Raw genomic sequence first — 56,272 nt, 5'->3', positions numbered from 1 at the left:
CAGCCTCTACACCGAGCTGCTGGAACGCGCGGTGCGCAGCATCAAGCAGGGCAAGCTGCCCGACCTGGATGCCGGCGATGAAGTACGCGGCGCCGAAGTCGAGCTGCATGTTCCGGCACTGATCCCGGAAGACTACCTGCCGGACGTGCACACCCGCCTGACTCTGTACAAGCGCATTTCCAGCGCGCGTGACAGCGATGCGCTGCGCGAGCTGCAGGTGGAGATGATCGACCGCTTCGGCCTGTTGCCGGATGCGGCCAAGCACCTGTTCGCCATTGCCGAACTGAAGCTGCAGGCCAACACCCTGGGCATCCGCAAGCTGGACCTGGGCGAGAACGGCGGCCGCATCGTGTTCGAATCCAAGCCGAACATCGACCCGATGGCGGTGATCCAGCTGATCCAGAAGCAGCCGAACCTGTATGCCATGGAAGGGCCGGACAAGCTGCGCATCAAGCACCCGCTGCCGTTGCCGGAGGACCGCTTCAACGCGGCCCGTGCGCTGCTGCTGACCCTGGCGGTGCGCTGACGCCACCGCGCACCACCGGTGCCAGCCCGTTGCGGGCGATGGGCTGGCACCTACCGAACCTGCGCCCGAGACAAGGAGTGTTTGCGTGAATCGATTTGCCCCCCTACTGCTGGCCACCAGCCTGGGCCTGCTGGCCGCCTGCAACAGCGGCATGAGCAATCGCGACTATCTGCTGGAAAACGTCGCCAGCTGGAACAGCATGGTGCATACCGTCGAGCAGTGGACCAGTGGCGCGCGTGGCGAAGCGTTCCATGCCGCCCTGCAGGACGGCAAGAGCCTGGAGCAGTACCGCTTCGGCCTGAAGAACGCGCACCAGGAAGCCACCAACCGCCTGACCCACATCGAACAGCTGCCCCACGGCAAGGATGCTGAGCCGCTGCACCAGAACCTGCGTGACTCGGTGCAGAGTACCGCTGCCATGTTCGCGGTGATGGAGCAGATCGCCGCTCTGCCCGACGGTTACAGCGAAGAACAGGTTGCACCGCTGCTGGAACAGCTGGACCAGGCCACGACGAAGATGGACAAGGACATGCAGGTGCTGAGCGATGCGCAGGACGCGTTCGCCAAGGCCAACCGCGTGACCCTGCAGACCAGCGGCTGAACACAGCACCGCATGCCGTAGCCCACGGTACGCGCGTGGCCCTGCACGACGTGCCACGCGCGTTACCCTATGCAACACCCCACCCCACCCGGGCCCGCAGACGCGGGCCTTGTTGTTTCTGCGTGCCAAGGCGGCGCCACCCCCATGCTTGATTCCAACCCTCCCGATCTGCTGCACACCGATGCCTGCCTGGTCGATGCACTGTCGATGTCACTGCAGATGCGCGATGCCTACACCCGCCACCACTGCGACCGCGTCGGCCTGCTCGCCCAACGCCTGGCCGTGCACTGCGACATGGACAGCGACAGCCGCGCGCACGTCGGTCTGGCCGCGCGCTTCCACGACATCGGCAAGATCGGCATTCCCGATGACGTGCTGCTGAGCCCGCGCCGGCACACCGACGAGGATCGCGCGATCATGCGCGAGCACCCGGTACGCGGCGAACACATCTTCCTGGCCACGGGCCGCAGCGATGCGGTGCCGGTGGCGCGGCTGATCCGCGCCCACCACGAAGCCCACGACGGCAGCGGCTACCCCGATGGCCTGCACGGCGAGTCGATCCCGCTGGGCGCACGCATCCTCACCGTGGTCGACGCCTATGATGCGATGACCAGCGCCCGCCCTTACCGCCAGGCGATGGAGCATGACGCGGTACTGCGCATCCTCGATGAGCAGGCCGGCGGGTTGATTGACCCGTACGTGCTGAGGCGTTTCCGCGACATGCTGGCCGGGTAGCGTCGACTGTTGGTCGACGGTTCTTCCCGCAGACCGCGAAAATCCCGCGCTGCGCGCGATAGTCGACCAGCAGTCGACTCTACCGCCCGGCCAGCCTGGGTGGGGTCGACTGTTAGTCGACCGCTCTTCCCGCAGACCGCGAAAATCCCGCGCTGCGCGCGATAGTCGACTAGCAGTCGACTCTACCCTGTCTCCATTGCCTGCGGTCCATTTCCGGGGTCCCATTCCCGGCCGGCCCTGCAAAAAAAGGCCCCGCTTTCGCGGGGCCTTCTGCACTCATTCAACCGCCGTGGCGATTACCAGATCACCACGCGCTTGCCGTCGGCGCGCACCATCGCATCACCGGCCTTGCACTGGAATGCAGCGGCATAGGACGGCATGTTCGACGGTGCACCGTTGGCGCGGAAGTTGGCCGGTGCGTGCGGATCGGTGTTCAGGCGCACGCGCAGCTCGCCATCGGTGAAGTTGCGGCGCCACACGGTGGCCCAGTTCATGAAGAAGCGCTGGTCCTGGCTGTGACCGTCGACTTCGACATTGGCCTTCGGGTCTTCCTTCAGCGCCATCTGCAGCGCGTCGTAGGCCACGGTCAGGCCGCCCAGGTCACCGATGTTCTCGCCCAGGGTCAGCTTGCCCTTCACGAACACGCCCGGCACCGACTCGTAGCCGTCGAACTGTGCGACCAGCTGGTCGGTACGTTCGGTGAAGGCCTTGCGGTCGGCGTCGGTCCACCAGTTGTCGAAGTTGCCGTTGGCGGCGAACTGGCTGCCCGAATCATCGTAGCCGTGCATCATCTCGTGGCCGATGACCGCGCCGATGCCACCGTAGTTCAGTGCCGGATCGGCCTTGGCGTCGAAGAACGGCGCCTGCAGGATGGCGGCCGGGAACACGATCTCGTTCTTGGTCGCGTTGTAGTAGGCGTTGACGGTCTGCGGGGTCATGCCCCACTCGGTCTTGTCCACCGGCTTGCCGATCTTGTCCAGCATGTAGCGGTAGTTGAACGCGCGCGCCGCCTGCATGTTGCCCAGGTAGCTGTCACCGTTGGTCTGCAGGCCCGTCCAGTCACGCCACTTGTCCGGGTAACCGATCTTCGGGGTGAAGCTGGCCCACTTTTCCAGTGCCTTCTTCTTGGTTTCCTCGCCCATCCACGGCAGCTGCTCCAGGCGCGCCTTCAGCGCCTGCGACAGGTTTTCCACCAGGTGCTGCATGGCGACCTTGGATTCGGCCGGGAACACGGCATCGACGTACAGCTGGCCCAGGGCTTCGCCCATGCCGCCGTTCACCGATTCCAGCACGCGCTTCCAGCGCGGCTGCATTTCCTTCTGGCCACGCAGGGTGGTGCTGTAGAAGTCGAAGTTGGCCTTCTCGAACTGGCTGCTCAGATACGGCGATGCGTCATCCACGGTGTGGAAGCGCAGGTAGGCCTGCCAGGTGCTGGCCGGCACGTCGGCCAGCATCTTGTCCATTTCACCGAAGAAGCCCGGCTGGGCCAGCGAGAACTTCTGCGCAGCCGGCACCTTCAGGGTGTCGAACAGCGCGGTCCAGCTGAAGTTCGGGGTCAGCTTGTCGGCGTCGGCCGCGCTCAGCGGGTTGTAGCGCTTGGCCGGGTCACGCATCTCGATGCGCGACATCGACGCCTTGGCCAGGCGGGTTTCGAAGGCCATCACGGCCTTGGCCTGTTCGGCGGCCTGCGCCGCGTCCATGCCCGACAGGGTCAGCACCTGGGCGATGTAGGCCACGTAGGCGTCGCGGATCTTGGCCTGCGATTCGTCGAAGTAATAGCCCTTCTCCGGCAGACCCAGGCCGCCCTGGCCGACGTAGGCGATGACGTTGGCCGAATCCTTGTAGTCGGCATTGCCGAACAGCGAGAACAGCACGCCCTTGCCTTCGGCCTGGCTGTCGCGCAGGTACTGGGTGATGGCGGCGGTGTCGTTCAGCGCGGCGATCTTGTCCAGCTGCGGCTGCAGCGGGGTCAGGCCGGCGGCCTCGATCTTGGCTTCGTCGTTGCCGGTCTTCCAGATGTCACCGATCTTGGCTTCCACCGAGCCGGCCTTGGCCTGGCTGGCGGCGGCCTGCTCGACCAGCGCGTGCTGCACTTCCAGCGAGCGCTCGCGCAGAATCTCGAAGCTGCCCCAGGTGGTCTGGTCGCCCGGTACCGGGTTGGCCTTCAGCCACTTGCTGTTGACGAAGCCGTTGAGGTCGGTACAGGCGGCGATGGACGGATCCAGGTCGGCGCTGTTCAGCGAGATCAGCGGGGTCTTGATCTGCGACTGATCGAAGGCCGGCTTGGCATCGGCAGTGGCGGCCGGCGCGGTTTCGTTCTTGCCACAGGCAGCCAGCGACGCAGCGATGGCGATGGTCAGGCCCAGCGGGACCAGGTTGCGGACGTTCATGGAGTCTCTCTCCGACGGCGAATCGTCCAGCGTAGCGGCCGCGGCGGCGTGGGGGACCGGCCAAAGGTCACAGGGGCCGTGGCATCGCCAACCAACTACATGCCGGTATTCTTGTCTTCCCGATCACCGGAACTCGCGCCCATGGACGAAACTGCGCTGCTACTGGCGCTTGACGGCTGCGATTATCTGTTCCTGACGGATATTGGCGAACCGGAGGCCAACTGTCTGCGGCTGGTCATCGAGGAGGGACGGGTGACAGGAGAGCCCCGCCGGGTGGATCTCGGCCAGGGACATTGGATCGATGGCGTGCGCGCGATAGAGATAACCTCCGATTCGCAGCGCTTCGAGCTGGTATGGGATGACTACATCAGCTATGTCGTGCACAACGAGTGCTACCAGAGCGGGGACGACTCCGAAGACTGGAGCGGCAACCTGTTCCGCCGCTACAGCCGTTCGAAGTTCCTCGACTATCTGGACCATGCCACCTTCGCTGATAGCCGTTACCCCGGCCCATTCGCGCACTATCAGCTGATATGCCAGGACCACGTCATCGACATTGCTGCATTGCAGCCGCCGAAGATGCGCCTGCTGCGATCTTCGTAGCGGACAGATGCAGCCACCCATGGGGTGGCTCTACTGGGTTGCGACAGCGGCAGTCGAGCAAGGCTCGACTCTACAAATGGAAAGGCCGGCTTGCGCCGGCCTTCTGCTTTATTTTGCCTTGCCCTGGTTGGCCACGGCTTCAGCGGCCTTGCGGGCGGCTTCCGGGTCGCCCAGGTAGCGGAACGACTTCACGGTCAGGTCGTCGTTCAGTTCGAACAGCAGCGGGATGCCGGTCGGGATGTTCAGCTCGAGGATTTCCTCGCGCGAGACGTTGTTGAGGTACTTGTACAGCGCGCGCAGCGAGTTGCCGTGCGCGGTGACCAGCACGGTCTTGCCGTCCTTCAGCTGCGGCGCGATGGCGTCGTGCCAGTACGGCAGCACGCGGTCCAGCGTGGTCGCCAGCGATTCGGTACCCGGCAGTGCATTGCGGTCCAGGCCGGCGTAACGGCGGTCGTGGATCGGGTGGCCCGGATCTTCCAGCTCCATCGGCGGCGGCGGGATGTCGTACGAACGACGCCACACCTTGACCTGGTCCTCGCCGTGCTTGGCAGCGGTCTCGGCCTTGTCCAGGCCCTGCAGGCCGCCGTAGTGGCGCTCGTTGAGGCGCCAGGACTTGTTGACCGGCAGCCAGTCCTGGCCCAGTTCGGCCAGCGCACCCTGCAGGGTGTGGATGGCGCGCTTGAGCACCGAGGTGTAGGCGACGTCGAACTGCAGGCCTTCTTCGCGCATCAGGCGGCCGGCGTTGGCGGCCTCGCTGCGGCCCTGGTCGGTCAGATCGACATCGACCCAGCCGGTGAAGCGGTTGTCCAGGTTCCACTGGCTCTGGCCGTGGCGCAACAGTACGAGTTTACGGGTCACTGCAGGATCTCCAACGCGAGGAAAGGCAGGCGGCCATTGTAGCCCCGCCGGCGCTCACCGCGCCGTGGCGGCGGCCATGCCATGCTGCGGGCCGATGAAGACCGTGATCGACCCCGGGCGCTGGCAAGGCAGCGTCGCCGACGCCCGCGAACAACAGCGGCAGCTGGCCAGCCGCGTGGAGCGCCAGGACCGCCTGCCGCGCACGGTGCGCTGGCTGGCCGGGCTGGACGTGGGCTTCGAGGATGACGGCGCCACCACCCGCGCCGCAGCGGTATTGCTGGATGCCCGCACCCTGCAGCCGGTGGCGCAGGAGATCGCACGCATTCCCACGGTCATGCCCTACATCCCCGGCCTGCTCAGTTTCCGCGAACTGCCGGCCCTGCTGGCCGCGTTGGCACAGCTGCCGCGCACGCCGGACCTGGTGTTCGTCGATGGCCATGGCATCAGCCACCCGCGGCGGCTGGGCGTGGCGTCACACCTGGGCGTAGTGACCCACCTGCCCACTATCGGCGTGGCGAAGTCGAAGCTGGTGGGCCGCTTCGAAGAACCCGGCGCCGAGCCCGGCGCGCATACGCCGCTGCTGGACGGCGACGAGCCGCTGGGCTGGGTGCTGCGCAGCAAGGCCCGCTGCAGGCCGCTGTTCGTGGCTGGCGGCCACCGGGTCAGCGCCGATACCGCGCTGGCCTGGGTGCAGCGCACGCTGCGTGGCTATCGGCTGCCCGAGCCGACGCGGCTGGCCGACCGGCTGGCTTCGCGCCGCGATGAGGGTAGAGTCGACTGCTAGTCGACTATCGCGCGCAGCGCGGGATTTTCGGGGCTTTCCGCCAAGAGCAGTCGACCAGCAGTCGACTCTACCCAGCCGACGCGACGCAGTCAGGACTTTTTATCGGTGCACGTGGCCATGATGTCCCTGCGCATCATGGTCATGGTCATGGTCATGGTTATGGTCATGGTCATGCGCGTGCTTCACTGGCTGCCCGCACGCTTCGCCGCAATGATCCGCCTCGATCTGCAGCGTCACGTGGTCGATGCCGAATTCCTCGTGCAGGCGCGCACCCAGTTCGCGGCGCAGTGCGTCGGCGTCGGTTCCCTCGCGCATCACCACGTGCGCGGTCAGCGCCGGGGTGCTCGATGCCAGTGCCCACACATGCAGGTCATGCACGTCCACCACCGCCGCATGCGCGGACAGGCCCGCGCGCACCTTGGCCACGTCGGTGCCCTTGGGCACGCCTTCCAGCAGCACGTTGATCGCTTCGCGCATCAGCACCCAGGTGCGCGGCAGCACCCACAGGCCGATCAGCACGGCCAGGATCGGGTCGATCGGCTTCCAGCCGGTCCAGCGGATCAGCAGCGCGCCGACGATCACCGCCACCGAGCCGAGCATGTCGGCCCACACTTCCAGGTAGGCGCCTTTCACGTTGAGGCTTTCACCACTGCCGGCCTGCAGCAGCCGCATCGAGATGAGGTTGATGACCAGGCCGATCGCCGCGATCACCAGCATGCCGGTGGAGGCGATCTCCTGCGGCTGGCGGAAGCGCGCTATGGCTTCCCACAGGATGTAGCCGGCCACCACGAACAGCATCGCGCCGTTGATCATCGCGCCCAGCGCTTCCAGGCGGGCATAGCCGTAGGTGCGTCGTGCATCGGGTGGGCGCCGGCTCAGCCGCACCGCGACCAGCGCGATCATCAGCGCCAGCGTATCGGTGGCCATGTGCGCGGCATCGGACAGCAGGGCCAGGCTGTTGGTCCAGAACGCTCCCACCACCTCCACCACCAGGAACGTGGTGGTCAGGCCCAGCGCCCACCACAAGGGTTTCTCGTGGCGGATTTCAGATGGAAGGTGGTCGTGGTCATGACCCATGGCAAAGCTCCTGTGCAATGCGGTCAGACTACGCGCGGCGGGCGCGGGAGACTATTACGCCGTTTATAACATTGCAGCGACAGAACCACGGCGCGCGGCCAGGCGTCGTTTTGCCTGTCACGCCAAGCCCTTTATGATGGCCGGCACCCCCGCCACCACGGGGCGGGCCGCCGGACGCCGCGGCCCCCAGATGGAACTCCCAGCACAAGGAACCGGCCACATGTGGAACAGAAGGACTCTCCCCGTCACCCTCGCCGCAGCCTGCGCCCTGGGCGCCGCCGCCAGCGCGACCGCGGCCACCTGCGAACAGAACTTCAAATCGGTCGGTGACCCGCGCAACGGCCAGACCTACCTCACCGAAGTCACCATCCCCGGCCTGAAGCCCAGCAGCGGCCTGGGCCAGCTGCGCAAGCTGGCCTTGGATGAAGGCAACAACTTCGTCAGCGGTGATGTCTTCACCGAGACCGAAGGCCAGATGTATGTCATGCAGACGGATCTGAAGGTGCCGCTGGTGACTGCGGTTTCCATCAGCAACAAGGGCACCGTGCTGGTCGGCACCAAGCTGGCCCGTGGGCAGACGGCCAAGGATGAGGACGTGCGCGGCGCGTTCTGTGGCTGGCTGAACCAGCTCAAGACCGGCAAGGAAGGCGAGGCCATCGCCGAGGCCGTGCGCATTTCCAGCGGCTTTGACAAGCCAACCCCGGCCACCGCCGTGGGCATGTCCACCGTGCTGGGCAAGGAAGCGAAGAAACTGCAGCGCAACATCAACACGATGCCGCTGAAGAATCTGTTCTCCGATGGCCCGCTGCCGGATACCGATTCGCTGTACCAGCCGATGTTCGTGAAGTATTTCGGGCGCCGCTTCATCATCGATGGGCAGGTGTATACCGCCCAGGCCAACAACATCAACAAGACCTTCGAAGTCGGCTACCTGGTGACCAAGATGAAGGGCATCGGTGGCATCGGTGGGCGCCAGTCGTCCGGCGACAACAACGCCAACTTCACCGTGCACTGCGCACTGGCCAACGATCAGCGCGCCCTGGGTGCCACCCTGCGCCTGGAAGACTGGGTGAAGCTGGAAGGCGTGGTCGACAGCATCGACACCGGCGGCATCCACCTGCGCGACTGCCGCCAGGTGAAGTAAGCGGCCGCAGGGCTAGCGGCGCAGGCGACAGCGCGCCCACCACAGCAGCGCCAACGCCGCGATGCCGGCACCCAGCAGGCACACCGCGTTCCAACCGTGGCGTGCCTGCACCCAGGTGCCGGCCGCTGCACCGGCGCCGCTGCCGACCGCGTAGAACAGCATGTACAACGCCACCAGGCGTCCATGCTGTTCAACCGGTGCGCGCAGCAGCAGCGCCTGGTTGGACACATGCAGTGCCTGCCCGCCCAGATCCAGCAGCACCACGCCCAGCAACAGCAGCCCCAGCGAGTGCGGCAACCCCAGCAGCGGCCACCACGCTGCCAGCATCAGCAGCAGCGCAGCGAGGCTGACGCGCACGGCGAAACCGCGATCCATCCAGTGGCCGACCCGGGCCGCCAGCAGCGCACCGACGATGCCGGCCAGCCCCAGTGCACCGATCGCAGCGGTGGACCAGTGCAACGGCGGCGCCGACAGAGGCAGCGGCACCGCCGCCCAGAACACGTTGAGGCCGGCAAACAACAGCAGCGCCAGCGGCCCGCGCTCACGCAGCGTGCGGTCGTCGCGCAGCAGCGTGGCCATCGATGCCAGCAGCGCGCGCCAAGACGGCGGCAGCGCAGGTACCGGGAGGGCCGGCAGGCGTCGCCACAGCAGCAGCGCCAACGCCGCCATCAATACGGCGGACAGCAGGTAGACCGCACGCCAGCCGGCCACGGCGGCCACGCTGCCGGACAGCACGCGCGCCGACAGCAGGCCGATGAACACTCCGCCCTGCACGGCGCCGACCATGCTCCCGCGCTGTTCGGCCGGCGCCAGCTGGGCCGTATAGGCGATCAGCCCCTGGGTGAGTGCCGTGCCCAGCAGCCCGGCCAGCAGCATGCCGGCCAGCAACCACGCCGCCGTCTGCGCAGCCGCCAGCAGCAGGAGCGCGGCCACCAGGGCCAGCAACTGCATCCGCAGCAGGCGCCGGCGGTCGCCACGGTCGGCCAGCGGCAACAGCCCGAGCAGGGCCAGCACGCTGCCGGCCTGGGTAGCCGCCAGCACCGCGCCGGCCACGGCCGTGTCGAGGGCGAAGGCCTGGGCCAGCCGTTCCAGCAGAGGTTGCGCATAGTAGACATTGGCCACGCTGGCGCTGGCGGCGACCGCCAGCAGGCCGAGCAGCGGCCGCGATACGGGGAGGCTCATCTTTGTGGTTGCATTTTGAAACTGGATGCACGGTAGCGCCACTGGTTTTAAACTGCAACCAGATATCCCGGTGGAGCCCGCCATGCATGCCGACAGCCCCTGCCCCGTGGCCCGCAGCGCCGATCTGCTCGGCGACCGCTGGGCACTGCTGGTCATCCGCGATGCCTTCGATGGCATCACCCGCTTCGGTGATTTCCAGCGCAGCCTCGGCGCGGCCCGCAACATCCTCAGCGACCGCCTGCGCCGCCTGGTCGAGGCCGGCCTGCTGGTGCAGCAGCCAGCGGCCGATGGCAGCGCCTACCAGGACTATGTGCTGACGGCCGCCGGTCGCGACCTGTTCCCGCTGCTGGTCGCCCTGCGCCAATGGGGCGAACGGCATCGTTTCGCCCCCGGCGAAGCGCACTCCACCCTGATCGAGCGCACCAGCGGCGCCGCCCTGCCCCACATGCAGCCGCAGAACGCCGCCGGACACGCCATCGCCCCCGAGCAGACGGTCGTCCGCAAGCTCTGATAGAAGGGCGCCTCCCCCGAATGGGGGACTCGACACAGCTACCGGTGTCAAATAGCATTCGCTCGCAATTGCATACGATTCCTATTGACATCGGCCATGGCCGCATCTTCCTCCTCTCCTGCCACCGGCGCTCCGCCGGCCAAGCGCGTGCCGCGCGGTAGCGGCCATGCCCTGCTGTGGGCCCGTGGCCTGCTCGGCCTGCTGGGCGGGTACGCCGTGGCCGCGTGCTGGGCCGCCGCACTGGCGCGCCTGCTGCCCGGCGCCAAGGCCGATGCCACCCTGGTCGCCACCATGGCCGCGTTCGTGGTCTATGCGCTGGCCGCCATCTGGGCCTATGCAGCCCGCAGCACCCTGCGCGCCACGCTGGGCCTGCTGCTTGCCGGTGGTCTGGGCGCGCTGCTGGCCTGGCTGCTGCGCGGGGGTGTGGCATGAGCAATCTCGGTGGCATCCGCCAATCGCAGTCGGTGCTGCATACCTGGTCGGGCCTGGTGGTCGGCTGGGTGCTGTTCCTGATCTTCATCGCCGGCACCGCCGCGTACTGGAAGGAAGAACTGACCCGCTGGATGCAGCCGGAAATCGGCCTGCCCGCCAGCAGCGCAACCGCGGTCACCCAGGCCCAGCAGTTCCTTGTCCGCACCGCGCCCGACGCACAGCGCTGGAGCATCGAGCTGCCCGACGCACGCAGCAGCGCGACCTCGGTCAGCTGGCAGCCGCAGGGCGAAAAGGAACGCCGCCGCGGCCAGCGCAATCCGAACCAGGCCACGCTGGATGCAGACGGCAAGCCGGTGCAGGTGCGCGAGACGCGCGGTGGCAACTTCTTCTACCGCCTGCACTTCGACCTGCACTACGTGCCGGTGCTGTGGGCGCGCTGGTTCATCAGTGCGTGTTCGATGCTGATGCTGATCGCCCTGATCAGCGGCGTGATCACCCACAAGAAGATCTTCACCGACTTCTTCACCTTCCGTCGCGGCAAGGGCCAGCGCAGCTGGCTGGATGGCCACAACGCGCTGGCGGTGCTGTCGCTGCCGTTCCATCTGATGATCACCTACACCGGCCTGATCACCCTGATGACGCTGTACATGCCGTGGGCGGTGGATGCCAACTACCCCGGCGGCCGCGATGCGTTCTTCGCCGAACTGTTCCCGCGCGCCGAGAAGGCCGAGGCCAGTGGCGTGGCCGCGACGCCGCCGGCGCTGGCCGAGGTGCTGCGCCGTGCGGAAGTGCAATGGGGTGGCGGTCATGCGGCCTCGCTGCAGATCGAACATCCTTCCGATGCGGCGATGCGCATCAGCGTGCGTCGCCAGCAGGGCGACCAGATTGCCGGCGCCGCCGACGCGCTCAGCTTCGATGCGCGCGGCAACCTGCTGGATGCCGCTGCACCGCGCTCGGCCGCGGTCATCACCCGCGACGGCATGATCGGCCTGCATGCAGCGCGCTTCGCGCCCACCACCATGCGCTGGCTGTTCTTCCTGTCCGGCGTGGCCGGCACCCTGATGGTGGCCACCGGGCTGGTGCTGTGGACGGTGAAACGCCGCACCCAGCTGCCCGATCCGGCGCGTCCGCACCTTGGCTTCCGCATCGTCGAACGCCTGAACATCGGCTTCGTCACCGGCCTGCCGGTGGCGATGCTCGCCTTCCTCTGGGGCAACCGCCTGCTGCCGCTGGACGTGGCCAACCGCAGCGATGCCGAAGTGAAAGTGTTCTTCTACGCCTGGGCGGCCTGCGTGGTGCACGCCATGCTGCGCGCACCGCGTCGCGGCTGGGTCGAGCAGCTGGCGCTGGCCGGCGTGCTGGCCCTGGGCCTGCCGCTGTACAACCTGGTCGCCTGGCAGGGTGGCGCGGTAGCCGCGCTTGCTGCCGGTGATGGTGCCAAGGCCGGCATCGATATCGGCCTGCTGCTGATCGGCGCCGGCCTGCTGTGGGCCGCACGCAAGGTGCATCGTTTCGTGCCGGCGCAGCGCAAGCCGCGCGCCGCACGCGCGGGCGCCCCCGCCGCTGCCGAGGCCGGCGCATGAGCGTGCTCGCCCTGCTGCTGGCCGCCGCCGCCTTCGCCTGCCTGGCGATGGCGATGGAACGCCATCACCGCGATGTGGCCGGCCATGCGCCGCCCACCTCGCGCCGTCGCCTGCTGCAGGTGCTGGGCGTGCTGGGGCTGCTCGCCAGCCTGCTGGCCAGCATCGCCGCCTGGGGCATTGCACAGGGATTTGTTGGTTGGTGCGGCGTGCTCGCCGCCGGTGCCGGGGCGATGGTGCTCTGGCTCAGTTTCCGCAGCCCGGCCAAGCCGGCGCCACGCCCGTCTTCCCGTTCCTGATCCAGAAACCGAGGTTCCACCATGTATCAGCCTTCCTCTGGCGCCCTGCGCCGGAACGCCCTCGCCTTGTCGCTCGCCTGCGCCGTCGCGCCGGCCTTCGCCCAGGACAGCGCGCCGACCACCACCGAACTGGACCGGGTGATGGTCACCCAGCGCACCGAGGGCTACCAGGTCTACGGCACCAACACCGCCACCAAGCTGCCGCTGACCCTGCGCGAAACGCCGCAGTCGCTGACCGTGTTCACCCGCCAGCGCATCGAGGATTTCAACCTCATCACCATTTCCGAGGTGCTGCAGCAGACCCCGGGCGTCACCATCCAGTCCTACGACAGCAACCGCACGCTGTTCAACGCGCGCGGCTTTGCCATCAACAACTTCATGTTCGATGGCATCCCCACCAACTACACCACCGGTGCGGGCGGCAACTCAATCCTCAGCGACACCTCCATCTACGAGCGCATCGAAGTGGTGCGCGGCGCCAGCGGCCTGGTCACCGGCTCTGGCAATCCGTCGGCCACGGTCAACATGGTGCGCAAGCGCCCGACCGAGACCTTCCAGGCCAGCACCAGCCTCAGCGCCGGTTCGTGGGATTACAAGCGTGCCGAAGTGGATGTCTCCGGCCCGCTCAGCAAGGGCGGCCGCGTGCGTGGGCGCTTCGTCGGCGCCTACACCGACAAGGAAAGCTGGGTGCGCTTCCAGCATGACAAGTCGCCCAGCCTGTACGGCGTCATCGAAGCCGACCTGACCGACAGCACCCGCCTGCGCGCCGGCATCGATTACCTGAAGACCGGCTCCGATGGCGGTGCGTGGAGCGCCTCGCCGTTGTACTTCCGCGATGGCACGCGCGCGCACATGCCGCGCTCCTACAGCGCCGCGGCACGCTGGAACGAATGGAACCGCGAAAGCACCAACTACTTCGCCACCCTCGAACAGCAGTTCGGCGCCGGCTGGAGCGGCCGCCTGGCCTACAACCACCGCGCCACCGACACCGACTCGCTGCTGCTGGCCGGCTCCAACACCGGCAACTGGGCCGATGCAGTGACCGGCCTGGGCCTGCGCATCGCCGATACCTATTCGGTGTCCGAGACGCGCGAGGATGCGTTCGACCTGTATGCCTCCGGGCCGTTCCAGCTGTTCGGCCGTTCGCATGAGCTGGTCGTGGGCATCAACCACTACGACCGCGACCTGGACACCATCCGCGCCGGCATCACCTCGCGCCCGTACAACGTCAACGCTTTCCCCAGCATCTACGAGTGGGATGGCAACATCGGCAAGCCGACCACCTACAACTACGGCATTCCGTCCAGCACGGTGAACACCACCGAGACCGGCTACTACGCCGCCGTGCGCCTGAACCCGATCGACCCGCTGAAGATCATCGCCGGTGCGCGTTACTCCGACTACCGCACCACCACCGACAACTACGACGTCAACGGTGTATTCACCAGCCGCAGCGCGCGCACCACCGCGCACGAGCTGACCCCGTACGTGGGCGTGCTGTATGACCTCAGCAGCAGCATCACCGCCTTCGTCAGCTACTCCGACGTGTTCCAGGCCACCGCGCGCCGCGACATCAACAACCAGCTGCTCGACCCGACCACCGGCGGCAACTACGAGTACGGCCTGAAGGGTGAATTCTTCGGCGGCCGCCTGTACACCTCGTTGAACGGCTTCTACATGAAGCAGGACAACGTGGCCGAGCTCGACCCGAACGGCGGCGAGATCAAGCTGCCCGATGGCAGCTCGCCCTACATCGCCAGCAAGGGCATCACGACCCAAGGCGGCGAGTTCGAAGTGTCCGGCTCGATCACCGACCACTGGAGCATGACCGGCGGCTACACCTACAGCTACAGCAGCAACCCCGATGGCAGCCGCTTCGCCAGCACCAGCCCGATGCACCTGGCGCGCTTCAACACCACCTACAGCCACGGCCAGTGGACGGTTGGCGGCGGCTTCAGCGTGCAGAGCGAGATCTACCAGATGCAGCCGATCCCCACCGGCCGATTCAATGCCAACGGCACCCCGGTGACCGCCACCGGCAGGATGAGCCAGGGCGGCTACGTGCTGTTCGACCTGATGGGCCGCTACCGCATCAACGACAACCTGAGCGTGGGCGTGACCGTCACCAACCTGTTCGACAAGGTCTATTACCGCAACGTCGGCTTCTTCAACGCGGGCTACTGGGGCGAACCGCGCCGCGTGCTGTTCAACCTGCGCGCGAAGTTCTGATGGCGCCGCGCGGCGTCGGGCACCCGATTCCGCACAGTGACCCCCACCTTCGGCGCATGCTGCCTGGGTCGGCAACGGCGTAGCATCAGGGGCGGGCCTTCGGGCCCGCCTTTTTTGTTGCCCGCCGAGGAACCCACCATGCTGCACCGCCGCCTGCTCCACCCCGCCCTGCTGCTGTTGCCGCTGGCCCTGCTGGGCGCGCCGTCGCTGCAGGCGCGCGAGGTGGCCACGCCGGCCGAGCACGTCGACGCCGATGGTCCCTACGTGTTCCGCGTCGGCGACCAGCTGCGGGCGAAGTGGATCTGCGGCGACCAGGTGCAGATGCGCACCCTCCCGGCCGATGCCGAAGGCACCGAATTCACCCCGCAGTGCGGCTACGCCCACAGCGTGCACGTGCTGCCGCCGGTGGCGCCCTCGGTGTCGGTGCTGCCGGCCACGCCGCGCATCGTTGCGGTGTCCGACATCCACGGCCAGTACGACCTTCTGGTGCGGCTGCTGCGCGCCAACAAGGTGATCGACGCGCAGGACCAGTGGGCGCTGGGCAAGGACACCCTGGTGATCGCCGGCGATGTGTTCGACCGCGGCCCGCAGGTGACCGAGGCGTTCTGGCTGCTGTACGGGCTGCAGCAGCAGGCCGCGGCGGCCGGCGGCGCGGTGCACTTCGTGCTCGGCAACCACGAAACCATGGTGCTCTACGACGACCTGCGCTACGTCAATCCCAAGTACCTGCGCAGCGCCCAGCTGCTGGGCCGCAGCTACCCGCAGCTGTATGCAGGCGATTCGGTGATCGGCCAGTGGCTGCGCACCCGTCCGGTGCTGCTGAAGATCGGTGACACCCTGTTCCTGCACGGCGGCATCTCGCCCGAGGCGGTGCAGCTGGCGCTGGACCCGGCCACCACCAATGCCGCCTACCAGGCCTCGCTGGGCACGCCCAAGGCCGAGGTGAAGGCAGACCCGGCCACCGCGCCGCTGTACGACGGCAAGACCAGCCCGATCTGGTACCGCGGCTATTTCGATGGCCAGCTGGACAGCAACGGCGTGCAGGCCGTGCTCGACCAGCTGCACCTGAAGCGCATCGTGGTCGGCCACACCTCGATGCCGCACGTCAGCACCTTCCATGGTGGCCGCGTGATCGCCATCGACAGCAGCATCAAGAACGGCGAGAACGGCGAGCTGCTGTTCATCGAGAACGGCACGCTCAGCCGCGGCCTGCTGGACGGTACGCGCGTGCCGTTGGCCGAAGGCGTGCCGGGCATCGATGGCTGACCCCGAGCAAGCTCAACCGCCATTGGCCTTGGTAGAGTCGAGCGTGCTCGACTGCTTTTGATCGGAGAGTCGAGCAAGCTCGACTCTACCCATCAGGAACCGCCGCCATGTCCCAGACCGTCATCCCGCAGCTGCGCATGCTGCACGCCGACACCACCCTGCCGTTCTACGTGCAGGGCCTGGGCTTCGCCGTCGACTGGGAGCATCGCTTCGGCGCGGGCATGCCGCTGTTCGCCCAGCTCACCCGCGAGGGCCAGACCCTGTTCCTCAGCGAGCATGCCGGCGATTGCCAGCCCGGCGGCGCGGTGTACTTCAAGGTCGATGACGTGGACGCGGTGTTCCGCGCCTTCAGCGCCGCTGGCGTGCCCATCCTGCAGCCACCGCACGATACCGACTGGGGTACCCGCGAGATGCTGCTGGTGGACCCTGACGGCAACCGCCTGCGCTTTGCCACCCACAGCGACTGAACGGCGCGGACTTGAGTGGAATATATGAAACGTATACGCTTCATATATTCCCTCTCGAGAGTCCGCCATGGGCATCGTCAACATCGATGACACCCTGCACGACCAGCTGCGTCGTGCCTGCACCGTCTCCAGCCGGTCCATCAACGCCCAGGCCAACTTCTGGATCCGGGTCGGCATGCTGTGCGAACTGAACCCGACCCTGAGCTTCCAGGACATCGTCGCCAGCGAACTGCGCGCGGCCGGCGTGCAGCCGCCGCTGCTGGCCCCCGGGCAGGCCTGAGCCGATGGCCATGGTCAAGCGCCCCGACGAGATCGCGCTGATGGCCGAGTCCGGGCGCCTGCTCGCGCAGGTGTTCGCCGCGCTCGACGCCCTGCCGCTGGAAGGCCGCAGCACGATGGACATCAACGACTTCGTCGAGCGGATGATCGTCGACGAACTGCACGCCCGGCCGGCCAGCAAGGGCCAGTACGGTTTTCCGTACGTGCTCAACACCTCCATCGACAACGTCATCTGCCACGGCGTGCCCAGCCATGAGGACGTGCTGCGCAGCGGGCAGATCGTCAACCTCGACATCACCCTGGAAAAGAACGGCTACATCGCCGATTCCAGCACCACCTACCTGGTGGGCGAGGTCGACTACGCCGCGCGCAAGCTGGTGACCGTGGCCTACCAGGCCATGTGGAAGGGCATTGCCGCAGTGCGCCCCGGCGCGCGCCTGGGCGACATCGGCCATGCCATCGCCCGCCATGCACGCAGCCACGGCTACAGCGTGGTGAAGGAATACTGCGGGCACGGCATCGGCCAGGAAATGCACGAAGACCCGCAGATCCTGCATTACGGCCACGCCGGTACCGGCCTCGAGTTGCAGGAAGGCATGGTGTTCACCATCGAACCGATGCTCAACCAGGGCAAACCGGCCATCCGCCAGTTGCCGGACGAATGGCCGGTGTACACGCGCGACGGCAAGTTGTCGGCGCAGTTCGAGCACACCGTGGCGGTGACCGCGCAGGGCGTGCGCGTGCTGACCCTGCGCCCGGACGAAACGCCGCTGTGCGCGATTGATGCGGCCTAGAGCATCCGCTGCTGCAGCGCCTGCGCCTGTGCGCGCCGCGCTGCCAGCGGTTCGCGCACGCGCTGTGCCACGTAGCCCACGCTGGCGGCCAGGATGAAGGTATAGCCCAGCAGCTCGGTGGTTTCCTCGATGGTGTTCTTGAACACGCGGATGTACTGGTCGCCGAGCAGGCCCGACCACAGCGAGGTCATGCCGATCAATCGCGAATACACCAGCAGCAGCACCAGGCCGATGGTCATCACCGTGCCTGCTCGCGAGGTCAGGAACCGCAGCAGCCCCTGCAGTGTGCTGCGCCAGTCACGGCTGGCCCAGCCCAGCGAACCGGCCACCATCACCGCCACGGGATATTTCCAGAATCCGTGTGCGATCAGATCCAGCGCTTCATCCATCTCGCGCACGAACATGCAGGCAAACAGCGCCGCGGCAAGCACGGCAAAGCGGCGATCGTCGGCGCGACGCACGGCCAGACGTACGAAGGCGGCGACACTCGCCGCGAGGAAGCCTTCCTGGGTCAGCTCAACCAGCGACCACTCACCCACCGCGTCGCCCAGCCAATGGATATCCAGCCAGGCCAGAGCCGGCGGAATGGCCATCATCAGGCCGAACAGGAACGTGCGGCCGAGATGGGCCAGGAGGAGTTGCAGGTTGTCTTTCATGGAACACCGATGCCGCCCAATGGACGGATGTACTGCGAGAACGAAAGCGACCCGGGGGCTGCCGGACTACGGCATGCACGGCGGGGTCGCAGCGGGGGCGGCATTATCGGTGCTGGGCCTGCGGGCGAAAACCGCATCAGTGGAACAAAGACACAACATGCGCGCAGCGCAGTCATTCATGGCGACAGCGGGCGCAGCAGCAGCAGCAACGCCAGGCTCGCCATGAACAGCGCGATGCCTGCATCCAGCACGCGCCAGGCGTTCGGGTTGCGGAACAGCGGCTGCAGCAGGCGAGCGCCGTAGCCCAGCGCGCAGAACCAGAGCACGCTGGCCACGCAGGCGCCGCCGGCAAACGCCCAGCGCAGCTCGCCGGGGTAACGCGTGGACAGGCTGCCCAGCAGCACCACCGTGTCCAGATAGACGTGCGGGTTGAGCAGCGTGAACGCAAGGCAGGCCAGCAGCACCTGGCGCCGGTTGCCGCCCTCGCTGCTGGCGGCCGCCAATGCACTGCCGCCGCGCCACGCGCGCAGGCCGGCCTGCAGCCCGTACCAGCCGAGGAAGGCTGCACCGCCAAAGCGCAGCACCTGCAGCAGCAGCGGCCACTGCAGCACCAGCGCACCCATGCCGCCCACCCCGGCCAGGATCAGCGCGATGTCCGCGCCCATGCAGGCCAGCACCACCATGCCCACATGGCGGCGCTGCAACCCCTGGCGCAGGACGAAGGCATTCTGGGCGCCGATGGCGATGATCAGGCCGGCGCCTGCAAACAGACCGGCCAGGGCCGCGGTGATCCACATGGGTACTGCCATCACATCGGAAAGGACGCGCAGGGTGGCGCCTGCGAGCGGTTAAGGCCAGCTGGTTTTTCTTTATCCTGTGCAGGAAAACTGAAGAGGCCCGGCATGGACCTGGTACACCCGCAACTGGCTGCCTTCGCCGCAGTACTGGAAGAAGGCAGTTTCGAAGCCGCCGCCCGCCGCCTGGCGATCAGCCCGTCGGCGCTGTCACAGCGGATCAAGGCGCTGGAGGACCGCCTCGGCCAGGTGCTGCTGGTGCGCCAGGCACCGTGCCGCCCCACCGCTGCCGGGGAGGTCCTGCTGCGCAGCGTGCGGCCGATGCAGGCCCTGCAGGCCGAGGCACTGGCCGAGCTGCTGCCCGAGCGCGGCAACGACGCCACCCGCACGCCGATCCCGCTGGCGGTCAACGACGATTCGCTGGACACCTGGTTCGTCGCCGCCATCGCCGAGCTGCACCAGCGCCATGGCTACCTGTTCGACCTGCGCATGGACGACCAGGACCACACCCTCGAACTGCTGCGCGATGGAAGCGTACTGGGCGCGGTTACCGCCGAAGGCCGCGCGTTGAAGGGCTGCAACGTGCACCCACTGGGGGCGATGCGCTACCACGCCATCGCCTCGCCGGCCTTCGCCCGCCGTTGGTTCGGCAAGGGCATGCAGGCCGATGCGCTGGCCGTGGCACCGATGATCGTGTTCAACCGTAAGGATGAACTGCAGGCGCGTTTCCTGCGCCGCCTTACGCGTGCGCGGCTGCAGCCGCCGGTGCACTACCTGCCCTCCTCCACCGGTTTCGTCGAAGCCGCCGCGCGCGGACTGGGCTGGTGCCTGGCGCCGGAAACGCTGATCGCACCGGCGCTGGCTGCAGGGAACGTCGTTGTGCTGGAACCAGACCGATGGCTGGATGTGCCGCTGTACTGGCAGCATGCCGCGGTGCGTTCCAGCACGCTGCAGCACATCACCCAGGCGCTGCGCAGCGCCGCGGAGGGTTGTCTGCGCTGAAGCCCCTGCGACGTGCACCGCGCCGACAGCAGCTTCACGGCACATCCACTAGTTTTTGCCGGACTCTTTACGGATGACGGACCCGACGTGCACCTGCAACGTCCCTGCCCGCGACGGCACCGCGCACGTTGGCCGCTGCTGGTCTGCGCCACGCTGCTGACGGCCACCAGCGTCGCGCAGACCGCGGCCGACCCAGCCGTGGCCCCTGCCCTGCAATGGGAACAGGCTCGGCAGCGGCTGGAACAGGTTTCCGATGCGCTGGTGGCGGCCGATGCCGGTGTGCGCAACAAACAGGAACTACAGGAAGCCACGCGCCTGCTGCGCCTGCCCGAGATCACCGGCGAAGTGCGCCGCCTGCAGTTCCAGAAGACCCTCACCCTGCCGCTGGGCTCGCTGGCACCGGTGGCCGAAGCCTATGGCATCGATTCGCCGCTGAGCTTCACCGAACGCGACTGGCGCACCCGCCCGGTGGTGACCGCGGTGCTGCCGCTGTACACCGGCGGCGTGATCCCGGCGGCGCAACGTGCGGCCAGCGCCGCGAGCGAACAGGCCAGCGCCGAACGCGAGGCGCAGCGCCAGTCGCTGACCGTGCAGCTGGCCCAGGCCTATTTCGGCCAGCGCCTGGCCGAACAGGCGGTGGACGTGCGCCGCGACGTACGCGACGGCCTCAACCGCCACCTGTCCGATGCGGAGAAACTGGAACGCGAGGGCTTCGCCACCCGCGCCCAGCGCCTGCAGGCCACCGTGGCCCGCGACAAGGCCGAGCGTGAGTACCAGAAAACCCTCAACGACCTCGCCACGTTGCAGGCCGCGCTGGCGACCCTGCTGCGCAGCGGTGGCGAGGTCCGCCCGCTGTCGCCGCTGTTCGTGCAGCGCGCGCCGCTGGAACCAGTGGCCAGCTTCGAACGCACCGCACAGGCGCGACAGCCGCAGATCCGCCGCCTGCAGGCGATGGTTGCCCAGGCCGAACAGGGCGTGCGCGTGCAGCAGGCCAAGTTGAAGCCGCAGATCTTCGCCTTCGGCCAGTACGACTTCCGCCGCCGCGACGAAATGCTGACCGATCCGGACTGGGCCTTCGGCATCGGCGTGAAGTACACCTTCCTCTCGCCCAGCTCGCGGCCGGCGCAGATCAGTGCGGCACGCGCGCAGCAGGAACAGGCAGAAGCCGGCCTGCGCGAAGCCGAGAACCAGGTCGCGCTCGGCGTGCGCAAGGCATGGAACGAACTGGAAAGCGCGCGCCAGCAGTTCGTGCTGCTGGACAGCAGCATCGCCCAGGCACAGGAAAACCTGCGCCTGCAGGAGCTGGCCTTCCGCGAGGGACAGGCGACGTCGCTGGATGTCATCGACGCGCGGCTGGGCCTGGGTGGCGCCCGCGTCGAACGCGCACAGGCCGCCTACCAGTACGACATCGCCCTGGCGCAACTGTTGGAAGTGAGTGGACAGATGGACCGTTTCGAAGACTATCGGCGCCGTGCGGACGAGGTGATCGACCATGAGTGACGTGCTGCACGACGAATCCACCACGCCGCCCGGCAAGCGCCGCGTGGGCATCATCCTGGTGGTGGTGCTGCTGGCCGTGGTGGTGCTGGGCCTGTGGCTGGCCTGGCGCCGGCCGGCCGACCAGATCCAGGGCATGGCCGACGCCGACACCCTCAACGTCGCCGCCAAGATCACCGCCCGCGTGGCCGAACTGAAGGTGCGCGAGGGCGACCGCGTGCAGGCCGGGCAGATCGTGTTCCTGCTCGACAGCCCGGAAGTGGCGGCCAAGGAACAGCAGGCGCACGGCGCCCTGGCCGCCGCGCAGGCAGTGGCCGACAAGGCCGACGAGGGCGCGCGCAGCGAGGACATCCGCGCCGCCGAAGCCAACTGGAAGCGGGCCGAGGCCGGTGCCACTCTGGCCGAAGCAACTGCGCGCCGCGTGCAGAACCTGTTCAACGAAGGGGTGATGACCCGGCAGAAGCGCGATGAGGCGCAGGCCCAGGCCACCAGTTCGCGCGAACTGGCCCATGCCGCGCGCGCGCAGTACGACATGGCGCTGGCCGGGGCACGCGAGCAGGACAAGCGTGCGGCGCAGGGCCAGGTGCAGCAGGCGCAGGGTGCGGTGGCCGAGGTCAACGCTGCACGTGCCGAAGTGGAAGGCCGCGCACCGGTGGCCGGCGAGATCAACAAGCGCATGGCCGATCCCGGCGAACTGGTGCCGGCGGGCTATCCGGTGTTCACCCTGGTCGACATCGACCGCATGTGGGTGTCGATGAACCTGCGCGAGTCGCAGATGCAGGGCCTGAAGGTCGGCAGCACCCTGCGCGGCAGCATCCCGGCACTGGACCAGGACGCCGAATTCAAGGTGTATTTCATCAATCCGGCCGGCGACTACGCCACCTGGCGCACCACCCGCCAGTCCTCCGGCTACGACGTCCGCAGCTTCGAGGTGCGGGTGCGCCCGGTACGCCGCATCGAGGGCTTCCGCCCCGGCATGAGCGTGCTGTTCGCATGGCCCCCGCACTGATCCCGGGCAACGGCGGCTTTGCGGCGTCGTGGCGGCGCGAACTGCACACGCTGCGCGGCAATCGGGCCGACCTGCTGCTGGTCACTGCGCTGCCGCTGCTGATGCTGGTGCTGATGGCGTGGATGTTCAGCCCCGCGGTGATGCGCGATGTGCCGATTGCCGTGGTCGACCTCGACCACAGCAGCGACAGCCGCCTGCTGCTGCGCATGCTCGACGCCAGCCCCGGCGTCCGCGTGGCCAGCCAGCCGGTGGCAATGGAGGAGGCCCGTGCGCAGCTGCGCCGGTTGCAGGTCTACGCCATCGTGCTGGTACCACGCGATGTCACCCGGCAGGCGCTGCGCGGCCAGCACGGCACGGTGTTCGCCTATTACAACGCCACCTACATGACCACCGGCCAGTCCGCCGCGCGTGACATCGGTGATGCGGTGGCCGCGTGGAATGCACGCCTGCTGCGCGAACGCATTGCCCTGCAGGTCGGGCCGGGCAAGCTGCGCGCGGCACCGATCGCCGTGCAGTCGGACATCCTCTACAACCCCGCGCGCAGCTACGAGCTGTTCCTGCTGCCGCTGATCTTCCCCGCCGTGCTTTCGCTGGTGCTGGCGCTTGCGGTGGCCGGCAGCCTGGGCCGCGAGATCCGTGATGGCACCCTGCCCGGCTGGCTTGGGCGCACGCCGTGGCCAGCCCTCGCCGGCAAGATCGCGCCGTATGTCCTGCTGTTTTCGCTGTACGGCGCGCTCGGCGTGGCCTACCTGGCCTGGCTGCGCGGCGACGGCATCGCCGGCAGCGTGTTCCTGCTGCTGCTCGGCCAGCCGCTGTTCTATCTGGCCACCGCGGCCTACGCCCTGTTCTTCGTCGGCGTCACCCGTGACATGGGCACGGCGCTGTCGGCCGTCGGCCTCAGCATCGGCACCGCGTTGGCCTTTTCCAGCGCCACGTTCCCGGTCATCGACGCACCGCTGTTCACCCGCATCTGGCACCTGCTGCTGCCGCTCAGCGCCTACATCAAGCTGCAGACCCAGCAGCAGTTCGTCGGTGCGCCGCTGGCGGTGTCGCTGTGGCCGCTGGCCACGCTGCTGCTGATGATCATCATCGCCGGTGGCCTGGGTGGCTGGCGCCTGCTGGCCTTCGCGCACAGCACGCGGGCCGCGCGACCGCCCGGGGCCGACGCATGAGCCCGGTCTGGGCCAGCCTGCGGCAGACCCTGCTGGCGGTGCTGCTGGACCGCTACGCCATCGTGGTGATGGTCGGCGCGGTCATCCTGTACTCGTTCTTCTACCCGGCCGCATACCGGCACCAGGTGGCTGGCAACCTGCCGATCCTGATCGTGGACGAAGACCACAGCGCCACCAGCCGCGAATTGCTGCGCAAGCTGGACGCGCTGCGGGTGGCCCGCGTGGTCGGCCAGCCGTCCAGCATCGACAGCGCGCGCCGTCAGCTGGAAGCCGGTGATGCGGAAGGCATCGTACTGATCCCGGCCAACCTGGAGCGCGACATCCTGCGTGGCCATCCGGCGAAGCTGGTCCTGCTCGGCAACGGTGCCTATCTGGGCCGCGCCAGCTGGGTGCTGGGCAGCGTGGCCGATGCGCTGGGATCGTTCGGGCGCGAGGCGGCGGTCACCCAGGCCGCCTTCATGGGCGTTCCGCAGGCGCCGCCGGTCACGCTGGTGCAGCGGCCGCTGTACAACACGCAGGAAGGCTATGGCAGCGCGATCGTGCCGGGCGTGGCCGAACTGATCGTGCACCAGACCCTGCTGATGGGCATCGGCGTGCTGCTTGGCGGGCGCCGTCTGGCCCTCGGCCGGCGCCTGCGCTTCGACCTGCCGACGCTGGCCGGCATGGCCCTGGGCTTCGGCCTGATCGGTCTGTTCGGGCTCTTCTACTACGCCGGGTTCACCGCCTGGGTGCAGGATTACCCGCGTGGCGGCAATCCACTCGGCCAGCTGTTCGGCGGCACGTTGTTCATCGCCGCCACGGTAGCCTTCGGCCTGTTCGTCGGCAGCTTCTTCCGCACCCGCGAACGCGCGTTCCAGTACATCATCGCCACGTCCATCCCGCTGTTCTTCCTGGCCAACCTGTCCTGGCCCACGGTGATGACGCCGCCGCCACTGGTGTGGCTGTCGCAGCTGCTGCCCACCACCTCGGGCATCAACCTGATGGTGCGGTTGACCCAGATGGACGCCAGCCTGGCCGATGTCAGCCACGAACTGGTCACCCTCGGCGTACTCCTGCTGCTCTACGGCAGCCTCGCCGTCTGGCGGCTGCACAGCCCAAAAGGGGACTGAGGGGATTAATCCGGATTAATCCCCTCCGTCCCCTATTCGGGGGCGTACCAGAACGGGATGAAGTACTCGCGCCGGCGATCCGCGCCGCGCTCCGGGCCCTCGCCATTCCACAGCAGGTGCAGGTCGTGCCGGCCCGGTGCCAGCCCGGCCATCGGCAGGTAACCGGCCAGCCCGCGCATGTCGAGGTCGCGCCGTTCCATCGGCACGAAGGCGTGCAGGTCAACAGGCCTGCCGTCCAGCTGCACTGTCCAGAGCTGGGCCAGGCAGTCCACCGCGGCGGTGGCGGCCGCGGCACCTTCTACATCGTTGCGGCCACCCGGCAGCTGCGTGCAGCGCGTGCGCGCCACCCCGTTGTCGCGCTGCGGGCGGTGTGGAATGAACAGCCGAAGCTGCGAACCACTGATGGTGTCGGCGGGAATCATCGGGTACGGCAGCAACTGGTCGTGCGCCGAGCGCATCGATTCGTAGTGCGCGCTGAGCATGCCGTGGTCCACCGCTTCGCCGGTGATGATCTGGTACCGGTTGAACAGCGAGAACTTCACCGAGCCGGCCACCTGCAGGCCACCCAGCAGCATCGCCACCATGATCGCGCCCAGGTAGGCCACGATGAAGAACTGCGAGCGCAGGTTGCTCTGGATCGTCAGCTGCATGGTCTGGATCAGGCGCATCAGCGGTATCCGCTGCAGGGCACCAAGCACCCACTGCAGCACGCGCTGCTGGCGTTCGCTCGGGCGACCGCGCGCCTGCCGGCGTGCAATGGACTTCTCCAACAGCAGGGGCAGCAGCCCCAGCATCAGCAGGGCCAGCATCACCACGCCCACGAAAATCGTGGCCGCCGTATCCGAGCCACCGCACAGCGCGCCGACCAACATCGCCAACCCGAGGATGATGATCGCCATCACCAGCGTGCCGGCCAGGGTCTGCACGCACATCAGCGTGGTCGAGAACAGCATCGTCGCCAGCCGGTCGGCGCGCTGGATGCTGCCATCCAGTCCCCCGTCGCGCGCACGCATGAAGGCACGCGAGACCGGGCCCATCTTCGGCAGGTGGTCCCAGTCGATGCCCTTCGGGAAGTGCGACTTCAAGCCCACCAGGCCGATCCAGTAACCGCGCACGGTCAGGTGCGCGATCAGCGCCACCGCCATCACGTAGCACATGCCCACGCTGATGCTGAAGACGAACCACAGCACCTGGAAGTACATGCCCTCGGTATGCAGGCTGCTGCGTGCCCAGATGTCGAACAGATAGCCCGGCACGGCCAGCAGCGCGAAGGCCAGCAGGCCGGAAATGAACAGCTCCAGCTCATCGGTGCGCTCGCGCAGCCGGCCGAAGCGGGTGCTCGCCTCCTGCGCCTCGTCGGTATCGGCAGCGGTCACGACCGGTTCGGCAGCAGGTGATTCGTTCACAGGGCGTTCATTCGTGGAATTCGGCGCAGTATAGGGTCCGTGCCGCGGCTTGCAATACGTCCGCCCACAACGACGAACGCCGACCCAAGGGGCCGGCGTTCGAGGTACCGCGTCGTGGAAGGGAGCGGGTATCAGGTCGTGCGGGTACTCAGCGGTAGACGCGCTCGCAGCGGCGCTCGACCACGCGGTCACCAGTCTTGTTCTGGTGATTGCCCTGGATCTGGCGGCCGGCTGCACCGCCGGCCACGGCACCGGCCACGGTCGCCAGCTTCTTGCCGTTGCCGCCACCCACTTGGTTGCCCAGCAGGCCGCCGACCACGGCGCCGGTAGCCGTACCGGCGATGCGGTTGGGATCGCGCGAGTTGCGCTGCACTTCCACGTTCTTGCAGACCACGCGGCTGCCATCGTTGAACTTGCGGCCTTCATCGCGCGGGCCATAGCTCTGTGCGCTGGCTCCCGACGAAGCCGCCAACAGGCTGCCGAGCAGCAGTACGCGAAGGGACGTGTTCATGGCGATCTCCTGTGATCCGATGTGCGCCCAGTCTCCCGCCGGCCACGCCAACCGAAGGTGAAATACCGGTCGACGGCGCCTGAACGGCCATGCGGCGTTCAGCGATGCGACGCTGGCGTTGGCACCGCGTGCCCTACAGTGCGTGCATGACCCTGCACCTGCAGATCGACGGACGTGCGATCACCGGCATCGACAGCCTCTATGCCGAGTTCAACCGTGTCTTCATGGCCGGCGAAGACTGGCAGCTCGGGCCCAGCCTGGATGCGCTGGACGACCTGCTGTACGGCGGCTACGGCGCACTGCACGGGCACGCCACCGCAACCGTGGCCTGGCGCGATATCGCGCTCAGCCGCGTCGCGCTGGGCGTGGACGCGACCTGCGCCTGGCTGCAGGCGAAACTGCAGCAGCCCGGCACGTTCAACGCCGATGTGATCCGCCACCAGCTGGATGCGCTGGAACGCGGCGAAGGCCAGACCTACTTCGAGATCGTGATGGAGATTTTCGCCGGCCACCCGCGCATCACCCTGCTGCCGCAATGACCACCGCCAGCGCTGGCGCTACGCGTCCCAGCGGAAGCCGACGCTGTAGATCGACTTGATCCAGTCACTGCCGCCGCCGTCCATCAGCTTGCGCCGCAGGTTCCTGACATGGCTGTCCACGGTGCGGTCCGCCACCACGCGGTGGTCGGCGTACAGGTGGTCCATCAGCTGGTCGCGCGACCAGATGCGGCCGGGCGATGCGGTCAGCGTCCGCAACAGGCGGAACTCCACCGGCGTCAGGTCCAGCGACTGGCCATGCAGTGATGCGCGGCCGCCAGGCTCGTCCAGCTGCAGGCCGGGTGCAGGGCCGGCTGCCACGGTACCCCGCGCACCCGCACGACGCAGCACGGCACCGACCCGCGCCACCATCTCGCGCGGGCTGAAGGGCTTGCAGATGTAATCGTCGGCGCCCACTTCCAGGCCCAGCAGGCGGTCCACCTCTTCCACCCGCGCGGTCACCATGATCACCGGCACCTCGCCAACCGCGCGCAGATCCCGGCACAGGGCGATGCCATCACGGTTGGGCAGCATCAGGTCGAGCAGCACCAGCGCCGGCTGCACGCGTGCGTAGGCGGCCATCACCTGCGCGCCGTCGGCCACCCATTCGGTGCGGTAGCCGCTGGCGTGCAGGTAGTCCTGCACCAGGCGCGCCAGTTCCGGCTCGTCTTCCACCACCAGGATGCAATCGCCGTTGCCGGTGTTCATGCGCGCACCGGCAGGGTCAGCACCACGCGCAGGCCACCCAGTGCCGAGGCTTCGGCATGCAGGGTGCCGCCGTGCGCCTGGGCGATGTTGCGGCAGATCGCCAGGCCCAGTCCGCTGCCGCCGCTGGCGCGGTTGCGTGATTCTTCGGCACGGTAGAAGCGCTCGAACAGGCGCCCGCGTTTGTCCTCGTCCACGCCCGGCGCGCTGTCTTCGATGATGGCGCGCACCGTGTCGCCCTGGCGCTGCACGGCCACCACCACCTGGCCGCCGGCATCGGTGTAGCGCAGGCTGTTTTCCAGCAGGTTGGCGAACAGCTGCTGCAGGCGACGCTCGTCACCGTTCACCGGGCACGGCTGCGCTGCAGGAATGGCCCGCAGCTGCAGGCCGGCATCGGCAAGGCGACCGCGCATGCCGTCCAACGCAAGCTGCAGCACCGCGTCCAGGTCCAGTGGCGTGGAGCGGTACGCCAGTGCCCCGGCCTGTGTCAGCGCCAGGTCGTGCAGGTCGTCGATCAGCTTGCCCAGCTGCTGCACCTGCCGCTGCAGCGTGGCCAGGGTTTCCGGAGTCACCGGCCGGATGCCGTCCTGGATCGCTTCCAGCTGCGCGCGCATCACCGTCAGCGGCGTGCGCAGCTCGTGCGAGATATCGGCCATGTAGCTGCGCCGGTTGCGTTCGGTATCTTCCAGCGTGTCAGCCAGGCGGTTGATGTCGTGGCCCAGGCGGCCCAGCTCGTCGTCGCCGGTGCGCGCGGCGCGGGCACTGAAGTCACCCGCGGCCAACCGGTGGATCGCACCGGTAAGCCCACCGACCTGGCGCAGCAGCGTACGCGACAGCAGCCAGGCGAGGAGCGCTGCGATCAGCACCGAGGTGATGCCGTTCACCCAGCGCCCGCGCGACTGGTCGCGGGAGAAACGCACGTCACCGGCGGCGATGGCTTTCTCGAACGGAATCATCACGAACCAGCCCACCGGGTGGCCGTCGCGCGCGGCAATGGGCAGCTTGATCGCATCCAGCGTGGCCTGCGGATTGCCGGCCAGGAAACGCCCCTGCCGATCCAGCAGCGCAAACCGCGGCACCGCGCCGGTCTGGTCGGAGACCGGCGGTGCGCGCAGGTTGCCTGCCACCGGCACCCAGGTCGGCCGCATCAGCTCAAACCACACTTCGTTGTGGTTACGCACGAAATCCCAGCTGCCTTCGCGGTCGTACGCCGCTTCCACCTGCGGCAGCACCTCGCGCATGCGCGATTCGCCCTGTTCGTTCAGGTAGCCCAGGAAACCGCGCTCGAACAGGTAGCGGCCGACCACGCCGTTCACCGCCAGCACCATGGCGCACGCGGTCAGCACGAGCAGGAACAGTTTGGCGGGCGTACCCAGTTTCATCGGCGCAGGGGCATCGGCTTCGGTGGGCACTACTTAGCCGCATCGGCCCGGCCCAATGCAAGGAAAAAGGGGTTCGTTCAGGCGATCTCCTAAATTGCTGCGAATTTCGTACCGAACATGGCAAGCCTCAGAAACGCCCATGGGGTAGCCCGATGCCTGTGTTCGATCGTCGTAGTTCGTTCCGCCTGCCCTGGCGGCTGATGCCGGCTTCAGCGCTGGCCCTGGCGCTGGCCGCCTGCTCGCCCGCACAGGCGCCGCAGCAGCACACCGCCGAAGTGGTGGCCACGCCGGTGGTCACCCGCTCGCTGGCGGTGGAACAGTCGCTGGCCGGGCGTACCGTCGCGGCCATGGTGTCCGACGTGCGCCCGCAGGTGGGCGGCATCATCCGCTCGCGCGCCTTCACCGAGGGAGCGCTGGTCGACGCCGGGCAGCTGCTGTACCAGATCGACCCGCGCAGCTACCAGGCCGCCTATGACAGCGCCAAGGGCTCGCTGGCGCAGGCCGAGGCCGCCGTGCTGTCTTCGCGCCCCAAGGCCGAGCGCTACCGCAACCTCGTCGATGCCGATGCCGTGAGCCGGCAGGATGCCGACGATGCGCAGGCCACCCTGCGGGCCAACGAAGCCGCCGTGGTCGCCGCACGCGCCGCGCTGCAGACCGCGAAGATCAACCTGGACTACACCCGGGTGACCGCGCCGATCTCCGGCCGCATCGGCACCTCCACCTACACGCCGGGCGCGCTGGTCAGCGCCGGCCAGGACACCGCACTGGCCACCATCCAGCAGCTGGACCCGATCCATGTCGATGTCAGCCAGACCAGCGCGCAGCTGCTGGCCCTGCGCAGGCAGCTGGACAGCGGCGCGCTGCAGGCCGTGGATGGCAAGGCGCAGGTGCGTATCGTGCTGGAAGACGGCAGCACCTATGCCCACACCGGCACCCTGGAAGTGGTCGGCACCGCCGTCGATACCGGCACCGGCAACGTCACCCTGCGTGCCACCGTGCCCAACCCCGAAGGCCTGCTGCTGCCGGGCACCTACGTGCGCGCGGTGCTGCCGATGGCGGTGGACCCCAACGCGATCCTGGTGCCGCAGACCGCCGTGACCCGCAACACCAAGGGCGAGGCGCAGGTGAAGCTGGTCGGCGCCGACGGCAAGGTGGTCGAACGGGTCATCCAGACCAGCGCTGCGCAGGGCGACCAGTGGGTGGTCAGCAGCGGCCTGAAGGCCGGCGAGCAGCTGATCACCGAAGGCGGCAGCAAGGTCGGTGCCGGCCAGGCGGTGAAGGTCGCCGCGGCTGCGTCGGCCACCGCCGGCAACGCCGCCACCGCCGCGGCGAAGGACTGAGCCCATGTCACGCTTCTTCATCGACCGCCCCATCTTCGCCTGGGTCATCGCCATCGTGATCACCCTGGCCGGCATGCTGGCCGTGTACACGCTGCCGGTGGAGCAGTACCCGGACATCGCACCGCCCAGCGTCTCCATCCGCGCCACCTACACCGGTGCCTCGGCCGAGACCACCGAAAATTCGGTCACCCAGGTCATCGAGCAGAACATGACCGGGCTCGACAACCTGATGTACATGTCCTCCAGCAGCAGCTCGTCGGGCAGCGCCAACGTCACCCTCACCTTCGCCTCGGGCACCGATCCGGACACCGCCCAGGTGCAGGTGCAGAACAAGCTGCAGCAGGCGCAGTCGCTGCTGCCCGATGCCGTGCAGAGCACCGGCGTGACGGTCAGCAAGTCCTCGGGCAACCTGTTCATGGTGCTGGCCTTCACCTCCGATGACGGCAGCATGGACGGCACGGACATCGCCGATTACATGGTGTCCTCGCTGCAGGATCCGCTGAGCCGGGTCAGCGGCGTCGGCAACGTGCAGGTGATGGGCTCCGAGTACGCCATGCGCATCTGGCTGGACCCGGAAAAGCTGCGCACTTATTCGCTGATGCCCTCCGACGTGACCGCCGCCATCCAGGCACAGAACAGCGATGTCACCGCCGGTTCGCTGGGTGCGCTGCCCGCCGTCGAAGGGCAGTCACTGAGCGCTACGGTCACTGCGCGCTCGCGCCTGAAGACGGTCGAACAGTTCCAGGCCATCGTGGTGAAGTCCAGTGCCAACGGCGCCGACGTGCGCCTGTCCGACGTGGCCACCGTCACCCTGGGCAGCGAAAGCTATTCCGCGGTCAGCCAGTTCAACGGCAAGGCCGCCGCCGGCCTCGGCATCGAGCTGGCCTCCGGTGCCAACGCGCTGGAGGTGTCCAAGGCGGTGGACGCCAACCTGGCCGAACTGCAGCCCTACTTCCCCACCGGGCTGAGCTACCACGTGGCCTACAGCACCACGCCGTTCGTGCAGATCTCCATCGAGGAAGTGGTCAAGACGCTGATCGAGGCCATCGTGCTGGTGGTGGCGATCATGTACCTGTTCCTGCAGAACTGGCGCGTCACCCTGATCCCGGCCATCGCGGTGCCGGTGGTGCTGATGGGCACCTTCGGCGTGCTGTCGCTGCTGGGTTACTCGATCAACACGCTGTCGATGTTCGCGATGGTGCTGGCCATCGGCCTGCTGGTGGACGACGCCATCGTGGTGGTGGAGAACGTCGAGCGCCTGATGAGCGAGGAAGGGCTGTCGCCACGCGCGGCCACCCGCAGGTCGATGGGGCAGATCACCGGCGCGCTGGTGGGCATCGCCCTGGTGCTGACCGCGGTGTTCCTGCCGATGGCCTTCTTCGGCGGCTCCACCGGCGCCATCTACCGCCAGTTCTCGGTCACCATCGCCTCGGCGATGATCCTGTCGGTGCTGGTGGCGATGACCCTGACCCCGGCGCTGTGCGCGACCATCCTGCTGCCGATCAGCAAGGGCGGCCACACCTCGGCACCGGGCCTGCTGGCGCGCTTCTTCGCCCGCTTCAACCGCTTCTTCGACCGCAACGCCGAACGCTACGAGCACGGGGTGGGCCGCGTGCTGAAGCATCGCCGCCTGGGCATCGCCGCCTATGTGCTGGTGCTGGCCTTGATGGGCGCGCTGTTCTACACCCTGCCCAGCTCGTTCCTGCCCGAGGAAGACCAGGGCATGTTGATGGTGCAGGTGAAGCTGCCTTCCGGCGCAACCCAGCAGCAGACGCTGAAGGTGATCCAGCAGATGTCCGAGTACGTGGGCCAGCAGCCGGAAGTGGACACGGTGATGGCCGTGGCCGGCTTCAGCATGGGTGGCAGCGGACAGAACTCGGGCATGGGCTTCGTCAAGCTGAAGGACTGGGACGAGCGCGATGCCGACGCCAACAGCATCGGCCAGCGCATTACCATGGCCATGGCGCAGCGCTTCCGCGATGCGCAGATCTTCGCCATGGCCCCGTCGGGCATTCCCGGCCTGGGCCAGAGCGCGGGCTTCTCGCTGGAACTGCAGGACGTCGGCGGTGCCGGCCACGACGCGCTGGTGAAGGCACGCGAGCAGCTGCTGGCGCTGGCTGCCAAGAGCGATGTCGTGCAGTCGGTCCGCTATGACAACCTGGAAGACGCGCCGACCTTCGACGTCAAGATCGACGATGCCAAGGCCGGTGCGCTGGACCTGGCGCAGAGCGATATCAATTCCACCCTGTCCACCGCGCTGGGCAGCACCTACGTCAACGACTTCGTCAACCGCGGCCGCATCAAGAAGGTCTACGTGCAGGGCGAGGCCAGCGCGCGCATGCTGCCGCAGGACGTCGAACGCTGGTCGGTGCGCAACAGCAACAACCAGATGGTGCCGTTCGGTGCGTTCTCCAGCAGCGGCTGGAGCTACGCGCCCTCCTCGCTCACCCGCTTCAACGGCACCGCGTCGATGGAGATCAGCGGCCAGGCCGCCGATGGCGTGAGCTCCGGCACGGCGATGGCCGAGATGGAAACGCTGGTCGGCCAGCTCGACGGTCAGTTCGGTGCGGCATGGTCGGGCCTGTCCTATCAGGAACGCCAGGCAGGTGCGCAGGCGCCGCTGCTGTACGCGGTCTCGCTGCTGTTCGTATTCCTGTGCCTGGCCGCGCTGTATGAAAGCTGGTCGATCCCGTTCTCGGTGATGCTGGCCGTGCCGATCGGCATCGTCGGCGCCCTGCTGTTCACCAGCGTGCGCGGCCTGTCCAACGATGTGTACTTCCAGGTGGGCCTGCTGGCCACGGTGGGCCTGGCCGCAAAGAACGGCATCCTCATCGTCGAATTCGCCAAGGAGCTGGAGGACAAGGGCATGGGCCTGGTGCAGGCCACGCTGCAGGCGGCACGGCTGCGCCTGCGGCCGATCCTGATGACCTCGCTGGCTTTCATGCTGGGCGTACTGCCGCTGGTGATCAGCAGCGGCGCCGGCTCCGGCGGCCGCCATTCGCTCGGTACCGGCGTGTTCGGCGGCACCCTGGCCTCCACTGCGCTGGGCATCTTCTTCGCGCCGCTGTTCTACGTGGTGGTGCGCACCCTGTTCCCGTCGAAGCCGCGCCCGGCCGAAGACGATGCCCACGATGACATTGATGCAGAGGTGAAGGCATGAACCGTTCGATGATCCACACCACCTTGCTGGCACTGGCCTGCGCGGCGGCAATGAGCGGCTGCGCCAGCATGGCCCCCGCCTACCAGCGTCCCGACGCGCTGGTGCGGGCCAGCTTCGGCAGCACGCCCAGCGTGGCCGTGGCCGATGAACCGGTTCCAGTAGCACGGCTGGAATGGCGCTCGGTGTTCGTCGACCCGCAGCTGCAGCAGGTCATCGCGCTGGCGCTGGAGAACAACCGCGACCTGCGCGTGGCCATGCTCAACATCGAAGCCGCGCGCGCCAAGTACCGCATTCAGCGCGCGGATCTGCTGCCCAGTGTCGATGCCACGGCCAGCCATACCGCCGCACGCAGCAACACGACGGGCGAAGGCAGCCAGGTCAGCCGCAGCGCCACCGCACAGGTCGGCTTCAGCAGCTGGGAACTGGACCTGTTCGGGCGCATCCGCAGCTTGAAGGACGAAGCCCTGCAGACCTGGCTGGCCACCGAGCAGACCCAGCGCAGCACGCGCATGAGCCTGGTGGCCGAAGTGGCCGGCGACTGGCTGACCGTCGGCGCTTACCAGCAGCGGCTGAAGCTGGCCGAGCAGACCCTGGCCAGCCAACGCGAAAGCCTGGCCCTGACCGAGCGCCGCCACGAACAAGGCGTGATGTCCGGCGTGGACCTGGCCTCGTTGCAGGCCAGCGTGGAAAGCGCCCGCGCCGACGTGGCGGCCTACACCACCTCGCTGGCGCAGGCGCGCAATGCGCTGGAACTGGTGGTCGGCACTGCGGTCAGCGATGACCAGCTGCCGGCGGCCACGACGGGGACGACCGATGCAGTGGCGCTGGCGCCGCTGCCGGCCGAAGTATCCTCGGCGGTACTGCTGCAGCGCCCGGACGTGCTCTACGCCGAGCACACCCTGAAGGCGGCCAACGCCGATATCGGCGCCGCACGCGCCGCGTTCTTCCCCACCATTTCGCTGACCGCCTCGACCGGCAGCGGCAGCGATGCGCTGTCCAGCCTGTTCGACAGCGGCACGAAGCAATGGAGCTTCGCGCCGACGATCTCGCTGCCGATCTTCCACGCCGGCGCACTGAAGGCCTCGCTGGACCAGGCGAAGATCAGCAAGGACGTGAGCGTGGCGCAGTACGAAAGGGCCATCCAGAGCGCCTTCAGCGAGGTGGCCGATGCCCTGGCCACGCGCGCCACCGTGGATGAGCAGCGCGATGCGCAGCAGGCGCGCGTGGCGGCAACTACCCGTGCCCGCGACCTGGCCGAGGTGCGCTATCGCAATGGCATCGACAGCCGGCTGGAACTGCTGGATGCGCAGCGTACCGACGATGCCGCCCAGCAGGACCTGGTGACCCTGCGCCTGGCTGAGGCGACCAACCGGGTGACGCTGTACAAGGTGCTGGGTGGGGGTGCGGATGCGCTGGCGGGTAGTGGGGGGACGTGGGCGACGGAGGATTAGCCACTGTAGTCACCGAGTATCTGGCCAAAGAAGCGACTCGGCCTGTCACTTGGCGAAACAAACCCAACCCAGATTCCAACGGCATGAAGCGCCGAGCCGTAGGTTCCAAGTGTCGCATCTCACACAGGCACCCCCTTCAGCATGACGTGATCGCCCTTTCTCGACCTACTACTTGTTGCAAAGAACTTTGCGGCTCAGCATCCGCCCAGCGCTCATGGCACGACAATCCCATCCCACGATGTTCGGATGGAATCGCAGTTGGCGTAGCCGAAAAAGGCCAGCAATTACAAGCTCATGAGCGTGAGGACGCGCGGCCGTTCCTGCGGTCGGGCGGAGTGACTCCGCATGCTCGTGGACGTCCCGATCCGGTCGTACTTTGCAGATTTCCGGTCGAGGGACACTGTTGACTGCCCCAGATCCCGCCGGCCTAACTCCCAGCTACTGCTCGACCAGAGGTCCATGGTCAGGCGGAAGACGCGATGCAGCAGCAACGCGAATTGAAAGGTAGCGCGCGAACCCAGAAGCCATGGCAGCAGCATTCCTGCACGTGGTCGTGCCTGCCTTCACCCATGAAGGAGTATGGCGATGCAGGCATATCTGGCGATTCAACGCAACGTATTCTGCTTCTGCGTAGCGTGCGTTCTGTTCTTCAGCCCCACGGCGAAGGCAGAGATCTACTGGCTTGATTCCCGCTTCGACGATAGCCAACCGCACTATCCAACGATGGAAGAGGCCTGCGTCTCAGGCGAACTGGAACGCCGCTTGGATGGCTACCGCGCGAAAAGTGCGCTGCCTCACCGCTACGCCGCTGTTTCCGTCGGCCCCTATCTGGATGGTGAGGCCATGTGCAGGGGACAACTGCAACGGCGTCAGTTCAATTCATGGCTGCCTGTCGAAATAGTGAACACGTTCGTCTACGGGCCACGCGGCGCCAGACCACCCTGCCCGCTCGGCGGCCTGGCCGACCCGGAAACGGGGCAGTGCGGCATGCCCAAGTGCGACAGCAACTGCCCTTCAGATGGAGGCAATCCGTCAAACCCCATTGCCAGCGCGACAGGCAACAAACGTCAGCAGGAGACGGACTACCTTGGGGCAGGCGCCTTCCCGTTGCAGTTCGTTCGGGTCTACAACAGCCATCGTGTGCCGGACAGCCGAGCGCTTCCGATCGGCATTGGCTGGACCCACAACTACGCGGCCAGGCTCGAGCCCGTGACCAATGCCACCGGATCGATTGCCCGTATTCGAGCCCACAGGCCCAATGGCGCCATCCAGACATTCAGCCTCATCAATGGCGACTGGACTGCAGGTGCAGACGTACCGGAGAGGCTGACCATCACGCTTTCTGCTGGTTCACTTGTTTCGGCGACCTATCGTCGTGCGGACGATTCTGTAGAAACCTACAACGAGCTCGGCCGCTTGCAGTCCATCACTTCGCGCGACGGGCTCGTGCAGACGCTGTCCTATGCCGAGGGCTCTGGCACTTCACCGTACGTCCAACGCGTTACCGATCCACAGGGGCGCGCGTTGGTGTTCGGGTACACAGACGGCCGCTTGACCAGTCTTATCGATGGCACCGGAGCGGTCATTACCTACGCGTACACTGGGAACGATCTGACCTCCGTGACCTATCCCGAGCCACTGTCCGGCTCGGCAACGCGCGTCTATCACTACAGTGAACCCGGCCAGACGGGGGGCATAGCCCAGCCACACCTGCTGACCGGCATCACCGACGAGGACAACAACCGACACGCCAGCTGGGCATATGACGCCCATCGTCGAGGCGTGCTGAGCGTGCATGGCCCACATGCTACCGGCACCGCAGATCGGGTCGCACTGCAGTTCAACGCAGACGGCAGCACCACCGTTACCGATAGTGTCGGCAAGGTCAGGAACTACACATTTGGCGTTGACCATAGAGTGGCGCGGCTTGCGTCGCTGGACGCCCCCTGCGACCACTGCGTAAACGTTGCAGCGGCGCGCACGTACGACAGCAGCGGATATCCCGCCAGCAGGACCGACTTCAGGGGCAACGTTGCCCGGTATACGTACAACGCACGCGGACTGCAGACCGAGCGGATAGAGGCGGCCAACGATAGTGGCGGCGGCAAGCGCACAACCCAGACAGACTGGCACGCAGCCTTCCGCCAGCCCACGGAACGACGGATCTACGACGCGGAGGGCGTGCTCGCTGCTGAAACCAGCTTCATTTACAACAACCGGGGTCAGCTGCTCACTGAGACTCGCAAGGATCCGTCGACATCCGGTAGTCGTACTACGATCACGACCTACTGCGAGCCCGCTGACGTCAGTGACGGCACCTGCCCCCTGGTTGGCCTGCCAATCAGCATCAAGGGACCACGTACTGACATCAGCGACACGACGACCTACGTCTACCATCAGGCAGACCACAGCGATTGCGGGGCCGCCCACGCAGCATGCGCCTACCGACGGGGCGACTTGTGGAAAGTCATCGATCCGTTGGGGCGGACCACCACGTTCCCCAGCTACGACAACGCGGGACGACGGCTGTCCTCCATCGACCCGAATGGTGTCGAGACGAGCTATGAGTATCATCCCCGCGGCTGGCTGACAGCCGAGAAGGTGCGCGGCCCCGACGACAGCACGGAACGTGACGACCGCATAACACGCACGACCTACCGACCAACCGGCCTGGTCGAGCGGATTACCCAGCCCGATGGCGAATATCTGACGTTCTCCTACGACGCAGCGCAGCGACTGGCACGTCTCACCGACAACAGCGGCGCCTTCATCGCGTACACCCTGGATGGTGCAGGCAACCGGATCGCGGAGGAGACCCGCGACCCAGCCCAGACAGTGCAACGCAGCCTGTCGCGCATCTATGACCTGAACGGGCGACTTGCGACCGTCGCCGATGCTTCCAGCAGCCCGACTGATTTCGGATACGACGACAGCGGCAACATCACGGCGGTGACGGATGCATTGGGTCGCACGGAGCGCCGTGAGTACGATGCCCAGAATCGCCTCAGGCAGACCACCCAGGATGTCGACGGCATCGGCGCCGTGACACGATACCTCTACAACCCGTTGAATCGGCTAGTTCAGGTCACTGACCCAAAGGGGCTGCACACGCGCTACACCTACGACGCATTGGGTGATCTGCTACAGCTGAGCAGTCCGGATACTGGCACTACCCGTTACAGCTACGACAGCGCCGGCAATCGCGACGGTCTGACCGATTCGCGAGGGCAGACAGTGTCCTACCGCTATGACGCGCTCAAACGGCTGACCCGGATTGCACCCGATGGTGCGCCTGCGTTGGACACGTCCTATCTCTATGATGCCGCGCCAAGTGAATGTGCAACGGGCGAGACCTTTGCCTCTGGCTATCTGAGCCAGATCGTGGATGCCAGCGGCACGACGGGATACTGCTACGACCGCTTCGGCCACATCGTACGCAAAATCCAGGCAGTCGACGGCCATAGCTTCGCAGTTCGCTACGCCTACAGCTTGGGTGGAAAGCTCCAGGCCATCACCTACCCAGATGGCACCCTGGTCGATTACGTGCGCGATCCCGAGGGCCGCATCTCAGAGATAGGTGTCACATCGCCCGACTCCAGCCGCCAGGTGCTTCTGTCCGGTGTCACGTACTACCCATTCGGACCTGCGGCAGGCTGGAGCTACGGCAATGGACGGACCTTGGTCCGAGCCCATGACCAGAATTACCGCACCGTTGCGCTGAGCGATGTCGACCGAGACGGCCTGGATGCAGGTTACGCCTACGACGCCATGGGTAACCTTACCGGCCTGCACACCGCTGGCCATGAACTTCCGGCGCTTGCCACGTTCGACTACGACGCCCTCAATCGTCTGGTTGCATTCCGGGATGGGGCAACAGGAACCGCGATCGAGCGCTATGGCTACGACGCTACGGGAAACCGCACATCATTCACCAACGCTGGAGGGACCGACGGTTACGCCTACCCGGCTGACAGCCATCGCCTTCTCTCGGTAGATGGGGTATCCCGGAACTACGACGCCGTTGGCAACACGGCCTCCATTGACGGCACGGATAGAGAGTTCGGCTTCGACCCGTTCAATCGATTGATACAGGTGACACAGAGCGGTCAGGCGGTCCAACAGTACGCATACAACGGCCGCGGTGAACGGGTGCGAAGCTACCTGGGGACCACCACCACGACCTACAGCGTCCACGATGAGAGCGGCCAGTGGCTGGGTGACTACGATGCCACGGGCACGCCGATCCAACAGGTGATATGGCTGGGCGACCTGCCCGTGGGTGTATTGGTTGGCACCGCAGCGTCTTCGAATCGCCTGCATTACATCGAGCCGGATCATCTTGGCGCACCGCGCGCGGTCATCGAGGCAGGCCGAAACGTCGCGGTCTGGACGTGGGATTTGAAGAGCGAGGCGTTTGGCAGCGACACACCCAACGAAGATTCTGATGCGGACGGAACGCCCTTTACGTTCAACATGCGCTTCGCGGGACAGCGCTACGATCCCTACAGCGGTCTTCACCACAACTACGCTCGTGAGTACGAGCCTGCTACAGGTCGATATCTGCAGAGTGACCCTGCCGGCCTAGCAGGAGGCATCAGCACTTACAGCTATGTCGAGTCCAACCCGCTTCTGTATACGGACAGCACGGGGCAAGCCAAAGATCAGGTCTGCATGGCGTCGTGCACCATAAGCGGAGGTGTCATCGGCGGATACATCGGCTACGCCGGCGGCGGCATTGCAGGTGGCGTTGGTGGTGGGGCGGGATGCACCCTCTTTGCGCCAGGCATCGGCACCGTACCTTGCGCAGCGGGCGGGGCTGCCGCCGGCAGCAGTGCGGGAGGTGCTGCGGGCTCGGTCGTTGGCAGTTTCTATGGATATCTTACGGGCTTGGCAATCTGCCCGAGCGATGAAGACAATACTGACGAGTGCTACAGACGCTACGATGGTGAGGCGGTGGCATGCGACAGATGGCGGGGGTTCGGGCCAGACAGAGATCCTGATCGCTGGTATCGAGCTTGTCTCACACGAGCGGCGGATCGTCGCAACCTGTGCGTCGCCAATAAGGGTCAATCTGACGACGAGCCGCCCGTTTGGACAGATCGTGACCTCAGATAGGTGGTGCCCCATGAAAGATTCAAACCCGCAACTGGTCGAAACCTACTATCCCTCAGGAAAGATCAAATCTCGTGGCACACGCGTGGATGGACAATGGGATGGCCTCTGTCAACGCTGGTTCGAGAGTGGCGGACTGTTCACTCAGTCCGAGTACAGAGACGGCGTGATGAACGGCTTGCTACAGGAATGGACAGAGGATGGAGTGTTGACCTTATCCGCCATTATCAGAAACGGGGATTACGACGGCCCCTACAAGAGTTGGTGGGACTCTGGCCTCCTCAAGGAGGAAGGCACTTTCCGGCGCGGCAAGAGGGTCGGAAGATACACCTGGTACAAGGTCGACGGCTCTCTTTGGAGGTCGTGCGACTTGGCTGACGAATCCAGCCAGTAGCAGCGCCTGATGTGTCGGTCCGTCTCCTGCCTGGACGTGACCACAGCCGTGGCGCCGGGCCAGTGAGCCGCAGGCTGTATGCGCGAGAGCACACCCCATGCGGGTGCCCCTTGCCCCACCCTACCCGTTACCATGGTCCCCCCTGTTTCCGCAGCTGCCTGCCGCCCTCCCGGCGCGGGCGCCTGCCCCGATTTCCGAGTCCCATGTCCAAAGACAAGTCCGCCGAACACACCCCGCTGATGAAGCAGTTCTTCGCAGCCAAGTCCGACTATCCGGACCTGCTGCTGTTCTTCCGCATGGGCGACTTCTACGAGCTGTTCTACGACGACGCCCGCAAGGCGGCGCGGCTGCTGGACATCACCCTGACCCAGCGCGGCAGCTCCGGCGGCGCGCCCATCCCGATGGCCGGCGTGCCGGTGCATGCCTACGAGGGCTACCTGGCCCGCCTGGTCGCGCTGGGCGAATCGGTGGCCATCTGTGAACAGATCGGCGATCCGGCCCTCGCCAAGGGCCTGGTCGAGCGCAAGGTGGTGCGCATCGTCACCCCCGGCACGGTCACCGACGAGGCGCTGCTGGACGAGCGCCGCGACACGCTGCTGATGGCGCTGTCGCGTACCAAACAGGGCTACGGCCTGGCCTGGGCCGACCTCGCCGGTGGCCGCTTCCTGGTCAACGAAGTGGAGACCGACGACGCCCTGGAAGCCGAGCTGGCCCGCCTGGAGCCGGCCGAGCTGCTGGTGCCCGACGAAGAGAACTGGCCCGAGTTCCTGCGCCAGCGCACCGGCGTGCGCCGCCGTGCGCCGTGGCTGTTCGATGCGGACAGCGGCCGCCGCCAGCTGCTGGCCTTCTTCAAGCTGCACGACCTCAGCGGTTTCGGCATCGACGACAAGCCGCGCGCCACCGCGGCGGCTGGCGCCCTGCTCGGCTATGTCGAGGAAACCCAGAAGCAGCGCCTGCCGCACCTGACCTCGATCGCGATGGAAACCGCCGGTGAGGCGATCGCGATGAATGCCGCCACCCGCCGCCATCTGGAACTGGATACGCGCGTGGACGGCGACACCCGCAACACACTGCTGGGCGTGCTCGACAGCACGGTAACGCCGATGGGTGGCCGCCTGCTGCGCCGCTGGCTGCACCGCCCGCTGCGCCTGCGCGAGGTGCTGGTGCAGCGCCACCATGCAGTGGAAACGCTGATCGACCGCGGCAGCGACGCCGACATCCGCGAGCAGTTCCGCCGCCTCGGCGATCTCGAACGCATCCTCACCCGCGTGGCGCTGCGCTCGGCGCGCCCGCGCGATTTCTCCACCCTGCGCGATGGCCTGGGCCTGCTGCCGGCCGTGCGCGAGGTGCTGGCGCCGCTGGATTCGCCGCGCCTGCAGACCCTGCATGCTGCACTGGGCGAGCACGATGAGTGCGCGCACCTGCTGGCCAGCGCCATCGCCGAGATGCCGCCGCTGAAGCTGAGCGATGGCGGCGTGCTGGCCGATGGCTTCGATGCAGAACTGGATGAACTGCGTCGCCTGTCCACCCACGCCGACCAGTTCCTGGTCGACCTGGAACAGCGCGAGCGCGAGAGCAGCGGCATCGCCACCCTCAAGGTCGGCTACAACCGCGTGCACGGCTATTACATCGAAATCAGCAAGGGCCAGTCCGACCGCGCGCCGGTGCACTACACCCGCCGGCAGACGCTGACCAATGCCGAGCGCTACATCACCGAGGAACTGAAGGCCTTCGAGGACAAAGTGCTGTCCGCGCGCGACCGTTCGCTGTCGCGCGAGAAGTACCTGTACGAGCAGCTGCTGGACACCCTCGGTGGCCAGCTGGAACCGCTGAAGCAGTGCGCCGCCGCGCTGAGCGAACTCGACGTGCTGGCCGCCTTCGCCGAACGCGCGCAGGCGCTGGACTGGGCGCGCCCGGAACTGCAGGCCGAGGCCTGCCTGAAGATCGAACGCGGTCGCCACCCGGTGGTTGAAGCCGTGCGCGAACAGCCGTTCGAGCCGAACGACCTGGACCTGCATCCGGACCGTCGCATGCTGGTCATCACCGGCCCGAACATGGGCGGTAAATCGACCTACATGCGGCAGAACGCGCTGATCGTGCTGCTGGCCCACATCGGCAGCTTCGTGCCGGCCAGCCGTGCGCTGATCGGCCCGATCGACCGCATCCTCACCCGCATCGGCGCCGGCGACGACCTTGCCCGCGGGCAGTCGACCTTCATGGTCGAAATGGCCGAGACCAGCTACATCCTGCACCACGCCACCGCGCATTCGCTGGTGCTGATGGACGAGATCGGCCGCGGCACGTCCACCTACGACGGCCTGGCCCTGGCCGATGCGGTGGCCCGCCACCTGGCCTACCAGAACCGCTGCTACACGCTGTTCGCCACCCACTACTTCGAACTGACCGCGCTGGCCGACGAGCAGCACGAAGGCGGCCGCAGCGGCATCGCCAACGTGCACCTGGATGCGGTCGAGCACGGCGAAGCCCTGGTGTTCATGCACGCGGTGAAGGACGGCCCAGCCAACCGCAGCTTCGGCCTGCAGGTGGCCGCACTGGCCGGCCTGCCGCGCGCGACCGTGGCCCAGGCCCGCCGTCGCCTGGCCGAGCTGGAACAGCGCGGTGGTGAAAGCCATGCCGCCGAGGTCTCGCCGCAGGCGCTGGATGCACCGCAGCAGTTCGGCCTGTTCAGCGCACCGGCCAGCAAGGCGCAGGAGGCGCTGGCCGCGATCGACCCCGACGAGCTGACCCCGAAGCAGGCGCTGGAAGCCCTGTACCGGTTGAAGACGCTGCTGTAACCGCACCCGCCGGGCATGGCCCGGCGCTACCGCTGTAGAGCCGAGCCCACGCTCGGCTGCCTTCGCATTTCCGTCGTATACCCGGCGTTATGCTCGAGCGGTCCTTCCTTCACAGAACGGAGACCGCCGTGAACACCGAATCCCTCGCCGCGTCCCTCTTCCAGCAGCTGCAGCAGGGGCAAGGCCTGCAGCAGGTGTCCCAACAGCTCGGCCTGGACAGCAGCCAGACCACCCAGGCGGTAGGCAGCGCCCTGCCGCTGCTGCTGGGCGCACTGGGCCAGAACGCCAGTGAACCGCAGGGCGCGCAGTCCCTGCTCAATGCGCTGCAGCGCGACCACCTGGGCGGCGGCAGCGGCGGTGGCGGTTTCGACCTGGGCGGCATCCTCGGCGCGGTGATGGGCGGCGGCGGCAGTGGCGCGACCGACGGCGCCGGCATCCTCGGCCATGTGTTCGGCGGCCAGCAGCCGCAGGCGGCCGAACTGCTCGGCCAGAAGACCGGCCTGGACAGCGGCACCACCGGCAAGCTGCTGGCCATCCTCGCCCCCATCGTCATGTCGTTCCTGGCCCAGCGCTTCGCCCAGCAGGGCAATGCCGGCGAACTCAGCTCGGCCCTCGGCCAGGAAACCCAGCACGCTGGCGGCGGCCTCGGCAGCCTGCTCGGTGGCGCACTCGACCAGGACGGCGACGGCCAGTTCGGTGCCAGCGATCTGCTCAAGCTCGGTGCCGGCCTGCTCAAGCGCTGATCGCGCACAACGGTCCAAGCCCTGCCCCCTGATAGACCGCCACTATCGCATCGGTTGAATCAATCGAATTTACCCATCAGTAGGCGCCACCTATGGTGGTCAGGCCTCCCCCGATTCCACCTTTCGCCAGTCCACAGGTAGACACCCATGAAAAGCGAAGCCAAGTGCCCGTTCAACCACGCCGTCGTCGGTGACGCGACGACCAACCGCGACTGGTGGCCGAACCAGCTGCGCGTGGACCTGCTCAACCAGCACTCCAGCCGCTCCAATCCGCTCGATGCGGGCTTCGATTACGCCACGGCCTTCAAGGGCCTGGACTACGCCGCGCTGAAGGCCGACCTGAAGGCGCTGATGACCGATTCGCAGGACTGGTGGCCGGCCGACTTCGGCCACTACGGCGGCCTGTTCATCCGCATGGCCTGGCACAGTGCCGGCACCTACCGCATCGGCGATGGCCGTGGTGGTGGCGGTCGCGGCCAGCAGCGCTTCGCCCCGCTCAACAGCTGGCCGGACAACGTCAGCCTGGACAAGGCGCGCCGCCTGCTGTGGCCGATCAAGCAGAAGTACGGCCAGGCGATCTCCTGGTCCGACCTGCTGATCCTGACCGGCAACGTCGCCCTTGAATCGATGGGCTTCAAGACGCTCGGCTTCGCCGGCGGCCGCCCGGATACCTGGGAACCGGACCAGGATGTGTACTGGGGCCGCGAAACCACCTGGCTGGGCGGCGACGTGCGTTACAAGCACGGCTCCGAAGGCGTGCAGGAAGACCACGGCGTGCTGGTGTCCGATGACGATGCCGACGGCGACGTGCATTCGCGCAAGCTGGAAAACCCGCTGGCCGCCGTGCAGATGGGCCTGATCTACGTGAACCCGGAAGGCCCGGACGGCAACCCCGACCCGGTGCTGGCCGCGCATGACATCCGCGACACCTTCGCCCGCATGGCGATGGACGACGAGGAAACCGTCGCCCTGATCGCCGGTGGCCACAGCTTCGGCAAGACCCACGGTGCCGGCCCGGCTGACAATGTCGGCAAGGAACCCGAAGCCGCCGGCCTGGAGAACCAGGGCCTGGGCTGGGCCAGCAGCTTCGGCAGCGGCAAGGGCGGCGACACCATCACCAGCGGCCTGGAAGTGACCTGGACGCGCACCCCGGCGCAGTGGAGCCACGACTTCTTCGAGATCCTGTTCGGCAACGAATGGGAACTGACCAAGAGCCCGGCCGGCGCCCACCAGTGGGTGGCCAAGAACGCCGACGCGGTCATTCCCGACGCGCACGATCCGTCGAAGAAGCACCGTCCGACCATGCTGACCACCGACCTGTCGCTGCGCATGGACCCGGCCTATGAAAAGGTCTCGCGGAACTTCCTCGAGAATCCGCAGGCCTTCGCCGATGCCTTCGCCCGCGCCTGGTTCAAGCTGACCCATCGCGACATGGGCCCGCGCGCGCGTTACCTGGGTCCGGAAATTCCGGCCGAACAGTTCATCTGGCAGGACCCGGTGCCGGAAGCGCAGCACCCGCTGATCGACGCCAAGGACATTGCCGCGCTGAAGCAGAAGATCGCCGCGACCGGCCTGAGCGTGGCCGAGCTGGTGTCCACCGCCTGGGCCTCGGCCTCGACCTTCCGTGGTTCGGACAAGCGCGGCGGTGCCAATGGCGCGCGCATCCGCCTGGCCCCGCAGAAGGACTGGGCGGTGAACCAGCCGCAGCAGCTGGCCAAGGTGCTGGCCGCGCTGGAAAAAGTGCAGGCCGAGTTCAATGGCGCTGGCAGCAAGCAGGTGTCGCTGGCCGATCTGATCGTGCTGGCCGGTGGCGTGGGCGTCGAACAGGCGGCCAAGGCCGGTGGCCATGAGGTGAGCGTGCCGTTCACCCCGGGCCGCACCGATGCCAGCCAGGAACAGACCGACGTCGAGTCGTTCGCGGTGCTGGAACCGGCGGCCGATGGTTTCCGCAACTACCTCAAGGGCGCCTACAGCGTGCCGGGCGAGGCGCTGCTGATCGACAAGGCACAGCTGCTGACCCTGACCGCGCCGGAGATGACCGCCCTGGTCGGTGGCCTGCGCGTGCTCGGTGCCAATGCCGACGGCGGCAAGAACGGCGTATTCACCACGCGCAGCGGCACGTTGAGCAACGACTTCTTCGTCAACCTGCTGGACATGGGCACGCAGTGGAAGGCCACGGGTCGCGAGAGCTATGAAGGCCGCGGCCGCGGCGATGGCAGCGCACGCTGGACCGGCACCCGTGCCGACCTGGTGTTCGGCTCCAACGCCGTGCTGCGCGCACTGGCCGAGGTGTATGCCAGCGGCGATGGCGAGAAGAAGTTCGTGCAGGATTTCATCGCCGCCTGGACGCGGGTGATGGAACTCGACCGCTACGACCTGCACGGTTGATGTGATGCGGTGGCCGCCGGGCATGCCCCGGCGGTCATGCCCTGGTGGGTGCGAACCGTTGGTTCGCACGCTCTCCTGCTCTGGTGGGTGCGAACCGTTGGTTCGCACGCTCTCCGCAGCCGCGGCGGTTTCAACGCACCCCGTCTTTCAACCGCTGCAGAATCGGCGCAAACAACGGCGCCTGCATCGACCGCGGCGGCTGTACCGCTTCACCCTTCTCCACCGCCTGCCAGTACGCCCCCGGCAGCGCTTTGTCGCCCAGCTCGTAATCCATCCCGTCCCAGCCATCCTCACGGAAGGCATAGAACGCCCAGTGCACCTGCTGCTGCTCGGCCACCGCCAGCACATCGCGCAGGTAGGCCGCGCAATCCGGCCAGCGCCGCATGCAGCCGAACTCACCGATCACCATCCGGTTGGCGCCGATGCCATGGGTCTTCGCCCAGTCCATCGGCTGCTGCAGGTAGCTGCGCACGCGCGACGCATCCCAGCGCTGTTTCCCTGAGCCGAACGGCACCGTGGCCGGGTAGCGGTACGGCGTGGCACGCTTCTGGTTGGGCGCACTGGTCGCCGCATACGGCTCGTACATGTGCACGCTGTACAGCAGCTTCGTATCGTCCAGCGGCGCCGGCCAGTAATCGAAGGCGTCAGCCGCCGCATACCAGCCGGCATCCAGCATCAGCGGCATGTCCGCATCCACCGCACGCACGCTGGCGATCAGCCCCCGGTACAGCGCGCGCAGATCACGCGGGCCGTCTTCGACGCTGGCGTACCACTGCTGCATCGCTGCGCGTGACGCATGCTCGGCCAGCGCGGTGCCGTACTCGGGCGCCGGTTCGTTGATCAGGTTGTAGGCGGCCAGCGCAGGGTGGCCCTTCAGCGCCGTGGCCAGGTCGTGCCAGAAGCGCCGCGCCGGCAGGTGGTTGTCCATCGACTGCCACAGGCGCTGGTCAACCTTGCCATCGTTCTTCTGCTTCCAACGCAGCAGGGGTAGCGACAACGGCACCAGCACCACCTTCAGGCCCGAGGCATCCGCGTCATCCAGCGCACGCCGCAGGGTTGCCACGTCGGCGGGCACCAGCCCCTGGTAGTGGTCGGCATCACCCATCAGGAAGTCGCGGCCGCCGGCACTTTTCCACTTGTCCGGGCTCAGCCGCACCCAGGTCGCGCCGGTGTCGCGCAGCGCCTGGAAATAGGCACGGTCGGGCGGATTTTCGTTGAAGCTGTTGCCACCGCGCTGCGGCGTATCCCAGAAGGTGATGTCGGCGGCGAACGCCGGGGCGGCGGTGGCGAGGGCCAGGCACAGCAGCGTGCGGCGCAGGAACATGAGGGTCTTCCATGAAGAGGAAGATCCAACGTGCGGGGCGCAGACCGAACGCCGCCTGAGTGCCGGCCTGTTCGCCGGGCATGGCCCGGCGCTACCGCCTTCTCTGGTGGGTTCGCACCCGCCCGCTCCGGTGGGTGCGAACCGTTGGTTCGCACGCTCTCCGTCAAAGCGCGTCCAGATCACCCAGCGCGCGGATCAACCGCCGTGCGCGCTTGTCCGGCTTGTGCTCCGGCGGCTGGAAACCATCGCGGGCGGCGATGCGCAGCGCACGCTGCTCGGCACGGCGCGCCTTGGAGGCTTCGCTTTCGGCATACAGCTGCTGCGCCACCGGCGCCGGCCCGCGCTGGTCGCTGATGCCCAGCACCTGCAGCTCGAAATGCTCCTCGCCGCGGTCCACCTGCAGCTGTTCGCCCACGCGCACCGCGCGCGAGGATTTCGGGCGCTGCCCGGCCACGGCCACCTTGCCGGTTTCAATGGCCTGCTTGGCCAGGCTGCGGGTCTTGTAGAAACGGGCCGCCCACAACCAGATATCCAGGCGGACACTGGGCGACAGCGGGGAAAGCTCGGACATCGGCAGGTACTACTCCGTGCGCTTGTTCAGGGGTCGCGGGTTGCTGGGGTCGGTGCGGCAGCCACTGCCCCCCATCAACGTCGGCGTGCCCGCCAGGTCCTGGCGCTGGTTGCCGACCAGGCACTCAGCGCGGTCGGCGGGCCGCACCTGGGCATCACCCAGCCGGTCACCCGTCGAACATGCGGCCAGCGTGGCCACGATCAAGGCCCCCACGCAATGCCGCGCCAGCTGTCGTCGTTGATGCATTGCCACACCCCGCAAACCGGCTTGATGCTAGTGTGCGCCTCCCGGGAATCGATCACCAGCCCATGGCCAAAGCGCCGCTTGACCTGACCTCCGGCCCCATCGGCCGCAACCTGCTGCTGTTCGCGCTGCCGATCCTGGCGGGCAACATCGCCCAGTCGCTGAACGGTTCGGTGAATGCGGTGTGGGTGGGGCGCTACCTCGGCGAGGCGGCGCTGACCGCCACGGCCAACGCCAACAACATCATGTTCTTCCTGATCGGCTCGGTGTTCGGCTTCGGCATGGCCTCGACCATCCTGATCGGCCAGGCCATCGGTGCACGCGACATCGCCCAGGCGCGGCGCGTGGTTGGCACCAGCGCCAGCTTCTTCATCGGCCTGTCGGTGATCATCGCCATCGCCGGCTGGTTCCTCGCCCACCCGCTGCTGGCGGCGATGGGCACGCCGGCGGCCTCGCTGCCGCTGGCCGAGGCTTACCTGCGCATCATCTTCCTGGCCATGCCCACGCTGTACGCGTTCGCCTTCCTCAGCGCCGCCCTGCGCGGTGCCGGTGATTCGCGCACGCCGTTCCGCTTCCTGCTGGTGTCGGTGCTGCTGGACATCGCACTGAACCCGGTGCTGATCTTCGGCCTTGGCCCGTTCCCCGCACTGGGCATCGCCGGCTCGGCCTGGGCGACGCTGGTGTCGCAGACGCTGTCGTTGACCGGCCTGCTGCTGTACATGCGGCACAAGCGGCACACGCTGTGGCTGGGCCGCGCCGACATGCACCTGTTCAAGCTCGACCTGACCATCCTGCGTGCGCTGGTGGTCAAGGGCGTGCCGATGGGGCTGCAGATGGTGCTGATCTCGCTGTCGGTCATCCTGCTGATGACCATGGTCAACCAGTACGGCACGGCCACCGGCGCCGCCTATGGCGCGTCGCTGCAGCTGTGGAACTACGTGCAGATGCCGGCGATGGCGATCGGTGCGGCGTGTTCGTCGATGGCCGCGCAGAACGTGGGTGCGCAGCGCTGGGACCGCGTCCGCGGCACCGCGCGCCAGGGCATCCTGTTCAACTTCCTGCTGACCGGTGCGCTGATCCTGCCGCTGGTGCTGCTGGACCAGTATTCGCTGGCGCTGTTCCTGCCGCAGGGCAGCGAATCGCTGCAGATCGCCCGCCATCTCAACCACATCGTGATCGGCTCGTTCCTGTTCTTCGGTGTCAGCTTCGTCATTTCCGGCGTGGTGCGCTCCACCGGCGCGGTCATTCCGCCGCTGCTGATCCTGGCCGCCTCGCTGTGGGGCGTGCGCGTGCCGTTCGCCGAATTCCTGCAGCCCTACTGGGGCGCGAATGCGATCTGGTGGAGCTTCCCGGCCGGCTCGCTGGTGTCGATGCTGCTGTCGCTGGCGTATTACCGCTGGGGTGGCTGGCGCAAGGCGAAGATGATCACCCCGCCGCCGGCAGAACACGTGGCCACGCCGTCGGAAATTCCGGCGTGCCCGCCGTCACCGGTGGCGGACCCGGATGCTGTGACCCGGTAGCGCCGGGCCATGCCCGGCGAGCGCAGCGGCTGCCAGATGTCCGCCGGGCATGGCCCGGCGCTACCGCTCTACTTCGCGGCGTTGTGCTTGGCGGCCGCGCGTATCAGCGCCTTGAACGCCGTGGCATCAGGCATCGCGCCTTCATGGATGTCGATCGCGCGCCTCGTGTTGCCGTCCAGGCTCGCATTGAACAACTGCTTCGGGTCCGGCAGCGCCGCGCCGTTGGCGAAGGTCAGCTTCACCGCCTGCTTGTAGCTCTCGCCGGTGCAGAGGATGCCGTTGTGCTCCCACACCGGCGTGCCGCGCCACTTCCAGGTCTCCTCCACGTCGGGCAACGCCTCGTGGATCAGTGCGCGCATGCGGGCCAGCGCTTCGCCGCGCCAGTCATCGAGGGCGGCGATGCGGGCGTCGATCAGCTCAGCGGCAGGACGCGTTTCTTCGGTCGTTTCCGGGGATTTTCTGGGCATGTCGGCGCTCGCACTGGACGGCAGGAAAGGAAACCTACAGACGCACACCCGGCAGCGCACACGCCTGCTGCACCCAGTCCACCAGCTGTGCACGGTCCAGCACGCTCTCTTCGTACAGGTGCAGGTAGCGCGTGGTGGCCTGCCGCGAGGGCTCGGGCGGTTCCGGCTTCAGCAGTGTGCCCTGGAACAGCGCCACCTTGATGTAGCGGGTGCAGCAGTGGAAGCTGAGGAACCAGCCCTGCCCTTCGCCCACGCCATACATCGGCGAGTTCCAGCGCACCGCCTTGTGCACGCCCGGTACGGCCTCGGTGATCAGCGCATCGAGCTGCTCGCCGAAGGCGCGCTTCCAGCCGGTCATGGCGGCGATGTAGGCCTGGACCGGGCCATCACCATCGCCCTTGGCGATCTGCGGGTTGCCGCCGGACAGCAGCTTCGGTGCAGCGGTGGTGGATGGCTTGGCAGGCATTGCGCAGCGCTCCGTGGTCGCAGGTCAGGGGCCTGGCGCAGCCGGCAGGTCGCGCCACAACGGCAGACCGCGGCGCAGGCGCATGACCCGCATCACGACCGCCATCAGCAGGCCGAACAATACGCCGGCCAGCAGCGCGCTCAACACCGCGATTGCAAACGGCAGGTTGGTGTTGCGCCAGACCAGCAGCCACATCAGCACGCCCCAGCCCAGCCCGAACCAGACGCCCATCAGCAGTGCATTGGAGGCCACGCTGGCCAGGATCGGCGGTGGCGCGTTGATGCCCATGCGCCACAGCAGGCGGTGCAGTGGCGGCGCCGAGTGCCGGCGCTGCACGCCTGCGGCGTCGAGATGGCGCAGGGCGGCCTTCACCTTGGGCGGGTAACGCTGTTCAACGGTATTCATGCGGCGAACATAGCGCCGGCCGGCGCACAAACGCAAACGGCCGCCCGAAGGCGGCCGTCGCGGCAACAACCGGAGTTGTTTATCAGGCCTTTTCGGCCAGACGTGCAGCCTTGGCGGCAGCAGCAGCAGCCAGATCTTCCTTGATGCGGGCAGCCTTGCCTTCCAGGCCACGCAGGTAGTACAGCTTGCCGGCGCGGACCTTACCACGACGCTTCACTTCGACCGAGTCGATGATGGCGCTGTGGGTCTGGAAGACGCGCTCGACGCCGTAGCCGTGCGAAATCTTGCGGACGGTGAACGAGGAGTTCAGGCCGCCGTTCTTGGTCGCGATGACAACGCCTTCATAGGCCTGCACGCGCTCGCGGGTACCTTCCTTCACCTTCACGTTGACGACAACGGTGTCGCCCTGGCTGAACTTCGGCAGTTCGCGGGTGATCTGGGCGGATTCGAATTCCGCGACGATGGACTTGTTCAGCTTGCTCATGGGTTACACCGATTCTTGTTCGGGTGGGCGTGTCGTGTCGACAACGTAGGCTCATGCAGTCACGGAACTGTGCTGCACGTTTGTTGTGGGTACTGCGCACGCCAGCCGGGGCTGGCGGGAATTGGCCATGATAGCCGATAAAGCCAGCCCTGCGCTAGGGGCTGGCCTTCTGTTTCCGGGCCTGGCGGCCCTGGTCCAGCAACTTGCGGTCGGCCTTGCCCAGCGCCTGTTCATCCAGCAGGTCCGGGCGCCGCTCGGCGGTCCGCAGCAGCGACTGCTGGCGGCGCCAGGCGGCGATGGCCGCATGGTTGCCCGAGCGCAGCACATCCGGCACGTCACCCAGCGGGTGCTGGGCCGGCTGGCTGTAATGCGGGCAGTCGAGCAGGCCCAGTTCGCCTTCGAAGCTGTCCTGCGCCGCCGATTCGGCGTCGTTCAGGGCACCTTCCTGCAGGCGGGCCACGGCATCGATGATGACCGCCGCGCCCAGTTCACCGCCGGACAGCACGTAATCGCCGAGGGAAATCTCCTCGTCGACATTGGCTTCCAGGAAGCGTTCGTCGATGCCCTCGTAACGGCCGCAGAGCAGGACCATGCGCGGCAAGGCCGCCAGTTCCCGCACCTTGGCCTGGGTCAACGGCGCGCCCTGCGGGCTGAGGTAGATCACCCGCGCCGGGGTCGGATCGGCATCCCGGATCGCCTGCAGGCAGGCCTGCAGCGGCTCGATCAGCATCACCATGCCCGGGCCACCGCCGAACGGACGGTCGTCCACCCGGCGGTAGTTGCCTTCGGCGTAATCACGGGGGTTCCAGCCGTGCAGGCTGAAAAGACCCTTCTCCTGCGCGCGCCCGACCACGCCCAGCCCAGCGGACTGGGCGAGGAACTCGGGGAACAGGGTGATGACGTCGAACCGCATGCTCACACTCAGAACTCGGGATCCCAGTCGACCACGACCAGATTGGCCTCGAAGTCGACCGACTTGACGAAGTCCGGCTGCACGAACGGAATCATCCGCTCGCGGTCGCCACGGACCACGACCACATCATTGGCGCCGGTGCTGAACAGGTGCGAGACCTGGCCCAGGGCAACGCCCTCGGTGGTCTTCACATCCAGGCCTTCCAGGTCGACCCAGTAATACTCGTCGGGCTTCGGCGGCGGCAGCGCACTGCGGGCCACATAGACCTCGGTGCCGTGCATGGCTTCGACGACATCGCGGTCCTCGACGCCGGGGAACCGGGCGACCAGGTGCTTGCCGCTGTCACGGCCACGAGCGCCTTCAAGCGTCGATTCCTGCCCGTTGGGGCTGCGCAGGATCCACGGCTGGTAACGGAAAATGGCGGAACGAGGCTCGGTCCAGGACTCGAGCTTGATTTCGCCGCGCACACCAAAAGCGCCGACAACCCTGCCCAGCAGGATGCGGCGCTCGATATCTTTCATCTTCGTCAACCGAGAGGGCCACGCCGAAGCGTGGCCCTTCAGACTCAGGCCGCAGCGGCCTGGGACTTGGCCGCTTCCTTGATCAGGTTGCGGACCTTTTCGGTCGGCTGGGCGCCGTTCTTGACCCAATGGTCAACGCGGGCCAGGTCCAGCTCGATGCGCTTCTCGCCGCCCTGGGCGACCGGGTTGTAGAAACCAACGCGCTCGATGTTGCGGCCGTCGCGCGCGCTGCGCACGTCGGTCACGATGATGTGGTAGAACGGACGCTTCTTGGCGCCGCCGCGGGTCAGTCGAATCTTGACCATGGTGTTTTTCCTATTGCCCAGTCGCCAGGATGGCGAGGTAAGCGGGCGATTATAGCGGCAGAGCGCGGCCGAGCCAACCCCATGGGTGGCCCGCCTTCACGGTAGCGCCGGGCCATGCCCGGCGGGGCACTCAGCCCAGGCGATCCCAACCCACGCCCGCCAGCACCGCCCTGCCCTGTTCAGCCAAGGCCTGCGACCCCGGCAGCACCTGCCCGTCGATGGCCTCCAGCGCCCACAGGCCACTGGCATTGCAGGCAAAAGCCGCCTTCACACCGGCCAGATCGGCCAGCCGCAGTGGTTGGGTGGCCTGCGCGCCGAGCCAATGCCGCTGCAGCAGCGCCTCGGCGGTCCCGCGCAGGGCCGGGGCCTGCGGCCAGAGCAGCTGTTCGCCATCGTGCAGCGCCAGGTTCCAGGTACTGCCCTCGCTGATCCCGCCCGTGGCCGACACGAACAGCACATCATCGAAGCCGGCCGCCATCGCCGCACGACGCTCGGCAAACAGGCCGAAGGTGCCCACATGCTTGATCTGCGGCAGCTCGCGTTGCCAGACCACGCTGCGCACGCGCTTGGGTGCCACCAGCGCCACCGGTGCGGACACCGCCACCAGCACATCCACCGGCACGGCCGCCAGCGGAGTGCGGAAATCGAAGTGCCGCGAATACACCGTCACCCGCAGCGAGGCATCGCCCTGCCCGGCCTGCTGCAGCGCCTGCGTCATCCAGGCCTGCACCTGCACGACATCCAGCTCGCTGCCGAACAGTTCGCGCGTGGCCTGCGACAACCGCGCCAGATGCAGATCCAGCCCCTGCACGGCGCGGCCACGCACCTGCATCGAGGTGAAGTGGCCGTAGTTGACCAGGGCGGGCAGCAGATCCTCCACCTGCGCCGGCCGGCCATTGCAGGACACCGTCATCGCAGCAGCGCCTGCGCCTGTTGCCACATGTCGCGCAGTACGTCGGCGGCGGGTGCTGCCGGCGCCATCCAGGCCGATTGCCCGGCCCAGGCCTGCATCGCCGCCAGGCGGTTTTCCTGTGCCGCCTGCTTGCGCATCGGCGCGGTCAGGCCGCGCTGTACCGGGTACGGGCGCGGCGCCGGGGCACCGTCCGCAGCAGCGGCACGCACATAGGGCGTGGCCAGGCCACGACCCAGGCGACCACTGAAGGCGCGGGTCGGCCAGGTGTCTTCGGGCTCGGTGGCGGCCAGGCCATCGGCCCATGCCGAAGCGATCGCCGCTTCCGGCGTGCGCAGGAAGGCGGTGCCGATCTGCACCGCGCTGGCGCCCAGCGTGAGCGCGGCCGCGATGCCACGACCATCGGCGATGCCACCGGCGGCGATCACCGGAATCTGCAGGTGGTCGGCCAGGCGCGGCAGCAGCGCGAACAGGCCCACCAGCTGGCGCTCCGCCTGGCTCGGGTCGAACGCACCGCGATGGCCGCCGGCTTCGGCGCCCTGCGCCACCACCGCATCGGCACCGGCATCCTGCGCAGCGCGCGCTTCGGCCAGCGTGGTCGCGCAGGCGATCCAGGCGATGCCGGCGTCCTTCAACTGCTGCACGTGGCGCGGCGACAACACGCCCATGATGGTCGAGGCCACCGCCGGGCGCGCGGCCAGCAAGGCAGCGAACTGTTCGTCGAAATCTGCCGGCGTGGCATCGGCGGCACTGGCGGGCACGTCCGGGCCCCATTGGGCGAGGAAGGCGCGGCTGGCGGCTTCGGCGGTGACATCGCGAACCGGCGCCGGATCCGGCAGCCACAGGTTCACCTGTGCCGGGCCGGCGGAAGCCGCGCGGAAGTCATCCATCCAGCGGCCGATGTCGGCAGCCGGCGACAGCACGGCCCCCATCGCGCCCATGCTGCCGGCATTGGCCAGCGCGGCCGACAGCGGCACCGGGCAGGCACCGGCCATCGGCGCCAGCAGGATCGGAACGGAAACACCAAAGCGCTGGCAGAACGCCTCGGCGCGGGCAGTGACATCGGACATCAGCAGGGCGGCCTATCGTTTCGGACAGGCCCCCATGGTGCGCGCAGGAGAGGGGTAGAGTCGAGCTTGCTCGACTGGACCACCAACAGCAGTCGAGCAAGCTCGACTCTACGCAGGCCGCGCCGACCACGGCGCGTGCCCGCGGCTCAACACA

Annotated in this window: 52 protein-coding genes (1 of these 52 cut by a window edge); 30 read left to right on the top strand and 22 right to left on the bottom strand. The window is 67.3% G+C overall.

The genetic code is table 11. From position 1 onward, the window contains the following. The 3 genes from mfd to IAE56_RS04410 all read left to right on the top strand — a co-directional run. Positions 1-526 carry the final stretch of a transcription-repair coupling factor gene (gene mfd, locus IAE56_RS04420; RefSeq protein WP_200751618.1) on the top strand. 2,939 nt of this gene lie to the left of the window's left edge, so 526 of the gene's 3,465 nt are visible here — the last part of the coding sequence; its start codon lies beyond the left edge, outside the window; the stop codon is at positions 524-526. 85 nt (positions 527-611) lie between these two features. Next, positions 612-1,127, top strand: a complete 516-nt coding sequence (locus IAE56_RS04415; protein WP_108746258.1) for a hypothetical protein — start codon at positions 612-614, stop codon at positions 1,125-1,127. 144 nt (positions 1,128-1,271) lie between these two features. After that, positions 1,272-1,862: an HD domain-containing phosphohydrolase gene (locus IAE56_RS04410; RefSeq protein WP_108768250.1), complete on the top strand. Its 591-nt coding sequence runs from the start codon at positions 1,272-1,274 to the stop codon at positions 1,860-1,862. Positions 1,863-2,158: 296 nt separating this feature from the next. Here the strand turns inward: IAE56_RS04410 and IAE56_RS04405 are convergent, their stop codons facing one another. Next, on the bottom strand, positions 2,159-4,252 hold the full coding sequence (locus IAE56_RS04405) for a M13-type metalloendopeptidase (protein ID WP_200751617.1): 2,094 nt from the start codon (positions 4,250-4,252) through the stop codon (positions 2,159-2,161). Positions 4,253-4,393: 141 nt separating this feature from the next. Between IAE56_RS04405 and IAE56_RS04400 the strand changes: the two genes are divergently transcribed. Beyond that, positions 4,394-4,855: a hypothetical protein gene (locus IAE56_RS04400; protein ID WP_200751616.1), complete on the top strand. Its 462-nt coding sequence runs from the start codon at positions 4,394-4,396 to the stop codon at positions 4,853-4,855. A 108-nt stretch (positions 4,856-4,963) separates the two neighbouring features. Here the strand turns inward: IAE56_RS04400 and gpmA are convergent, their stop codons facing one another. Next, positions 4,964-5,713: a 2,3-diphosphoglycerate-dependent phosphoglycerate mutase gene (gpmA, locus tag IAE56_RS04395; protein ID WP_200751615.1), complete on the bottom strand. Its 750-nt coding sequence runs from the start codon at positions 5,711-5,713 to the stop codon at positions 4,964-4,966. Positions 5,714-5,807: 94 nt separating this feature from the next. Here gpmA and nfi point away from each other — a divergent pair, with 94 nt between their 5' ends. Beyond that, a complete protein-coding gene (nfi, locus tag IAE56_RS04390; protein ID WP_200751614.1) occupies positions 5,808-6,497 on the top strand; it encodes a deoxyribonuclease V in 690 nt (229 codons plus the stop codon). Positions 6,498-6,596: 99 nt separating this feature from the next. On the opposite strand, the gene IAE56_RS04385 is transcribed toward nfi, so the two are convergent. Beyond that, on the bottom strand, positions 6,597-7,574 hold the full coding sequence (locus IAE56_RS04385) for a cation diffusion facilitator family transporter (protein WP_200751613.1): 978 nt from the start codon (positions 7,572-7,574) through the stop codon (positions 6,597-6,599). A 220-nt stretch (positions 7,575-7,794) separates the two neighbouring features. Here IAE56_RS04385 and IAE56_RS04380 point away from each other — a divergent pair, with 220 nt between their 5' ends. Continuing rightward, positions 7,795-8,718: a hypothetical protein gene (locus IAE56_RS04380; protein WP_200751612.1), complete on the top strand. Its 924-nt coding sequence runs from the start codon at positions 7,795-7,797 to the stop codon at positions 8,716-8,718. A gap of 12 nt (positions 8,719-8,730) precedes the next feature. On the opposite strand, the gene IAE56_RS04375 is transcribed toward IAE56_RS04380, so the two are convergent. After that, positions 8,731-9,900 (bottom strand): MFS transporter, encoded by a 1,170-nt coding sequence (locus tag IAE56_RS04375; RefSeq protein WP_200751611.1) that lies wholly within the window; start codon positions 9,898-9,900, stop codon positions 8,731-8,733. 82 nt (positions 9,901-9,982) lie between these two features. Here IAE56_RS04375 and IAE56_RS04370 point away from each other — a divergent pair, with 82 nt between their 5' ends. From IAE56_RS04370 to map, 9 genes are all read left to right on the top strand, one after another. Next, positions 9,983-10,411: a helix-turn-helix domain-containing protein gene (locus IAE56_RS04370; protein ID WP_200751610.1), complete on the top strand. Its 429-nt coding sequence runs from the start codon at positions 9,983-9,985 to the stop codon at positions 10,409-10,411. Positions 10,412-10,507: 96 nt separating this feature from the next. Beyond that, on the top strand, positions 10,508-10,843 hold the full coding sequence (locus IAE56_RS04365; protein WP_200751609.1) for a hypothetical protein: 336 nt from the start codon (positions 10,508-10,510) through the stop codon (positions 10,841-10,843). After that, the gene (locus IAE56_RS04360) at positions 10,840-12,426 is read left to right on the top strand and encodes a PepSY-associated TM helix domain-containing protein (protein WP_200751608.1); all 1,587 of its coding nucleotides are present in this window, start codon (positions 10,840-10,842) and stop codon (positions 12,424-12,426) included. The genes IAE56_RS04365 and IAE56_RS04360 overlap by 4 nt, the downstream gene beginning before the upstream one ends. Beyond that, positions 12,423-12,722: a DUF3325 domain-containing protein gene (locus tag IAE56_RS04355; protein WP_108768240.1), complete on the top strand. Its 300-nt coding sequence runs from the start codon at positions 12,423-12,425 to the stop codon at positions 12,720-12,722. The genes IAE56_RS04360 and IAE56_RS04355 overlap by 4 nt, the downstream gene beginning before the upstream one ends. Before the next feature lie 66 nt (positions 12,723-12,788). Continuing rightward, the gene (locus tag IAE56_RS04350; protein WP_234455874.1) at positions 12,789-14,951 is read left to right on the top strand and encodes a TonB-dependent siderophore receptor; all 2,163 of its coding nucleotides are present in this window, start codon (positions 12,789-12,791) and stop codon (positions 14,949-14,951) included. Between the two features lie 138 nt (positions 14,952-15,089). Further along, complete coding sequence (locus IAE56_RS04345; protein ID WP_200751606.1) at positions 15,090-16,217, top strand: metallophosphoesterase; 1,128 nt, start codon at positions 15,090-15,092, stop codon at positions 16,215-16,217. A gap of 107 nt (positions 16,218-16,324) precedes the next feature. Then, a complete protein-coding gene (locus IAE56_RS04340) occupies positions 16,325-16,684 on the top strand; it encodes a VOC family protein (RefSeq protein WP_108768238.1) in 360 nt (119 codons plus the stop codon). 67 nt (positions 16,685-16,751) lie between these two features. After that, on the top strand, positions 16,752-16,964 hold the full coding sequence (locus IAE56_RS04335; RefSeq protein WP_043396626.1) for a ParD-like family protein: 213 nt from the start codon (positions 16,752-16,754) through the stop codon (positions 16,962-16,964). 10 nt (positions 16,965-16,974) lie between these two features. Then, positions 16,975-17,757 carry a type I methionyl aminopeptidase gene (map, locus tag IAE56_RS04330; protein ID WP_200751605.1) on the top strand — a complete coding sequence of 261 codons (783 nt, stop codon included), beginning with the start codon at positions 16,975-16,977 and terminating at the stop codon, positions 17,755-17,757. On the opposite strand, the gene IAE56_RS04325 is transcribed toward map, so the two are convergent. Then, a complete protein-coding gene (locus tag IAE56_RS04325) occupies positions 17,754-18,413 on the bottom strand; it encodes a hypothetical protein (RefSeq protein WP_108768237.1) in 660 nt (219 codons plus the stop codon). The two genes, map and IAE56_RS04325, sit on opposite strands and share 4 nt — an antisense overlap. A 176-nt stretch (positions 18,414-18,589) precedes the next feature. Then, positions 18,590-19,210, bottom strand: a complete 621-nt coding sequence (locus IAE56_RS04320; RefSeq protein WP_108768236.1) for a LysE/ArgO family amino acid transporter — start codon at positions 19,208-19,210, stop codon at positions 18,590-18,592. Positions 19,211-19,315: 105 nt separating this feature from the next. Between IAE56_RS04320 and IAE56_RS04315 the strand changes: the two genes are divergently transcribed. The 5 genes from IAE56_RS04315 to IAE56_RS04295 all read left to right on the top strand — a co-directional run bounded on the left by IAE56_RS04315 (position 19,316) and on the right by IAE56_RS04295 (position 24,996). Continuing rightward, on the top strand, positions 19,316-20,209 hold the full coding sequence (locus tag IAE56_RS04315; protein WP_200751604.1) for a LysR family transcriptional regulator ArgP: 894 nt from the start codon (positions 19,316-19,318) through the stop codon (positions 20,207-20,209). Between the two features lie 153 nt (positions 20,210-20,362). After that, positions 20,363-21,709, top strand: a complete 1,347-nt coding sequence (locus IAE56_RS04310) for a TolC family protein (RefSeq protein ID WP_234455876.1) — start codon at positions 20,363-20,365, stop codon at positions 21,707-21,709. After that, entirely contained in the window at positions 21,702-22,715 is a 1,014-nt protein-coding gene (locus IAE56_RS04305; protein ID WP_200751602.1) for an efflux RND transporter periplasmic adaptor subunit, read from the top strand. The genes IAE56_RS04310 and IAE56_RS04305 overlap by 8 nt, the downstream gene beginning before the upstream one ends. Then, complete coding sequence (locus tag IAE56_RS04300) at positions 22,700-23,887, top strand: ABC transporter permease (protein WP_200751601.1); 1,188 nt, start codon at positions 22,700-22,702, stop codon at positions 23,885-23,887. Before IAE56_RS04305 ends, IAE56_RS04300 begins: the two co-directional genes overlap by 16 nt. After that, the gene (locus tag IAE56_RS04295) at positions 23,884-24,996 is read left to right on the top strand and encodes an ABC transporter permease (protein WP_200751600.1); all 1,113 of its coding nucleotides are present in this window, start codon (positions 23,884-23,886) and stop codon (positions 24,994-24,996) included. Before IAE56_RS04300 ends, IAE56_RS04295 begins: the two co-directional genes overlap by 4 nt. A gap of 32 nt (positions 24,997-25,028) precedes the next feature. Here the strand turns inward: IAE56_RS04295 and IAE56_RS04290 are convergent, their stop codons facing one another. Together IAE56_RS04290 and IAE56_RS04285 are read right to left on the bottom strand one after the other, a co-directional pair. Continuing rightward, positions 25,029-26,402, bottom strand: coding sequence for a hypothetical protein (locus IAE56_RS04290; RefSeq protein ID WP_200751599.1), 1,374 nt, complete (start codon positions 26,400-26,402; stop codon positions 25,029-25,031). Positions 26,403-26,550: 148 nt separating this feature from the next. Further along, positions 26,551-26,913, bottom strand: a complete 363-nt coding sequence (locus IAE56_RS04285; RefSeq protein ID WP_200751598.1) for a glycine zipper 2TM domain-containing protein — start codon at positions 26,911-26,913, stop codon at positions 26,551-26,553. Positions 26,914-27,059: 146 nt separating this feature from the next. Here IAE56_RS04285 and IAE56_RS04280 point away from each other — a divergent pair, with 146 nt between their 5' ends. Further along, positions 27,060-27,452, top strand: coding sequence for a ribonuclease inhibitor (locus IAE56_RS04280; RefSeq protein WP_200751597.1), 393 nt, complete (start codon positions 27,060-27,062; stop codon positions 27,450-27,452). Between the two features lie 18 nt (positions 27,453-27,470). Here IAE56_RS04280 and IAE56_RS04275 read toward each other — a convergent pair whose 3' ends face one another. Then, a complete protein-coding gene (locus IAE56_RS04275) occupies positions 27,471-28,157 on the bottom strand; it encodes a response regulator (protein ID WP_200751596.1) in 687 nt (228 codons plus the stop codon). Next, positions 28,154-29,536 carry a sensor histidine kinase efflux regulator BaeS gene (gene baeS, locus IAE56_RS04270; RefSeq protein ID WP_200751626.1) on the bottom strand — a complete coding sequence of 461 codons (1,383 nt, stop codon included), beginning with the start codon at positions 29,534-29,536 and terminating at the stop codon, positions 28,154-28,156. Before baeS ends, IAE56_RS04275 begins: the two co-directional genes overlap by 4 nt. A 152-nt stretch (positions 29,537-29,688) precedes the next feature. Between baeS and IAE56_RS04265 the strand changes: the two genes are divergently transcribed. The 8 genes from IAE56_RS04265 to katG all read left to right on the top strand — a co-directional run bounded on the left by IAE56_RS04265 (position 29,689) and on the right by katG (position 46,919). Next, positions 29,689-30,876, top strand: a complete 1,188-nt coding sequence (locus IAE56_RS04265) for an efflux RND transporter periplasmic adaptor subunit (RefSeq protein ID WP_234455873.1) — start codon at positions 29,689-29,691, stop codon at positions 30,874-30,876. A 4-nt stretch (positions 30,877-30,880) separates the two neighbouring features. Further along, positions 30,881-34,036, top strand: coding sequence for an efflux RND transporter permease subunit (locus IAE56_RS04260; RefSeq protein ID WP_200751595.1), 3,156 nt, complete (start codon positions 30,881-30,883; stop codon positions 34,034-34,036). Continuing rightward, complete coding sequence (locus IAE56_RS04255; protein ID WP_200751594.1) at positions 34,033-35,487, top strand: efflux transporter outer membrane subunit; 1,455 nt, start codon at positions 34,033-34,035, stop codon at positions 35,485-35,487. Before IAE56_RS04260 ends, IAE56_RS04255 begins: the two co-directional genes overlap by 4 nt. Before the next feature lie 585 nt (positions 35,488-36,072). Continuing rightward, positions 36,073-40,602 carry an RHS repeat-associated core domain-containing protein gene (locus IAE56_RS04250; RefSeq protein ID WP_200751593.1) on the top strand — a complete coding sequence of 1,510 codons (4,530 nt, stop codon included), beginning with the start codon at positions 36,073-36,075 and terminating at the stop codon, positions 40,600-40,602. 10 nt (positions 40,603-40,612) lie between these two features. Further along, the gene (locus IAE56_RS04245) at positions 40,613-40,993 is read left to right on the top strand and encodes a hypothetical protein (protein ID WP_200732751.1); all 381 of its coding nucleotides are present in this window, start codon (positions 40,613-40,615) and stop codon (positions 40,991-40,993) included. 203 nt (positions 40,994-41,196) lie between these two features. Beyond that, entirely contained in the window at positions 41,197-43,788 is a 2,592-nt protein-coding gene (gene mutS / locus IAE56_RS04240) for a DNA mismatch repair protein MutS (RefSeq protein WP_200751592.1), read from the top strand. An 89-nt stretch (positions 43,789-43,877) separates the two neighbouring features. Further along, on the top strand, positions 43,878-44,531 hold the full coding sequence (locus IAE56_RS04235; RefSeq protein ID WP_200751591.1) for a DUF937 domain-containing protein: 654 nt from the start codon (positions 43,878-43,880) through the stop codon (positions 44,529-44,531). 147 nt (positions 44,532-44,678) lie between these two features. Continuing rightward, complete coding sequence (gene katG / locus IAE56_RS04230) at positions 44,679-46,919, top strand: catalase/peroxidase HPI (RefSeq protein WP_200751590.1); 2,241 nt, start codon at positions 44,679-44,681, stop codon at positions 46,917-46,919. Between the two features lie 130 nt (positions 46,920-47,049). On the opposite strand, the gene IAE56_RS04225 is transcribed toward katG, so the two are convergent. The 3 genes from IAE56_RS04225 to IAE56_RS04215 all read right to left on the bottom strand — a co-directional run bounded on the left by IAE56_RS04225 (position 47,050) and on the right by IAE56_RS04215 (position 49,060). After that, complete coding sequence (locus IAE56_RS04225; protein ID WP_234455872.1) at positions 47,050-48,243, bottom strand: cellulase family glycosylhydrolase; 1,194 nt, start codon at positions 48,241-48,243, stop codon at positions 47,050-47,052. A gap of 163 nt (positions 48,244-48,406) precedes the next feature. Beyond that, on the bottom strand, positions 48,407-48,814 hold the full coding sequence (locus tag IAE56_RS04220; protein ID WP_108768217.1) for an RNA-binding S4 domain-containing protein: 408 nt from the start codon (positions 48,812-48,814) through the stop codon (positions 48,407-48,409). Between the two features lie 9 nt (positions 48,815-48,823). Next, entirely contained in the window at positions 48,824-49,060 is a 237-nt protein-coding gene (locus IAE56_RS04215; protein WP_108768216.1) for a hypothetical protein, read from the bottom strand. Between the two features lie 62 nt (positions 49,061-49,122). On the opposite strand from IAE56_RS04215, the gene IAE56_RS04210 reads away from it, so the two are divergent. After that, the gene (locus IAE56_RS04210; protein WP_200751589.1) at positions 49,123-50,577 is read left to right on the top strand and encodes an MATE family efflux transporter; all 1,455 of its coding nucleotides are present in this window, start codon (positions 49,123-49,125) and stop codon (positions 50,575-50,577) included. A 68-nt stretch (positions 50,578-50,645) separates the two neighbouring features. Here IAE56_RS04210 and IAE56_RS04205 read toward each other — a convergent pair whose 3' ends face one another. From IAE56_RS04205 to IAE56_RS04165, 9 genes are all read right to left on the bottom strand, one after another. Then, a complete protein-coding gene (locus IAE56_RS04205) occupies positions 50,646-51,044 on the bottom strand; it encodes a DUF1801 domain-containing protein (RefSeq protein ID WP_200751588.1) in 399 nt (132 codons plus the stop codon). Between the two features lie 34 nt (positions 51,045-51,078). Further along, on the bottom strand, positions 51,079-51,510 hold the full coding sequence (locus tag IAE56_RS04200; protein ID WP_200751587.1) for a DUF1801 domain-containing protein: 432 nt from the start codon (positions 51,508-51,510) through the stop codon (positions 51,079-51,081). Between the two features lie 24 nt (positions 51,511-51,534). Continuing rightward, positions 51,535-51,915 carry a DUF6404 family protein gene (locus IAE56_RS04195; RefSeq protein WP_200751586.1) on the bottom strand — a complete coding sequence of 127 codons (381 nt, stop codon included), beginning with the start codon at positions 51,913-51,915 and terminating at the stop codon, positions 51,535-51,537. An 82-nt stretch (positions 51,916-51,997) separates the two neighbouring features. Next, positions 51,998-52,399, bottom strand: a complete 402-nt coding sequence (rplS, locus tag IAE56_RS04190; protein WP_079221128.1) for a 50S ribosomal protein L19 — start codon at positions 52,397-52,399, stop codon at positions 51,998-52,000. Between the two features lie 154 nt (positions 52,400-52,553). Continuing rightward, positions 52,554-53,312 carry a tRNA (guanosine(37)-N1)-methyltransferase TrmD gene (trmD, locus tag IAE56_RS04185; RefSeq protein ID WP_200751585.1) on the bottom strand — a complete coding sequence of 253 codons (759 nt, stop codon included), beginning with the start codon at positions 53,310-53,312 and terminating at the stop codon, positions 52,554-52,556. An 8-nt stretch (positions 53,313-53,320) separates the two neighbouring features. Further along, on the bottom strand, positions 53,321-53,833 hold the full coding sequence (rimM, locus tag IAE56_RS04180) for a ribosome maturation factor RimM (RefSeq protein WP_116863964.1): 513 nt from the start codon (positions 53,831-53,833) through the stop codon (positions 53,321-53,323). 44 nt (positions 53,834-53,877) lie between these two features. Then, positions 53,878-54,138 (bottom strand): 30S ribosomal protein S16, encoded by a 261-nt coding sequence (rpsP, locus tag IAE56_RS04175; RefSeq protein WP_004149033.1) that lies wholly within the window; start codon positions 54,136-54,138, stop codon positions 53,878-53,880. A gap of 130 nt (positions 54,139-54,268) precedes the next feature. Further along, positions 54,269-55,051 (bottom strand): aminotransferase class IV family protein, encoded by a 783-nt coding sequence (locus IAE56_RS04170; protein WP_200751584.1) that lies wholly within the window; start codon positions 55,049-55,051, stop codon positions 54,269-54,271. After that, positions 55,048-56,118, bottom strand: a complete 1,071-nt coding sequence (locus IAE56_RS04165) for a nitronate monooxygenase (protein WP_200751583.1) — start codon at positions 56,116-56,118, stop codon at positions 55,048-55,050. The genes IAE56_RS04170 and IAE56_RS04165 overlap by 4 nt, the downstream gene beginning before the upstream one ends. Positions 56,119-56,272: the final 154 nt, after the last annotated feature.

This window comes from Stenotrophomonas sp. S41 (assembly GCF_016624625.1).
GTDB lineage: Bacteria > Pseudomonadota > Gammaproteobacteria > Xanthomonadales > Xanthomonadaceae > Stenotrophomonas.
This window is presented reverse-complemented; position numbering and strand designations above follow the sequence as displayed.

What these genes read in the sequence shown, in the direction of transcription:
- IAE56_RS04245 (WP_200732751.1), top strand. Translation starts at nt 40,613, where the DNA reads ATGAAAGATTCAAACCCGCAACTGGTCGAAACCTACTATCCCTCAGGA.
- mutS (WP_200751592.1), top strand. Translation starts at nt 41,197, where the DNA reads ATGTCCAAAGACAAGTCCGCCGAACACACCCCGCTGATGAAGCAGTTC.
- IAE56_RS04370 (WP_200751610.1), top strand. Translation starts at nt 9,983, where the DNA reads ATGCATGCCGACAGCCCCTGCCCCGTGGCCCGCAGCGCCGATCTGCTC.
- IAE56_RS04205 (WP_200751588.1), bottom strand. Translation starts at nt 51,044, where the DNA reads ATGCCCAGAAAATCCCCGGAAACGACCGAAGAAACGCGTCCTGCCGCT.
- IAE56_RS04225 (WP_234455872.1), bottom strand. Translation starts at nt 48,243, where the DNA reads ATGTTCCTGCGCCGCACGCTGCTGTGCCTGGCCCTCGCCACCGCCGCC.
- IAE56_RS04365 (WP_200751609.1), top strand. Translation starts at nt 10,508, where the DNA reads ATGGCCGCATCTTCCTCCTCTCCTGCCACCGGCGCTCCGCCGGCCAAG.
- IAE56_RS04235 (WP_200751591.1), top strand. Translation starts at nt 43,878, where the DNA reads ATGCTCGAGCGGTCCTTCCTTCACAGAACGGAGACCGCCGTGAACACC.
- IAE56_RS04280 (WP_200751597.1), top strand. Translation starts at nt 27,060, where the DNA reads ATGACCCTGCACCTGCAGATCGACGGACGTGCGATCACCGGCATCGAC.
- IAE56_RS04220 (WP_108768217.1), bottom strand. Translation starts at nt 48,814, where the DNA reads ATGTCCGAGCTTTCCCCGCTGTCGCCCAGTGTCCGCCTGGATATCTGG.
- IAE56_RS04285 (WP_200751598.1), bottom strand. Translation starts at nt 26,913, where the DNA reads ATGAACACGTCCCTTCGCGTACTGCTGCTCGGCAGCCTGTTGGCGGCT.
- rpsP (WP_004149033.1), bottom strand. Translation starts at nt 54,138, where the DNA reads ATGGTCAAGATTCGACTGACCCGCGGCGGCGCCAAGAAGCGTCCGTTC.
- rplS (WP_079221128.1), bottom strand. Translation starts at nt 52,399, where the DNA reads ATGAGCAAGCTGAACAAGTCCATCGTCGCGGAATTCGAATCCGCCCAG.
- IAE56_RS04335 (WP_043396626.1), top strand. Translation starts at nt 16,752, where the DNA reads ATGGGCATCGTCAACATCGATGACACCCTGCACGACCAGCTGCGTCGT.
- map (WP_200751605.1), top strand. Translation starts at nt 16,975, where the DNA reads ATGGTCAAGCGCCCCGACGAGATCGCGCTGATGGCCGAGTCCGGGCGC.
- IAE56_RS04250 (WP_200751593.1), top strand. Translation starts at nt 36,073, where the DNA reads ATGCAGGCATATCTGGCGATTCAACGCAACGTATTCTGCTTCTGCGTA.
- IAE56_RS04215 (WP_108768216.1), bottom strand. Translation starts at nt 49,060, where the DNA reads ATGCATCAACGACGACAGCTGGCGCGGCATTGCGTGGGGGCCTTGATC.
- nfi (WP_200751614.1), top strand. Translation starts at nt 5,808, where the DNA reads ATGAAGACCGTGATCGACCCCGGGCGCTGGCAAGGCAGCGTCGCCGAC.
- IAE56_RS04195 (WP_200751586.1), bottom strand. Translation starts at nt 51,915, where the DNA reads ATGAATACCGTTGAACAGCGTTACCCGCCCAAGGTGAAGGCCGCCCTG.
- IAE56_RS04315 (WP_200751604.1), top strand. Translation starts at nt 19,316, where the DNA reads ATGGACCTGGTACACCCGCAACTGGCTGCCTTCGCCGCAGTACTGGAA.
- IAE56_RS04300 (WP_200751601.1), top strand. Translation starts at nt 22,700, where the DNA reads ATGGCCCCCGCACTGATCCCGGGCAACGGCGGCTTTGCGGCGTCGTGG.
- IAE56_RS04355 (WP_108768240.1), top strand. Translation starts at nt 12,423, where the DNA reads ATGAGCGTGCTCGCCCTGCTGCTGGCCGCCGCCGCCTTCGCCTGCCTG.
- IAE56_RS04385 (WP_200751613.1), bottom strand. Translation starts at nt 7,574, where the DNA reads ATGGGTCATGACCACGACCACCTTCCATCTGAAATCCGCCACGAGAAA.
- IAE56_RS04265 (WP_234455873.1), top strand. Translation starts at nt 29,689, where the DNA reads ATGCCTGTGTTCGATCGTCGTAGTTCGTTCCGCCTGCCCTGGCGGCTG.
- IAE56_RS04165 (WP_200751583.1), bottom strand. Translation starts at nt 56,118, where the DNA reads ATGTCCGATGTCACTGCCCGCGCCGAGGCGTTCTGCCAGCGCTTTGGT.
- IAE56_RS04325 (WP_108768237.1), bottom strand. Translation starts at nt 18,413, where the DNA reads ATGAAAGACAACCTGCAACTCCTCCTGGCCCATCTCGGCCGCACGTTC.
- IAE56_RS04340 (WP_108768238.1), top strand. Translation starts at nt 16,325, where the DNA reads ATGTCCCAGACCGTCATCCCGCAGCTGCGCATGCTGCACGCCGACACC.
- IAE56_RS04170 (WP_200751584.1), bottom strand. Translation starts at nt 55,051, where the DNA reads ATGACGGTGTCCTGCAATGGCCGGCCGGCGCAGGTGGAGGATCTGCTG.
- IAE56_RS04305 (WP_200751602.1), top strand. Translation starts at nt 21,702, where the DNA reads ATGAGTGACGTGCTGCACGACGAATCCACCACGCCGCCCGGCAAGCGC.
- IAE56_RS04320 (WP_108768236.1), bottom strand. Translation starts at nt 19,210, where the DNA reads ATGTGGATCACCGCGGCCCTGGCCGGTCTGTTTGCAGGCGCCGGCCTG.
- baeS (WP_200751626.1), bottom strand. Translation starts at nt 29,536, where the DNA reads ATGAAACTGGGTACGCCCGCCAAACTGTTCCTGCTCGTGCTGACCGCG.
- rimM (WP_116863964.1), bottom strand. Translation starts at nt 53,833, where the DNA reads ATGAAAGATATCGAGCGCCGCATCCTGCTGGGCAGGGTTGTCGGCGCT.
- IAE56_RS04255 (WP_200751594.1), top strand. Translation starts at nt 34,033, where the DNA reads ATGAACCGTTCGATGATCCACACCACCTTGCTGGCACTGGCCTGCGCG.
- IAE56_RS04360 (WP_200751608.1), top strand. Translation starts at nt 10,840, where the DNA reads ATGAGCAATCTCGGTGGCATCCGCCAATCGCAGTCGGTGCTGCATACC.
- katG (WP_200751590.1), top strand. Translation starts at nt 44,679, where the DNA reads ATGAAAAGCGAAGCCAAGTGCCCGTTCAACCACGCCGTCGTCGGTGAC.
- IAE56_RS04345 (WP_200751606.1), top strand. Translation starts at nt 15,090, where the DNA reads ATGCTGCACCGCCGCCTGCTCCACCCCGCCCTGCTGCTGTTGCCGCTG.
- IAE56_RS04375 (WP_200751611.1), bottom strand. Translation starts at nt 9,900, where the DNA reads ATGAGCCTCCCCGTATCGCGGCCGCTGCTCGGCCTGCTGGCGGTCGCC.
- IAE56_RS04260 (WP_200751595.1), top strand. Translation starts at nt 30,881, where the DNA reads ATGTCACGCTTCTTCATCGACCGCCCCATCTTCGCCTGGGTCATCGCC.
- IAE56_RS04405 (WP_200751617.1), bottom strand. Translation starts at nt 4,252, where the DNA reads ATGAACGTCCGCAACCTGGTCCCGCTGGGCCTGACCATCGCCATCGCT.
- IAE56_RS04200 (WP_200751587.1), bottom strand. Translation starts at nt 51,510, where the DNA reads ATGCCTGCCAAGCCATCCACCACCGCTGCACCGAAGCTGCTGTCCGGC.
- IAE56_RS04295 (WP_200751600.1), top strand. Translation starts at nt 23,884, where the DNA reads ATGAGCCCGGTCTGGGCCAGCCTGCGGCAGACCCTGCTGGCGGTGCTG.
- IAE56_RS04275 (WP_200751596.1), bottom strand. Translation starts at nt 28,157, where the DNA reads ATGAACACCGGCAACGGCGATTGCATCCTGGTGGTGGAAGACGAGCCG.
- IAE56_RS04400 (WP_200751616.1), top strand. Translation starts at nt 4,394, where the DNA reads ATGGACGAAACTGCGCTGCTACTGGCGCTTGACGGCTGCGATTATCTG.
- IAE56_RS04410 (WP_108768250.1), top strand. Translation starts at nt 1,272, where the DNA reads ATGCTTGATTCCAACCCTCCCGATCTGCTGCACACCGATGCCTGCCTG.
- IAE56_RS04210 (WP_200751589.1), top strand. Translation starts at nt 49,123, where the DNA reads ATGGCCAAAGCGCCGCTTGACCTGACCTCCGGCCCCATCGGCCGCAAC.
- IAE56_RS04380 (WP_200751612.1), top strand. Translation starts at nt 7,795, where the DNA reads ATGTGGAACAGAAGGACTCTCCCCGTCACCCTCGCCGCAGCCTGCGCC.
- trmD (WP_200751585.1), bottom strand. Translation starts at nt 53,312, where the DNA reads ATGCGGTTCGACGTCATCACCCTGTTCCCCGAGTTCCTCGCCCAGTCC.